Here is a 41,358-nt window from a genome sequence, read left to right as displayed (position 1 = left end):
CGTCGCTGAATGCGTTTTCAAACTCGCCCTATTCGCCAAACGCATTGGCGGGTCGGAAACGACATCGGTAGAACCCTCAGTTGATTGCCAAGGTACAACCCATCAATCTCAGAGGACGGCATTTTATGACCAACGGACCTTATGTGCCCTTCGCGGGTCGATACGACAACATGACCTACAATTACTGCGGCAACAGCGGGTTGAAACTGCCGGCAATATCGCTGGGGCTTTGGCACAATTTCGGCTTTGACCGACCCCACGACCTTAAGCAAAGGCTTTGCCGAACAGCCTTTGATCTGGGCATTACGCATTTTGACCTGGCCAACAACTATGGCCCACCCCCCGGCAGTGCCGAGGAAGCCTTTGGCGAAATCCTTAAAACCGACTTTGCCGGGTATCGGGATGAACTGGTTATCTCATCCAAAGCCGGCTACGACATGTGGCCCGGACCCTACGGGGAATGGGGCAGCCGAAAATACGTCATCGCATCCTGTGATCAAAGCTTGAAGCGCATGGGGCTCGACTATGTCGACATCTTCTATTCCCATCGCTTTGACCCCAACACACCCCTGGAAGAGACAATGGGCGCGCTGGATCAGATCGTGCGGTCTGGCAAAGCGTTGTATGTCGGGATTTCGTCCTACAGCGCACAACGCACCCGAGAAGCCGCCGCGATCCTGAAGGACCTGGGCACGCCCTGCGTCATCCATCAGCCCAGCTATAACATGATCAACCGTTGGGTTGAGGCTGACGGGTTGAAGGAAACGCTCAAAGAACTGGGGATCGGCTCGATTGCCTTCACGCCTCTGGCTCAGGGGATGCTGACTGGCAAATATCTGAACGGCGTTCCTCAGGACAGCCGCGCGGCGGATGGCAAATCCCTGGACCCAGACCTTTTGACGAAGACCGTCATCGAAAACCTGCGCAATCTGGACGCCATCGCCAAACGCAGGGGGCAGACGCTGGCGCAAATGGCATTGGCATGGGTTCTCAGAGACGGGGGCATCACCACAGCGTTGATCGGTGCATCGAGACCGGAGCAAATCGTCGACTGCGTTGAAGCGCTGAAAAACACTGAGTTTACGTCAGACGAGCTGGCCGAGATCGATCAGTACTCTGTCAACGGTGACGTCAACCTGTGGACGGAGTCCTCGGATGCCTGACCTGAACGCACCGGCAAGTTTTGCAGTTCAGTTTTGACCTGTTCCAGACGCTCCTGACCAAAATTCACCGCTTTCTTTTCGCGGTTGGGCAATGAGTCAAATAACGGCCGCAGGTTTGAGATGATGTCGATCACGACCTGTGGTTCGTGGCTGGCGGCCTGACAGGCCGTACGATCTCTTATGGTCGAAATTTGTAATTTGAGTACGAAATGAGTTGAGGTTCTCTAGATTTACGCGAGAAATTCGTACTTAAAGAACACAAAATGATTGACCAAGAGGTGATTCTGACCTCTAAATCTAATTCAGTTTCATATTGGAGGGTGAAATGGCGCCAGTTTTCGCGGCCCGTCTCAGCCAGGGCATCAACAGAGCGACCGAGGCGATTGTTGCCATGCTTATGGTGGCGCTGGTGCTGGATGTCTGGATCGGCGTCATCGATCGCTATTGGTTCGGGTGGCAATTGCCGTGGCCGGAAACGCTTGCCCGTTATCTGATGATCTGGGCGGCCCTGCTTGCGGTGTCGTCAGGTATTGCCCGGCGCGAGCATATCGGACTGACCGCCTTGGTCACAGCGCTGCCGACCCGCGTAAGGCACAGCATTCTGATCGTTATCGACGTGCTGGCCATCGTCCTGTTTCTGTATGTGTTCTGGTTCGGTATCGGCTTTGCCCAAAGCGGATCAAATCGTCAGGCGCTGATCTTCGGCGTGAGCCTGGCTCCGTTTTTCTGGGCGATACCGGTCTCGGCCCTGCTGGCGGTGGTGCAACTGGTTCTGGCCATGCTGCGGGATCGCGGCACCCAGCTTGATCAAAGCGGGGCGCACTCATGATCGTCGCCGCCGTTTTTGTAGGCCTGATCCTCTTTGGCATGCCCATCGGCTTTGCAATAGGACTGGCCGGTGTGGTCGGGCTGGCTGGCATGGGCGGGATGAACTTTCTGGCCGTCGGCCCCAGCAAGATATTCAACGGGCTGAACATTTTCCCGTTTCTGGCCATGCCGTTTTTCATTCTTGCGGGTGAGATCATGAACGGCATCGGCATCACCGACCGGCTGGTCCGGTTGGCGCAGGTGCTGGTCGGGCGATTTCGCGGGGGGCTGGCCCATACCAACATGCTGGCCTCGGTGTTCTTTGCCGGGCTGACCGGATCGGCCACTGCCGATGCTGCCGCCTTTGGCCGAACATTGGTCCCGGCCATGGTGAAAGAAGGGTACAGGCGCGATTATGCCTGCGCCGTCACGGCAGCCGGGTCCATTATCGGGCCCACCATTCCGCCCTCGGGTCTGATGGTGGTTTACGGATCGCTCATGGGGGTATCCATCGGCGGCTTGTTTGCTGCAGGCATCCTGCCCGGGCTGGTGATCTGCATTGTCTGCATGGGCGTCATTGTCATCGGTGGCAAGCGCGAAAACCTGCCCAAGGCGGTGCGCGGCGCGACCCTGCGCGAGGTGTGGGATACGTTTCTATCGTCGATCACCGCCCTGTTGATGCCCATCATCATTCTGGGCGGCATCCTCGGAGGCGTCGTAACACCGACCGAGGCGGCCTCGATCGCCGTGGCCTATGCTTTGTTCATCGGGGTCTTCGTCTATCGCTCGCTCAGCTGGGGTGCATTTTACGGCATGCTGGTGCGCACGGCGCGCATCACCGGCGTGATCTTTGTCATCATCGCATTCGCGGGCATCCTCGGCTGGTGGATGAGCTTTGAGCGTATCCCACAGGCGATTGCCGGGGCCGTTTTGAGCATTTCCAGCAACCCATACGCGGTGATCGCGATTATCATCTGCATCCTGCTTGTTGTCGGCATGGTCATGGATATCACCGCCATCCTGATCATTCTTGCGCCGGTTCTGGTCCCGCTTACGGAACAGATCGGGCTGGAGCCGATCCACGCAGGCATCATCTTTGTGCTGGCACTGAACATCTCGCTCATGACGCCGCCGGTTGGGGCATGCCTGTTCGTTCTGTCCTCGGTCACCGGCGAAAAGCTGGAGCGGATATCGATCAAACTGGCCCCGTTTCTGATCGCTGAAATCGCCATTCTCTTTCTCTTTGCATTCTGGGAGGACGCAGCCCTTTTGCTGCCGCGTGCCTTCGGATTTGCCCAATAGACCCCGTCTTCAAATGAAAAACAGGAGGTAATCATGAAGACATTGACCAAAGGCCTTGCCGCCGGTGCGATAGCTGCGCTTGCGTCCACAGCCGCACTTGCCGAGGGTGGCGTTATCCGCTTCGGCCATGATAACAAAACGGACCCGTTCGAAAACCCGGCCCATGCCTGCACGGCGGTCTTTTCGAACATCGTCACCGCCGACACCAATGGCAGCGTCACGGTCGAAGTGTTCGGGTCGAACCAGCTTGGTTCCGCCGCCGAGCATGTGCAGCAACTACGTGACGGAGTGATACAGGCGACACTGACCTCGACCGGGGCGCTGGCCAGCTATTACCCGAACATCGACGTTTTGAACCTGCCCTTTGCCTTCGCCAATAACGCGTCCACCTACGAGGTCTTCGATGGCCCGTTCGGCGCGGCGCTGGCCGCCGATATCGAGGCAACCATGGGCGACGTGGTGGTTCTGGGCTTCCCCGATACGGGCGGGTTCTTTGCCGTCACCAATTCGCAGCGCCCCATTGCCGATCTGGCGGATTTCGACGGTATCCGCATCCGCACCATGACCCTGCCATCGCATCAGAAAATCGTTCAGGCCCTGGGCGCCGAAGCCTATCCGCTGAGCTGGGGCGAGGTGTATTCCGGCCTGCAGACCGGTGTGATCGACGGTCAGATGAACCCGGTTCCGATCATTTCCTTCGCGAATTTCTCGGAAGTGCAGCAATATATGACGCTGACCAATCACCTGTTCTCGCCCTACACCTTCATGGTGAACCGCGCCTTTTTTGAGGGTCTGAGCGAAAGCGAACAGGCCACCCTGCGCGTGGCGGCGGAAAACTGTGTCACGGCTAGCCGGGGTCTGTCGCGGATCATCGAAGCCTCGGACCGGGGTCTTGCCGGTCTGATGGACAAGATCGAAGTGACGGCCCTTTCGGATGAGCAGCGCGCCGCCATGGCCGCCGCAACACAGCCCGCGTTCGAGGCACATGTTGCCGAGAATCTGGATGCCAAGGCGTCTGAACTTCTGAGCCTGTTCAAAGCGCAGGTCGAGGCCGCAAACACCGACGGTTATCTGGACTGACGCGAGCAATGCCAGGGGCGTGCTCCCCGTCCCTGGCATACCCGACACCAAAGATGGACAAGCCCATGCGTGTATTCTGTGCATCCCTTGCAACCGAAACCAACTCATTCTCGCCGTTGCGCACGGATTTCACGGATTTTGAGCAAAGCTTTTATGCCCCGCCGGGCGAACACCCGGAAACGCCTACCTTGTGCAGCGCCGTGTTCCCCGCGCTACGCGCCCGCGCCACGACCGAACAGTTCACATTGATCGAAGGCACCGCCACCTGGGCCGAGCCCGGCGGATTGGTCAGCCGCCGCACGTGGGAACGGCTGCGCGACGAAATTCTGGAACAGCTACACGCGGCGATGCCGCTGGATGCGGTTGTGCTTGGCCTGCACGGGGCCATGATCGCCGATGGTTGTGTGGATTGCGAAGGCGACCTGTTGGCCCGCACCCGCCAGATCGTCGGACCTGCCTGCAAAATCGGCGTAAGCTTCGACCCCCACAGCCACCTGAGCGCCCAGCGCGTCGAGGCCGCCGACATCATCACCGTGTTCAAGGAATTCCCCCACACCGATTTCGTCGAGGCAGGCGAGGCTTGTGTCGATCTGACCCTGCGCGCCGCGCGTGGTGAGATCACCCCTGATATTCAGGTCTTTGACGTTCGCATGATGGATGTTCTGCCCACCAGCCAGCAACCAATGCGCGGGTTCGTGGACCGCATGAAAACGCTTGAGGCGGGGGGACAGGTTTTGTCGGTCTCCGCCATCCACGGGTTCATGGCGGGCGACTCGCCCGATCTTGGGGCAAAGATCGTCGTGATCACCGACAACAAACCCGCCGAGGGCACCCGGATCGCACGCGAACTGGGCATGGAACTGTTCGGCTTTCGCGGCCGCGCCACGCCCGAGTTCCTTGAGGCGCGCGAGGCACTGACGCGGGCCTGTCATGCAAGCACCGGCCCCGTGGTGGTGGCGGATGTCTGGGACAATCCCGGCGGCGGCGTCGCTGGCGATTCCACCATCGTATTACAGCACGCATTGGATATGGGGCTGACCGGGGTGGCACTTGGCACGATCTGGGACCCGATGGCGGTCCGGCTGTGTTTCGCCGCCGGGGAAGGGACAGAGTTCGATCTCAGGTTCGGGGGAAAAACCTCGGCCCATGCCGGGCAGCCCATTGATGCGCGCGTTACCGTATCCCGGCTGGTGCGCAATGCGGTGCAGAGTTTTGGTGCCTCAATCGTTCCGCTGGGTGACAGCGCGGCCATTCGGATCGGCGATATGGATATCGTTCTGAACTCCAACCGTAGTCAGGCGTTCTCGCCCGATCTGTTCACCAATCTCGGCATCGACATCACGAAAAAGCGGGTGCTGATCGTGAAATCGACCAACCATTTCCATGGTGCCTTTGCGCCCGTGGCCAGTGAAATCCTTTATGCCGCGGTCGATGGCCCCTACCCGAACAACCCGCGCAAGACGCCCTACACAAGACTGACACGAGCATTGTGGCCCATATCCGAGAATCCGCATGGAACATCTTTGAAGGCCGCGTCCTATTGAAGTGCAAAGACCAGACAATCCGAACCCGGGTCTGTGGGTCAATGCACTTCCAAAAACAAAAAAGGAAAGTCCAACGCAAGGAGACAACGATGAAACACCTACCATTTCGCAAAATACGAGCCGCTTCGCGGCTTTTGAGCTCGGCCTGTTTGTGCGGTGTTCTGACCGCAGGCACCGCATGGGCTGACGGGCATCTGTCCGGGGACATCACAATGATCAAGGGACCGCACTCGGCGGACGAGGCCAAGTTCGAAGCCATGATCATCGACGATTTCAAATCCGTCGAACCCAATGTCGATGTCACATTCACGACCTATGACTGGGCAAACATGAACGCAGAGCTGACGACCGGATTTGCAAGCGGCAATCCGGCGGATGTTCTCTATCTGGTTGACCTGATCTACCCGGCCTATGCGCAGCAGGGCGCGTTGCACGACATGACCGGTTTGGTGGACAGCGCCGACTGGGCGGATGAACGGGCCGAAATCCCTGAATTCGCCTGGGCTCTGGCCGAACAGGATGGCGGCACCTGGGGGGTTCCTGTTCTGGGCGCGGTCTACAATATCTACATCAACAAGGACCTGCTGGCCGAGGCCGGTGTTCTGGACACATGGGACGATTCCTATGCAGCCATGATGGACGCAGCCAAGAAGACGACGGGTGACGGCGTCCACGGCTTCTCGGTCCGCACGCGCACCGGGGATTTCGCGTTCTGGGATTGGCTGCCATATGTCCATAATGCGGGCGCCGATCTGCTGAACGATGACTGGAGCGGCTGTGGACTGGCCGGAGCCGAGGCGGCAACTCAGTTCCTGATCGATATGCATGCCGCCGGTGTTACGCCCCAGATCGGGGCCCTGTCCACGCAGGAGCAGTTCGATCTGTTCAAGGCGGGCAAGATCGCGATCTACCACGGCGAAACACCGCAGATCGGCGCACTTATCGCTGATCCGCCAAGCTTTGAATGGGATGTCGCCTTTGCCCCGCCGGGTGAAGTCGGGCAGACCGTCATGGGCAATTTCGGCATCCTCTCGATGGCCGAGGCCAGCGGCAACAAAGACGCCGCTTGGGAGTTCATCAAGCATTGGGCCTCGGGGCCGCAGGTCGGGCGGTTTGCCGAGCAGGTCAACCTGCAAGTGGTCCGGGGTGACATTGTCGACGGCATGTTTGCCGAAAACCCTGCCATGCAGAAAATCCAGCAGGAGTTTGTGCCCCGTGTGCAGGGCATCCAGCCCCATCCGCAAATCCTGAAGATCCTGCAATCGATCTGGCCGGTCGCAGAATCCGCCTATCGCGGTGATCTGAACGGCGAGGAAACCATCGCCCAGATGTGTGAGATCATCGACGGCATCGTCCAGTAAAAGCGCCGCCTCGGGGTGGGCACACTGCCCCGAGGCGAACAGGAGACCCGGAATTGCTTTCGACCACCGAACATCGAAAACTGCGCCTGAAGGCCCGGATCAGGCAAAACCTGACCGCGTATGCGTTTCTCGCGCCTGCGCTGATTTTCTTTGTCCTGTTTCTGGCCTGGCCCGTGGTCGCGCTTTTGATCCAGAGTTTTCAGACCGGTGGGATCATGTCGCCCGCAAAATATGTGGGGCTGGAAAACTGGCGGCAAACCTTCACCGATCCGTTGGTGGTAAAATCCATACGGAACACGGTGGTCTATTCCCTGATGGCCATCCCGGCGGTTTTCATTATTGCGATGATCCTTGCGCTGAGCCTGAACACTGTCAGGTTTGGGCAGAACACGTTCAAGACGATCATCTACTATCCGACCTTGCAGCCGATCCTGCTGGCGGCGCTGATGTTCACATTTGTCCTGCATCAGGATTTCGGCATCCTGAACATTATCCTGCGCGCGATCACGGGCGAGCCGGTCAATTTCCTTGGCAACCGAAATCTGGCGCTTCCGACCATTGCCATGGTCGAGGTCTGGAAAGGAGCGGGTTTCTGGACGCTGCTGTTTCTGGCCGGTATCCAAAGCCTGCCGCGCGACCTTTACCATGCTGCGGAACTGGATGGCGCAGGGCCGGGACGCAGGTTTTTCCAGCTTACATTGCCGCTGCTCAAACCAACATTCTTCTTTTCGTTCATCTTCGCGACAATCGTCAATCTGCAGATATTCGACTCGGTCTTTGTCCTGACCGATGGCGGGCCGGTGAACGCGACTGTCACGACGACCTGGTACATCTATCGCAGCCTGTTCACCTTTAACGAACCGGGATACGGCGCGACGCTGTCCTTTGTGCTCGTGATCCTTGTTCTGGCCCTGACCGCCGTTCAGACGATCCTGTTCCGGGAGCGGCGCTGATGTCTTTGCGAAGGTCTTTCACAAACCGTCCAATCGCGTCGCTGCAACCTACAGGCGCGATGATGCTGACGGCCTATGTCGTTTTGTGCTTTGCCTCGATCGTGTCCCTGACGCCGTTTCTCTACATCCTGTCGACGTCGATCAAGGAAACGAACTCATTGTTCACCTATCCGCCAGACTGGATTCCGGCCTCGATCTATTGGGGCAACTTCCAGAAGCTTTTTGGCGAAACAAATTTCGCGCGGTGGACGCTGAATACACTCTTTATCGGTATCGCCATAACCCTGCTCAAGCTCATCATTGATGCGATGGCAGCTTTCGCGCTCGCCAAGTTGGAGTTCTTTGGAAAGAACCTGATCAGCGTCGCACTTTTGCTGGCAGTTGCGGTGCCGGTTGCGGCGCTGGTGGTGCCGCTGTTTTTCATCATCCGGTCCATGGGCCTGCTGAACAGCTATTGGGCGCTGATCCTTCCGGCGCTGACCAATCCGCTGGGGATTTTGATGCTGCGCAGCTTCATCGTATCCCTGCCCGCAGATCTGGACCATTCGGCGCGCCTTGATGGGGCAAGCGAATGGCAGGTGTTTTCCCAGATGACGCTGCCGCTGATCCGCCCCGGGCTGGTGGTGCATGCGATTTTCACCTTCATGCTGCAATACACCAGCTTTCTATGGCCGCTTGTGGCGATCCAATCCGACAAAAAGCAGGTGCTTACGGTGGGGATTTCCAGCCTGAAGTCGAACTTTGTGGTCGATTGGGGGCTGATCTCTGCCGCGTCGCTTTTGGCGACCATTCCGATCACGCTGCTATTCCTCGCGCTTCAGAAATACTTCCTGTCCCAGAACATGTCGGGGGCGATCAAAGGTTAACCGATGACAAACCACGCAATCCATTTCGAGCAGGTCAGCAAATCCTACGGCAGTTTCGATGTCGTTGAGAACTTCGAACTGTCTGTGCAGCCGGGCGAGTTTTTGGTCCTGCTTGGGCCTTCGGGCTGTGGCAAAAGCACCATTCTCAAGATGGTTTCGGGTATCGAGGCCCCAAGCTCGGGCGAGATTCACGTCAACGGCAAGATGGTGAACTATACCCTGCCGCGCAATCGCGATGTGGCCATGGTGTTCCAGAATTACGCGCTGTACCCGCACAAATCTGTATTTGAAAACATTGCCTATCCGCTGCTGACCCGACGCGCGAGCAGGCCGTCAAAGGCAGAGACAGAACAACGCGTTCGCGAAGCCGCGGATATAGTCGAAATCACCTCACAACTGGACAAATACCCGGATGCGCTTTCGGGCGGGCAACGCCAGCGAGTTGCCCTTGCGCGGGCCATCGTGCGCGATCCGGCGGTGTTTTTGATGGATGAACCTCTGTCGAACCTTGATGCGCAGCTTCGGGATACGATGCGCCAGCAACTGATCGCGCTGCATCGCCGTCTTGGCAAGGCCACGATCTATGTCACGCATGATCAGCTAGAAGCCATGACCATGGCCTCAAGAATTGTCGTGATGAACGAAGGCAAGGTTCAGCAGTCGGGCACCCCGGAAGAAGTGTTTCAAAGGCCCGCGAACCTGTTCGTCGCAGGTTTTATCGGCCATCCCCGGATGAACTTTCTGACTGCGCACTCCGCAGGCGGGAACTCCGTGCAGGTTGGCAAAGTGACCCTGAGAACCCAAGCCGATGCCGGGCCAGCCGGACGCCCGTTGACCATCGGCCTGCGCCCCACCGATGGGCAGTATGACAGGGCCGAGGGCAACGCGATCTCGGGTCGGATCATCCAGTCAGAGTTCACTGGCGCGGACGCGATCCAGACGCTCGACTTCGGCGGGCCATCGCTGCTGAGAATTCGCAAACAGGGACACCGGAAAGACGAAATCGGAACCGACGCCACCGTGACGTTCCACCCGAAAGACATCCATCTCTTTGACGAGAACGGAGCCCGGATATGACCGGCGATACGCCTCTCACCTCCTTTGCAGCACCGGGCGGCGATCTGGCCCGGGCGCGGCGAAAAGCCTGTTGTCGAACGTTGATGCCCCTTCGCGCTGGGGCGAACCCCATACAGGAGGAAAGACATGCATAACACCCGCTTTCCGGAACTTGATACACCTTCGGTGATCGTCGATCTGGACGTGGCCGAGGCCAACATAGACAGGTTTCAGGCCTATTGCGATCAACACGGGCTGGCGCTGCGCCCGCATATCAAAACCCACAAGCTTCCCGGTGTGGCGCAGTATCAGATCGGCAAAGGTGCCATCGGGATCACCTGTCAGAAGATTTCCGAGGCCGAGGCCATGATTGCTGACGGCATTTCCGACATACTGATCACTTACAACATTCTGGGCGAGGCAAAGACCAAAAGGCTGCGCGCCCTGGCCGACCGCGTAAACCTGCGCGTCGTTGCGGATAACAGCGAGGTGGCGCGCGGGCTGAGTCGGGCATTTGCGGATGCCCCCGATCCCCTGCCGGTTCTGGTCGAATGCAACACAGGGGCAGATCGGTGCGGCGTGGCAAACCCGGAACAGGCGCAGGACCTCGCAGCTGAGATCGACGCCCTGCCGGGGCTGCGGTTCGCCGGGCTGATGACCTATCCGCCTTCTGGCCGCGCGCCCGAAGTGCTGGACTGGCTGCAAAACGCAAAAACGCTGATCGAGGGCAACGGGATGACCGTTGACACCATTTCGTCGGGCGGATCGCCCGACATGTGGACAGCGCATGAAATGCCGCTGGCGACGGAATACCGGATCGGCACCTATGTCTATAATGACCGCTCGCTGGTTGCGCGCGGCACCTGCGGTTGGACCGATTGCGCGCTGACGGTTCTGGTGACGGTGGTTTCGGTCCCGTCGGACCATCACGCGGTGATCGACGCGGGCTCGAAGGTTCTGACTTCGGATCTGATTGGGCTGGATGGGTATGGCCATGTGCTGGATCGCGACGATCTGACCGTCGATCAGCTAAGCGAGGAACATGGCCGGATTCGAAGTGCCGGGGCGATCAACCTCTCGGTCGGCGACAGGCTTCGGATCGTGCCCAACCACGCCTGTGTCGTGTCGAATATGCTGGATCATGTGGAACTGGTCCGGGGTGACAAAGCAATTGGCCCCACACCCGTTGTTGCGCGGGGGCAGGTCTGGTGAGCAACACGATTGGCGCCGGTATTGACTGGGGGTCCAGCAACGCGCGGGCATGGAGCTTTGATGACACGGGCACCATCCTGAACTCCAGCCGATTGGATATCGGATTGAAGGCTGCTCAGGCTCAGGGATTTGCCGAAAGCGTCGACAGGCTGATTGATCCTTTGGGGCTGCCGCAAGACGCGGCAATTCTGGCCTGCGGCATGATTGGTGCGAAAGGCGGGCTTTTTGAGGCACCCTATGCAGACTGCCCGGTGAACACAGATCATCTGCTTTCGCGCCCTGTGGCGACGGGAGTGAGGCGCTTGTTCATTCTGCCCGGTGCATCCCTGAAAAGCCCGATGCCGGACGTGATGCGCGGTGAAGAGACCCAGATTTGCGGCGCTGTTGCCCTTGGGCACGACGGGTTGTTCTGCATGCCCGGGACGCATTCGAAATGGGCGCGCATTGACCATGGAACGCTTATGGGGTTCCACACCTATGTCACGGGTGAGCTGTTTGCGATCACGCGCGAACACGCCATTTTCGGTCAGTTGACCGAGGACAGCGACCTAAACCTGTCAGCCTTTGTATCAGGCGTGCATGCTGTCGAGGATGTGCCATTGCTGAACGGTTTGTTCCAGACAAGAAGCCGTGTTCTGACCGATATGATCACCCCATCGGAAAGCACCTGGTTTCTGTCAGGCTACCTGATCGGGCAGGAAATCCTGGCTGCCAATCCCGATCGCTTGCCGGTTACCCTGATTGCGGATGGGCAATTGGCACAGCTTTATGAAACCGCGTTGCAGCTTGTTGGCTGTCCGGCAAACACGGTGTCCGCAGAAACCTGCACAACCACGGCTTTGTTTCGCGGCCTCCAGCATCTTCGGGAAAACGCCGTATGATCCCAGTTTACACGCCCACCACCACGACCCGAAGGGGCAACAATGACTGATCTGTTTTGCCTCGGAGAACCCCTTGTCGAGTTCAATCAGCAACCGGACGGGCGGTTCCTTCTGGGATTTGGCGGGGATGTTTCAAACGTCGCGATTGCCGCCGCGCGGCAAGGTGTAAATGCGGCCATGTTGACCCGTGTCGGTCAGGATCGATTCGGCGACGATCTGCGCAGGCTTTGGCGCGATGAAGGCGTCGCCGATGAACATGTCCACATATCCACGACCGAGGAAACGGGCCTGTATTTCGTCACCCATGATGCGCAAGGCCATCACTTTACCTATCGCCGCCGGGGGTCGGCCGCCAGCCGGTATTCCGTGGGTGATCTTCCGAAAGATGCGCTGACATCGGCTAAAATGTTCTACGCCTCCGGCATCAGCCTGGCCATTGGCACAAATGTGCGCGACGCCGTGCTGCAAGGGTTTCGCATCGTGAAACAGGCTGGCGGTCTATGCGCCTTTGACCCCAATCTGCGTACCGCCCTCTGGCCATTGGATCAGGCGCGGGACGCGATCCATGCCGTCATGCGTAGCTGTGACATCGCGCTACCGGGCTATGATGATGCGTACCAACTGACCGGGCTGGCAAACCCCGAAGATATCGTGAGTTTCTATCATGATCTCGGGGCTTCGGTCGTCGCGCTGACCTTGGGGGCGGCAGGTGTCATGATCTCGGACGGATCGATATGTCAGACACTCGGGCCTGTGCCGGTCAAAACAAAAGACGCAACCGGCGCGGGCGACTGTTTCAACGGTGCATTTCTGGCCGCTCTGCTGCGCGGATTGCCCGCCTGCAACGCAGCCCGCTGGGCCAATGCCGCAGCGGCATTGTCGACCTGCGGCTTTGGCGCCGTCGCCCCAATCCCCACGCTTTCTCAAACCCGAACCCATCTGGAACAAACAGGAGATCCACATGACCATTGAACGTATCGGCGCAGATCGTACCGGCGCAGGCGGTCAAGCCCTTCCATTCTCACCCGCAGTGCGTGCCGGAGACTTTGTGTTCGTCTCCGGTCAGGTGGCCATGAAGGAAAACGGTGAAATCGAACCCGGCGGGATCGAGGCACAAACCAAGCGAACCATGGAAAACGTCATCGCCGTTCTTGAAAAAGCGGGCTGCACATTGGACGACGTCGCAAAGGTGAGCGTCTGGCTGGATGACCCGCGTGATTTCTGGACCTTCAACCGCGTCTATGCCAGCTACTTTCCAAACGGCGGGCCCGCACGCTCGACCGTGCGATCCCAATTGATGGTGGACGCAAAGATCGAAATCGACGTGACCGCGTACAAGCCGCAATAGTCGCCTGAACGACGGTCTTGCCGGACAAGACCGTCGTTTTGATCCTTTGCCACATCACACCTCATCTGGGCTGTTGGCTGTCCAAAGCCTCGCCCCTCAGGCGATCTTCAAGGCCCTGTGCAATCCAGGATGGCTATCCTTTATTGTGACGCCCCAGCTTCGGATTTGGCGAGCCACCAGGCGAAATCAACCGATGGCGATATCGACCGCCTCGGTGGCTTCGCCTGACGGTTTCCGTATCGTCAGCTCCAGAATGCCGTCGGTAAATTCTGCCGAAATGCTCGACGGATCAACCGAACGGCCCAGATTTACGCCTCGCACATAGCGGCCAACCCGGCGTTCATGCATGATCCAGTGGCCATCGTCCCGTTGCAGACCCTTGGCTTCGGCGCTGATCGACAGAGTTCCGTCCGAATACTTGACGTCGATGTCATCCTTGCGCACGCCGGGCAGGTCCATCAGCAGGATATAGGCTTCGGCGGTTTCGTAGACATCCACCGCTGGCACCCGCGGATTGCGCGCGGGGCCTTCGGGGATGTCTTCGCCGAACACCCTTTCCAACACATTTTCATGATGGCTTTCCGACAGCATGACCGTGCCGAAAGGTGACGAGATTCGTTGCGACATTGTTTACTCTCCCGGCGTTGCTTTGGTTGATGAAACCGGTATCCGCACATCGCTGCGGCTTTCCAGCTCTTCGGTCGGATAGTCCTCTTTCAGCCATTTTATCAGTGACATGGTCATCATCACCAGCACCACCATCAAGGGCAGCGCCACGACAACCGACGCCGCCTGAAGCGCGCTGAGACTGTCCTTGCCGCCCGCGAACATCAGCGACAGTGACACCGCCGCCAGCGCGATGGCCCAGAAGAACCGGTGCCATCGCGCGGGCTCGACCGCCTGGCCTGTGTCTTCGGTCGCAACCGTCGCCAGCGTATAGGCCGAACTGTCCAGCGTGGTGGCCCCGAAGATGAAAGCCAGCACCACGAACACGATCAGCAGCGGGACCGCAAAGGGAATGGTGCGTCCGCCCAGTTCTTTGATCGTGGCAACGATGGCTTCAGGTGCCTGCCCGTCGCTGACCATCTGGCTGAGGTCCAGCGCGCCCTCCAACTGGAAAAACATCGAGCTGTTTCCAAGCACCGCAAAGAAGATCCAGCATCCCAGCGACCCGCCAAGGATCTCGACCGTGATCAGTTCGCGGATCGTGCGCCCGCGCGAGATACGCGCCACGAACAATCCCATGAAGGGTGCATAGGCAATCCACCAGGCCCAGTAGAAGATGGTCCACCATTCCGGGAAGGTGCCGCCTGCATCCAGATAGGATTTGCCCTCTTCCGCGGCCGTAATGAAATTCTGCCCCTTGGTGATCGGATCGACATAAAAGCTCATCTCGATGAAGTTCTGCACCAGCAGCCCGATCGAATTGGTGAACGTATCCAGCATGAAGATCGTCGGGCCGAACAGGAACGAAAAGCCCAGCACGAACAGGATCAGCCACAAGTTGATGTCGGACAGGACCTTGATGCCTTTTTCAAGGCCGGAATAGACCGAGAACCCGAAGATCGCCGACCAGATCGCGATGACGATCAGATCAAGGGTAAAGCTGCGTTCGACATTGAACAGCTCGGCCAGACCCGCCGACAGCATCGGTGTGCCCAGACCAAGCGAGGTACCAACGCCGCCGATCAGGCCAAACATGAACAGCACGTCGATCATCTTGCCCAGCGTGCCATTGGCATGTTTGCGGCCAATCACGCCTTCGCAGGCCGAGGACAGACGCAAAACCGACTGGCCCTTGTTCCAATACAGATAGGCCAGCGGCAGGGTCGGAATGCAATAGACCGCCCAGGCCGTAAAGCCCCAATGGAACAGCCCGTACATGGCCGCCCATTCCGTGGCTTCCTGACTTTTTGCCTCGATGCCGAACGGCGGGCCAGAGTAGTAATACGCCCACTCGATCGTGCCCCAGTACATCACGCTGGCACCGATACCGGCGCAGAACAGCATGGCCACCCAACTGGGCAGCGAAAACTCGGGCCGGGCATCCGGGCCACCGAAACGCACATTGCCGAACCGGCCAAAGGCGAAATACAGCAGGATGCCGAACGCGCCGATGGTGAACCACAAATAGGCCCAGCCCAGTGTCTTGGTCGACCAGGACAGAGCCTTGCCCAGCACGGCCTTGCCCTCTGCCGGGAACAGCACCAGCGGCACCGAGAAACAGACGATGACAACCAGCGCCGTCCAGAAGATGGTTTTATCGATTTTTGGTCCTTGCATAATCTTCTCCGATTTTGGCGTCAGAAACGACCGCTTTGTGCACCCTCGGTCCCGAAGTCGGGCGAGGTCAGGCGATCAAAACGGGGTCGGATACGGTCGATATTCTCGGCCCACCAACCGGAATCAAAGCGCAGGGCGTTGCCAAGATTGGCTTCGCTCGTGGGCAGCAGCGGCTCCATCTCGGGCGAGACCTTTGCCGCAGAGGATTTGCGCGCGGGCCCGTAAGAGATGTAAGTGGTCCATTCGGCCAGCTTGTCGGTGCTGGTCGCGTAGCGAATGAAATCCTTTGCGGCTTCCAGATTGCGCGCGCCCTTGGGAATGGCGAAAAGATCATATTCCCAGATCTGACCGTCCCATACGATGCGAATGTCGCGCCCCTCCTCGACGATCGGGCGGAACAGACGTCCGTTCCAGGCCATGCTCATCGAAACCGCTTCGTCCTCCAGAAGTTGGGCGGGCTGAGGGCCACGTTCCCACCAGACGATCTCTGACCGGATGCTGGCCAGCTTGTCGAAAGCGCGATCCAGCCCGTCGGGCGTGCCCAGCACCTCATAAACCTGTGCGGTTGCGACACCATCGGCGATCAGTGCCCATTCGAGTATGCCGCGCGGATCGCGGCGGACGCCGCGTTTGCCCGGGAAACTTTCGGTGTTAAAGAAATCCGCAATTGTCGAGGGCGGAAAGGCGAATTGGTCTCCGTTAAAGGCATAGACGGTCGACCAGATCAGATTGCCGACACCGCATTCATGCAGCGCGCCGTCGCGGAAATCGTCACTGGCGGCGGTGCCATCACCGGCGGCTGGCAGGCTACCCATATCGATCTTTTCCAGCAACCCTTCGTCACAGGCCTGGATCAGGTCGGAATATTCCATATCAACCACATCCCAGGTGACATTGGCTGCTTCGACCTGACGGCGTATCTCGGCAATACCGGCGGCACCGCCGTTATATTCCTCCATCGTCGCGTACGAGCCGGTTTCTTTCTCCCACGGCCGCAGCAGCGCCAGCATCTGCGCCCGCGCTGCGCTGCCTCCAAAGTTGACGAGGGTCAGATCGGAATGCGCGCTTGAGGGGGTGGGCGTCAGTCCGACTATTGCAACCGCAGCAAGAAGAACCATTTTTGCGGATAATTTTTGTGCCACTTCCGTCTCCTTGTTGTAATATTCTTTCTTAATCGTCAGATGATGACGTTTTCAATTCGGCGTCAAAGCGGTAAAAACGACGACTTTGTCGCCGATTGCGCCACATTGTTGTTAAAGTGAAGTCTCAAACTGGAAGCATTGCAAGACTTTGTTGCGAAGTTTTTGACAGCGCCGACCCGTTTCAAGCATCGCATCCGGGTCAGGCCAACCCCCTCACTGCGTCTGGAATCAGCTTGCTTTTGGCCACAATGGCGAACCCCAGCCCTGGACCCGATGGGCGGGTGAAACGCATGAACGGCCCGATCAATCAGACGCGTGTGAAAGGTGGTCAGCGCCCAATGCATGACCACCTTTCAGACGTTCCCCGCGCTTGAAATTTCACCCGACATCTAAAGGCATTGCGCCGATTTACACCTTGTGAATGCAGCTGCAAAATCCGGGCGCCCGGCGTGGATTGATGCCTCTGAAATCCGATCCATCAGCGGCCGGGATTGGCCCCAAAACTGTGTTATTCAGTAAATAGTCATCACCCCAGAATGGCGATGATGACGGGTAAGGTCACAGCAGACAAAGCTGTTCCGAAAAACACGGCGCGTGCAGCCAATTCCGTGCTGATGCCTTCGGCCCGGGCCATTACGTAGACATTGGCTGCCGGTGGAAGGCCGCCCATTATGATCGCCGTGGCAATCCAGATGGGATCAAACCCGCCAAAGATCACGAACAGGCCAGCCACAAGCAACGGGTGCAGCACAAGCTTCCCGACAAGACACACGCTCAGCGGTATCTCAAGATGGTTTGCCGTGCGACGGGACAGGGTCAGACCCAGCGAGAACAATGCCGCAGGGGCTGCGGCGTTACGAAAGCCGTCCAGCGGCGTGTTGATAAAGTCGGGCATGGTCAAGCCACTGGCGGCAAACACAAGCCCGGCCAAAGTGGCCAGAATGAACGGGTGCTGAATGACCTTCCCCAAGGACCCAACTAGCCCCCGAACCGAAAACCCTTCGGCGCGGATCATGGCGGGCCAGATCGAGAAGATCAGCAAGACATCCGCGCAAAAGATAAAGGCCGCCGGGGCACCTGCCGTGGGACCCAGGACGGCAACGGTCAATGTCGGGCCCATGTAGCCGATATTGGAGTAACTGGCGGACAGGCCGTAGACGGCAGCGTGATCACCGGATTTGGCAAAACGACCGACGCCCCATCCGAACAGGAACATAAGCCCAGTCGCCATCGTGGTGAGGATCAGAAAGCCGACAATGTCAGAGGTCCCGTCCGGAAGCGTACGAACCGATTGAAACAGCAAGGCCGGGAGGGCGATGTAAAACACGAACGCGTCCAGCCATTTCTGCCCCTCGGCAGAATGCCTGAGCAGTTTCTCGGCGACAACGCCTGCCAGAATATAGACGAAGAAGGGCGCGACAAGCCCGAGGCCAACAATCATTGCCAGCATTGGTTGCAAGAAAAGCGACAGACTGCAAGCGGCGTCAGAATGCGGGCTTGGGCAACAGGAATGAATTGGTGAAGTAATCCCGCAGCACCCGCGTCGCGTCTGACAAATGCGCCTGTTTGCGAAACGCCATGCCGACATCCATGGTCGGGATGGCGACAGTGGTCTGGACGGTTTCGATCCGCCGACCCTCAAGCGACCAGGGGCGATACACCATGTCCGACAGGATCGTCACGCCATGGCCGTTCGCAACCATGGAGCGGACCGCCTCGACCGATGAGGTGCGCAGCTTTATGTCAGGCGCGCAGTTATGCGCATTCCAGTATTTCATGCTGGTATGCGCCGCCTCGTCCACTGTCAGCATGACATACGGCTCTTGCGCGATATCCTGCAATGCGACCCGATCCTGATTACCCAGCGGATGACCCGCAGGCACCCAAAGCCTGCGTTGCGAATTGAGCAAAGTCACCGTCTCGATCATCGGGTTCTGAATGTTCGAGGTCAGCGCCACCGCCATGTCGATTTGACCGGACTGCAGTTGCTGTTCGATGCTTTGGCGATTCAGTTCGACGATCTGAATGTCCAGCCCCGGATAAAGCTGGGTCAGGCGGCCCAGATGGTAGGGTAGAAAATAGCCGATAACCGTGTAGGTCGCCGCCATCCTGATCACCCCCGACATGTTGGAATCCCGCTGATCCAACACGCGTGCCGCGTCAAGCCGTTCAAGAATGTCCCGTGCAGAGTGCAGGAATTGCTGCCCGGCCTCAGTCATCTCCATACCCTGCGCGCGACGGGCGAAAAGCGTTGCGCCAAGAATGGCCTCAAGCTCGCGAATGGCACTGGTGACGGCGGATTGTGAGATCGACAAAAGCTTTGCCGCCCGGCTGACCTGTCCGGTTTCAGCCGTGGCAACGAAATACTTCAAGTGTTTGAAATTCATGGCCCCGGCACCCGTGCAATCATCATCTGTTTTTGTGATAATACATGAGCAAAAAAAAGAAATATCAATTTTCTAAGAAATGCCAATGATTGCCCTGCGGTTTGAAACAGAGGGCTTGGCGCATGCGGACGATCGTCGATCTGAACTGCGATATGGGCGAAGGGTTTGGCCATTGGGTGCTGGGTGATGCACCCGAGGACAAGATCATGGACGTCATCAGCTCTGCCAATATCGCGGCCGGGTTCCATGCAGGCGATCCGAATTCCATGGACCGGATGGCGAAGCTGGCACAGACCCATGGTGTGGGTCTTGGGGCGCATCCCGGATATCTCGACCTCAGGGGGTTTGGTCGCCGCTACATCAACATGAACCCGGCTGAATTGATCAACGATGTGGTCTATCAGGTCGGGGCAATCCGCGAATTCGGGCGGCGCCACGGCGTGCCGCTGCAGCATGTGAAACTGCACGGCGCGCTTTACATGGAAGCGGCGGTAAATGAGGACTTGTCTCAGGCGCTGGTTGACACGTTGCAGGTCATCAGCCCCGATGCCCTGCTGTTTTGCATGGGGATGTCCAAAACATACTCTGCTGCAAAACGCGTGGGCCACCCCGTGATCCGCGAATTTTTCGCCGACCGGGATTATGACAACTCTGGCTCGATTGTGTTTGCCCGGCAGGTCGGGCGCCCCGATCCAGCGCAGGTCGCCGAGAAATGCGTCAAGGCCTGCAAGACCGGCAAAGTTACCACTGTGGAAGGGGACGAGCTGGAGATCGCGTTTGAATCGATCTGCTTTCATTCGGACACCCCCGGCGCGCTTGAGATGGGGCGCGCCATTCGCAAGGGCCTGACGGACAACGGAATTCAGATCGCGACCGCCGGTGAAATCGCGGCGACGCTGTAATCGACATGCACAGGAGACAACGGATGGCAGAGATACAATCGCCCGTGCCCGGAACATTCTATACGCAAGCAACACCCGACGCGCCGGTCTACAAGGTCAAGGGCGATGCTGTGGCCGTTGGGGATGTGATCGGGCTGGTTGAGGTCATGAAAACCTTCATCGAGATCAAATCCGACGTCGCCGGAACCTTCGCCGGGTATTCGGTGGAAAACGAAGCCGCCGTAACAGCCGGTCAGACATTGGCGCAACTGGACGGCTGAGCCCATGCCCATCAAGCGTTTGTTCATTGCCAACCGGGGCGAGATCGCCGTTCGGATCATCCGCGCGGCGCAAGGAATGGGCATCCACACGATACAGGCCCATTCCGAAGCTGACGCCGAGATGCTGGCGGTGCGCATGGCGGATGAGGCGGTCTGTGTCGGCCCTGCGCAAGCATCACAATCCTATCTGAATATCGAGGCGTTGGTGCAAGCGGCCCGCGATTGCAATGCCGACGCCGTTCATCCCGGGTATGGTTTTCTGGCCGAGAACGCCAATTTCGTTCGTGCGGTTGAGGCAGCGGGCATGCGTTTTGTCGGGCCATCTGCCGACACGATTGACCGGATGGGCGACAAGGTCTCGGCCCGTCAGGCGGCGCAGGCGGCGGGGGTGCCCGTTGTTCCGGGCTCTCAAGGTCGGGTGGAAACGCCCGAGGACGCTTTGGCGACAGCAGCCGAGATCGGGTATCCGGTGATGATCAAGGCTTCGGCCGGGGGCGGCGGCAAGGGTATCCGCATTGCCCATTCTGCCGAAGAGCTGGCGCAAATGGCCCCGCAGGCGCAGGCCGAGGCGCAAGGCGCCTTTGGGGATGGCGGGCTGTATCTGGAACGCGCCATTGCATCGCCGCGCCATATCGAGGTTCAGATTCTGGGCGATGGCACAAACGCGGTCCATTGCTTTGAGCGCGAATGCTCGATGCAGCGCCGCCGCCAGAAAGTGTGGGAAGAGGCCGGTGCGGTCTGTCTGGATGATGCAACCCGCGAAAGGCTGTGTGCATCAGCCGTAGCTCTGGCCCGGTCGGTGAACTATGTCGGGGCGGGCACGCTGGAATACCTGTATGACAGTGCCACGAATGAGTTCTTCTTTATCGAAATGAACACCCGCATTCAGGTCGAACACCCGGTGACCGAGATGATCACAGGTCTGGATCTGGTGCAGGAAATGATCCGAGTGTCGGGGGGTGAGACGCTCTCGGTCACGCAGGATGACATCACGCGCAGCGGGCATGCGATCGAAGTGCGCATCAATGCCGAAGACCCGGCGCTGCAGTTCATGCCCTTTCCCGGTCAGGTCGGTCAGATGCAACTGCCCACAGGTGACGGCGTTCGGTTCGATCACTTTCTCTACGAAGGGTATCAGATTCCACCCTTTTACGACTCGCTGCTGGGCAAACTGATCGTCCATGCCCCGACGCGCGCTGCCGCCATCGCGAAACTGGCCACCGCGCTGGATGATCTGTCGCTGGCGGGGCTGAAGACCACCATTCCCCTGCATCAGGCGCTGGCCGCAGATGCCCATGTGCTGGCCGATGACATCCACACCCAATGGCTGGAACCCTGGCTGGACGCGGGCAACCTCAGCGCGACGCCATAACCAAGGAGACGCACCGTGAAGACACGATACACCTACGGTGGCGATGAACACATCTATGTTGAAATGGATGATGAAATGTCGCTGGACGCTTTCTTCAAGTCCCTGTCGATGAGCAACGCCGTCCGTGACGCAGGCATCGACGGGGTGACCGAAATATGCCCCGCCAACGCGTCGTTTCAGGTCAAGTTCGACCCTGACGTGATCAGCCCCGATCAGATGATGGAGCGGATCAGGAACCTTGAACACAAGGCCGAAGATGCCGACAAACGTCTGAAAACGCGGATCATCGAAATTCCGGTCTATTATCAGGACCCGTGGACGCATGAGACCCTGATGCGGTTCCGTGAACGTCATCAGGACCCCGACGGCACCGATCTGGACTATGCCGCGCGGATCAACGGCTATGACAGCGCCGAGGCGTTTATCGAGGCGCATCACGCGCAGCCGTGGTTCGTGTCGATGGTGGGATTTGTGGCCGGTCTGCCGTTTCTGTATCAACTGGTCGCGCGGGACAAACAGCTGCAAGTGCCCAAATACCTGCGCCCGCGCACCGATACGCCCAAACAGACGGTTGGCTATGGCGGGTGCTTCTCGTGCATCTATTCCGTGCGCGGGGCGGGTGGGTATCAGATGTTCGGGATCACGCCGATGACCATCTTCGACCCGACCCAGCAGGTCAGCTATCTGCGCGACTTCATGGTGTTTTTCAAACCCGGCGACATCGTCAAATGGAAACCTATCGACCGGGCTGAATATGACCGCATCCTGACCGAGGTCGAAGCAGGCACCTACGCGCCGCGCATTGCCGAGGTCGATTTCGACCTCGATGCATTCAACGCCGACATGACCGGCACCAATGCCAAGCTGATGGAGGCCCTCAATGACGCTTAAGATACTCTCTCCGGGCTTGTCGACCTCGATTCAGGATCTGGGGCGCCCCGGCTATTTTCATCTTGGAATTCCCATCGGCGGGGCAATGGACCGGTTCGCGTTGCGCTGTGCCAACATGCTTGTCGGAAATCCCGAAGGCGCAGCCGGGTTCGAGGTGGTGTTCATGGGCCCCGAGATCGAATTCATGCAGGATGCTCTGGTCGCCGTCACGGGGGCCGATCTACCGCCCAAGGTCGACGGGGACCCGCAACCGATATGGACGGCGTTCCCTGTCAAAAAGGGCCAGACGCTCAGCTTTGATTTCCTCAAGTCCGGCGCGCGTGCCTATATCGCGATCAGCGGCGGAATAGATACGCCGCCCGCACTTGGTAGCCGCTCGACCTATCCGATTGGTGCTTTGGGCGGCATTGAGGGGCGCGCCATTCAGGCCGGAGATATGATCCCCGTCGGCGACGCCGATGCGATTGAACCGGGATACTCGGTCCCCGAAAGCCTGCGTCGCGGGCCGGGCACGCCTGCGGAATTGCGGGTCCTGCCGGGGCTATACTGGCACCGGCTGACCGAAAAGGCACAGCAGGGATTTTTCGCCGATGACTGGTCCGTCGCGCCCGAGGCGGATCGCATGGGCTATCGCTTCAAAGGCGGCAGCCCGCTGGAATTTGTCGACCGGGAACAGCCTTTTGGCGCGGGGGCCGACCCGTCGAATATCGTTGACGGGTGTTACTCCTACGGCTCGATTCAGGTGCCGGGCGGGTTAGAGCCGATTGTGCTGCATCGTGATGCGGTGTCGGGCGGTGGGTATTTCACGCTGGGTGCCATCATATCGGCAGATATGGACCTGATCGGACAATTGCAGCCGCATACGCCGGTGAAATTCAGACAGGTTGATATGGACCAAGCCCTGACCGCGCGCCGCGCGCGAAAAGACAGGCTACGCCAAATTCGAACCCATCTGGGCTAAGATATCATCCCCCGCTCAGGGAAAAATAGCTGAGGGATTTGCCAAGATCCTCTTTCGCGAAGTTGCGGCCAATGAACACGATTTCATTGGCCCGCCGGGTTGCAGAGGGGGGCAGAATCTCGGGCGCCTGAACCGAATTGCGCACACCTTGCAGCAACAGAAAGCCCACCGATGTGTCAAACACGCCCTTCACCCTGACGATGTCATGGCCACGGGCATGCAAAAGCGCCGAAAGCCAGACCGAAAATGCGGCCCAGTCCACGGATGCGTCGATCTTCAGGCGCGTGGGCTCGATGGCGGGCAGCCGGGACAGCTCGGCCAGTGCGGGAATATCGATCGGGGCCGCAGTGGGATCGGGTTCGGACTTGGCCGCCCCGCCCCGGATCGCGGCAGAGATTGCGGCCCCGGGGTTCAACCGTTTCAAGGTCGCATGAACGGCGCTGAACGCGCTGGGCAATTGGGCATCCACCTTTGTCAGAATGATCCGGTCCGCAGCTTCGATCTGCGCCCGCCCCAGACGCTCGGTCCCGAGTTGCTGGATGATGTTGACCGAATCCGCCAGCACGATGATTTCGTCCAGCAAGATATGATACACCAGCATCGGATCGGCCTGAATCGCCGTTGCGATGGCCGCCGGATCGGCCAGCCCGCTGGTTTCCAGAACGATGTGTTCCAGGCGGGCTTTACCGGAGTCCGTCTGGCTGCGTTCGTTGCAAATCTGGCGCAAGGCACCAAGCAGATCGCCCTGCCCAGCGCAACAGGCGCAGCCCCCGGCCAGCAGTGTCAGCCCAGAGGCATGCTGTTGCAAAAGCGTATCGTCCACCGGGGTTTCCGCCGCTTCATTGACCAGGATATGAGCCCGACCAAACCGCCCCTCATACAGTTGATGGCGCAGCCAGGTGGTTTTGCCCGACCCTAGATAACCGCCCAGAATGGTCAACCGCAGACGGGTGTCGGTGGGTGCATCCTGCCCGGGCATTCAGGCCGCCGCGCGCAGGAATCTGGCGTCCAGCGGATCAAGCGCGGTTCCGGTCTGGGCTTCGGCCTCGGACCATACCGCTTCGAGGTCGGGCACGATCACCGTGCGTCCGGTGAAAGACCGTAACTGGATGCCGGGTGTCCGCCCGTCGTCATGGACCGCAAGACCATAGCTGTTCAGAATCTTGTTCAGAATTCGGGCGCGGCGAAATTTCAGCTGCAACCTGTCACCGGCGGTGTTTGCTCCGGCGTCTGTCCAATGGCCCGGTCTGGTCGGGAAGCCACAGGCGCTGCACATCGCATATCCTCCTGAAGGGGGTGTGCCAAAGGGGCGTCACCCCTCTGGCTGGGGAAGATCAGATGACCTCGGGGCGTTTGTCGCTGTCGAACGGATAGCGGGCGCGGAAATCATCGGCGATGGTGTTGAAATCCACCCATTCGACGCCGGAATGACCGTTGATATAGTCAATCAGACGTTCCAGCATCAGCAGCACCTGCGGGCGCCCTGCAACATCGGGGTGAATGGTGATGGGGAAGATGCCATAGTCCATCTCGCGATAGACCCAGTCGAACTGGTCCCTCCAAAGCTCTTCAATATCGCGCGGATTGACGAAACCGTGGCTGTTGGGGGCGTTCTTGATGAACATCATCGGCGGCAGGTCATCCACATACCAGTTGGCACCGATATCCACGAGGTCGATTTCCTTGCCGTGTTTCAGCGGATGCATCCACTCGCCCGCGGTTTTGGAATAGTCGATCACGTTCCATTCGTCGCCCACACGGGCATAAAACGGCTGGAAGTCGCGGTAGCTTTGGCTGTGGTCGTAGGAAAAGCCATACTTGCCCAGCAAGGCGGCAGTGACGTTGGACATCTCCCACCAGGGCGCAACGTAGCCCCTGGGGGCCTCGCCGGTCAGACCCTTGATCAGTTCGATGGATTTGACCAGCACGTCCTCTTCCTGGGTCGGGGTCATCGCCACCGGGTTTTCATGCAGATATCCGTGCGCGCCGATTTCATGACCGGCCTCGACGATCATGTCCATTTCCTTGGGAAAGGTCTCCAGCGAATGGCCGGGAATGAAGAAAGAGGTGCGCATCTCGTATTTCTTGAACAGACGCAGAAGGCGCGGGATACCGACCTCGGTCGCGAAAATGCCGCGCTGAATATCGTTCGGAGAATCTCCACCGCCATATGAGCCGATCTGGCCGGCGACGGAGTCGATGTCCGTCCCAAAGGCGCATAGAATTTTCTTTGTCATGATGTTTCTCCTCTGTGCATTCAAGGTTTCTGAGTTCTTCGGATGGATCAGCCGCGTATGATGTCCTCGGTCGCCAGCGCCGCCGCCAGCACCGCGCGGTCCCGGCCATGGGGTGCGGAAAGCAGGAGGCCGGTCGGCATAGCGTTCCGGTCTTTTCCGTTGGGGATCGATACGCCGGGCCAATCCAGAAAATTGCCCAGCGATGTGTTGCGCAGTGTCAGACCGTTATGGTCGAAGAACACGTCCTGATCGGCTTCAAGCGGGGCGATCTCCATCGCGGTGGTGGCGGTGGTCGGGCACAGCACCACACTGTCGCCGATCAGGGCTGCGGTGTCCGCCATCAGCCGGGTGCGCGCCTGTTGCAGGATGACCAGATCAACCGCGCTCATCGAAGCGGCCTGCAGGACCCGCCGAACGACACGGGCATCCATCTGTGCGGCTTCGGGGCCGTTGACCCGATCCTGATGGATGGCCAGGGCTTCGGCACCAGCCAGAAACCCGTGCTGCGCCATCAAATCCAGCACGTCCTGCAACTGCGGCATCGAGATACGGGACACGCGCGCGCCGCTGCGTTCCAACCGCGTGACGGTGGCGTCGAAGTTGCGCAGAACATCGGGGCTTGCGTCCTCAAACATCACCTGATCGGGGATGACGAAACTCAACTTGGCAATCTCTGCCGGTTCGATTTGCGGTTGGGACAATCCCCGCAGAACCGCGTCGATCAGAACGCAATCAGCAACGCTGTTGGCAAGCGGGCCGATGGTGTCAAGCGACTGCGCCAGCGGGAACACGCCCGCCATCGGATAGCGCCCCATCGAGGGTTTGTACCCGACGACGCCGTTGAACGAGGCCGGAATGCGCACCGACCCGCCCGTGTCCGATCCCATGGACATGGGCACAATGCCCGCCGCCACAACGGCCCCGGACCCCGAGGATGAACCACCCGGGCTGCGCGGCGCATCCTTGGCCGCATGGATATTGCGCGGGGTGCCGTAATGCGGATTCAGACCGATACCGGAATAGGCGAATTCGGTCATGTTGACCGTTCCCACCGAGGTCATTCCAGCCCTGGCCGCCTGCGCCACGATGGGTGCATCGGTTGCAGCGGGACGGTTGGGTTTCAGAACAACAGACCCGGCTGTGGTCACGCGACCCTTGAGGTCGAACAGGTCCTTCCAGGCGGTCGGCACCCCGTCGACCGGGCTGGCGGGGATGCCTGCGCGCCATCGCAGGTGCGCGGCTTCGGCCTCGGCCATGGCGCGGTCTTTCAGCAGGTCGATGAACAAGGCCGGGTCATTGTGGCCCTTGATCCTGTCAAACACACCCTCGGCCAGTTCAACCGGGTCCGTTCGGCCTGCCTGCAGATCGGCTGCCATATGCGTGATGGTCTGGTTGGTCATCTCATCCGGCCCCCGTCACGCAATCATCGTTGCGCCGCCGGGCAGCCAGGCGACGTAAGCGGGGGCACCGACGGTCAGGCGCCCACGGTATTTGTCGACATGCCCTTCGGTATTGATGGTGTCGCCGTTTTCCAGCCGGACCAGCATTTGCATGATGTGGCCGATGACTTGCAGCCGTTCGATCTTGCAAGGGATGACGTTCGAGCCGAACCTGCCGCGCAGCTCGCTTTCATCGGTTTCTCCCGGGATCAGCTCAACGGCTTCGGCGGGCAGGACGATACTCATCCTTTCACCTTTGGTATGCGCGATGTCGATCCGGTTGGTCCCGGAAATCGCACCGAAGGGCGTGTCGAGGGTAATCGTCTGGCCCGCAGTCGTAACAACGGTGCCGGGAATGATGGTGTTCGACCCGATGAACCGGGCGACGAACGCGCTTTGCGGTCGGGTGTACAGCTCTCGCGGTGGACTGATCTGTTCGATCCTGCCCGCGTTCATCACGATGATGCGGTCCGACAGCGCCAGCGCCTCGGACTGGGCGTGGGTGACGAACACGAAGGTAATGCCAAGTTCCCGCTGCAGCAGCTTCAGCTCGTTCTGAATGCTTTTGCGCAGGTTGGCGTCCAACGCGCCAAGCGGTTCATCCAGCAACAGAATATCGGGCTCAACCACCAGCGAACGCGCCAGCGCGATCCGCTGCCGCTGACCGCCAGACAACCGGCCGGTCGGCATTTCCGAGATATCGAGCAAGCCCAGCTTGTCCAGAATACCATCCACCTTGCGGTCGGCCTCATCCCGAGGAAGACCCTTGACCTCAAGCCCGAACCGGACGTTCTGGCGCACATTCATATGCGGGAACAGCGCGTAGTTCTGGAAGATCATCGAGGTTGGGCGCTTTTCCGGCGGCTGATCATTGACCCGCTGCCCTCGGATCAGCAAATCGCCCGTGGTCACGCTTTCAAACCCCGAGATCATGCGCAGCGTTGTCGACTTTCCGCACCCGGACGGGCCCAGAAAAGCGATGAACTCACCCTTCTCGACGTCCAGATTAAAGTCGATGACGGCGGGCGTGCCGTTGTCATAGACTTTGCCAACGTTTTTGAGTTGCAGATCGTAAGCCAAGGACGTCGCACCCTTTTGAACTGTATTCTTGAAAAGTGGGGAAGAGGTTCAGCCGATGGTCCCGGCTGAACCTTTGATGTTTTAGGCCGACAGGAACTCGTCCCATTTCTGGATCAGCAGGTCGTACTCATCCGGCCACTGATGCCAGTACGCGACATTTGCGGCGCGGGTTTCCAGCGAACCGCCATCGCGCAGGTCGCCTTCCTTGATGCCGCGCTCGGTGGCGCCGACCCAAGGCTTGCCCTCGTACCAGAAGGCATATTTGTCGGGGTCCATGACGGCTTTGACGTTGGTGGTGGGCGAGTAATAGCCCTGTTCCGACACCGCGATGGCGGGCGGGCCGGACAGCCAGTAATCGGCATAGGCCGTTACCGCCTCAAGGTTCGGGGATGTCTTGAGCGGCGATATACCGATGGACCAGCCGCGATAGCCTTCTTTCATCGTTGCATAGGAACACTCGACCCCCTGCGCCTTGACCGCCATAACCGCCGGTTGCCACGCATCCGCAATGATCATCTCGCCCGACGCCAGAAGGTTCACCAACTCGCCAAAGTCACCCCAAAGGGCGCGGAACTGGCCGTCTTTCTTCTTTGCGATCAGGAATTTCGAGGCCTCTTCGATAGATGCCGCATCCGGGTTGCCCGGGTTTTCGACCTCAAGCAGGCCCAGCGCGTTCATGGCCAGAATAGCCTGACCAAAGGCAATCAACGGATCCACGTTCAGGCCGGTCTTGCCCTTGAACTTTGGATCGAACAACGCGGCCCAGGTTGACGCTTCTTCCGCATCCACAAGGTCGGGGCGATATCCGATGGAGTCATAGTTATAGACCGTCGGCACCATGTTCAGGCGCGTCTGGCTGTCGTCCTCCCAGATTTGCCCGACGATCTGGCGATTGCGGTCCCAACGATCCGACGCCGTGGTGAAGGTATCGCGGATGCCCGACCAGTTCTTCAGATCACTTGCGGTCACCGGGGCCAGCTTGTCGGTTGCAACCATCGCGGCCAGCCGTTCACCGATGATTTCCCAGCAATCATAAGCGTCCGTCCCGGACAGGATCTCGGTCTGGGTATTCGGGAAGATATCGGCCTTGCCGTTGACCGAGGCCACACCCGATTGCTGCTGGAAATCGTTCAGGATGCGCTCTTGAACCGTGACCGACAGGCCGACAGTGCGCAGTTCCTGATCTCCCAGATTGGCAGCGAACGCCTGTTGCGCGCCAAGGAACGGCATTCCACCCGCCGCCAGTGCTGCACCCCCTGCAGTTGTCTGGAGGAATTTCCGTCGTGAATACGTATTCATGTCTTTTCTCCTTGTTGAGGTCGAGTGTCTTTGTTCTTGGTTTTGGGCCGGTGGCCCCGCTGTATTCAGTACCGTCCGACCAACAGGCCACCATCTACAGCAATCACTTGTCCGGTGAGGTACCGCGCCCCATTTGAGGCAAGGAAAACAACGACATCCGCGATGTCGTCAGGCTCTCCAATGCGGCCCATCGGAATGTTCTCTCCGGCGGTTTCTGCCCCGGCGGGCCCCAGCGAATGTTCTTCGGATAAAAGTTGCGCGGTGCGGATATAGCCCGGTGCCACACCGTTCACGCGCACGCCGTCCCGGGCCAGTTCAACGGCCAGACCGCGCACCAATCCCACCACGCCTGCCTTGGCCGAGGAATAGTGAACATGTTCATCCCAGCCATAGGCGACACCCATGATCGAGGACAGGCAGACGATGTTTCCCGAACCGCGCGCTTTCATGCCCGCAATGGCGGGGCGGATCACCCGGAACATGCCCTTCAGGTCGATGTCAAAGGTGTGGTCCCACTTTTCATCTGTCAGCTTGTCCAGCGGCACCCGATGGGCGATGCCTGCATTGGCGACGATTGTGTCAACGCCCCCATGGCGTGCTTCGACATCAGCGACCAGCGCATTTGCGCGCGCCGTATCGCGAACGTCCAGGGGATGGAACTCGGCGCTGCCGCCTGCGGCCTGAATTTCGGCGACGACGGCCTGGCCCTCGGCCTCAAGCACGTCGGTCACAATCACGGTGTCGCCTTGTGCCGCAAAGGCATGCGCACAGGCCCGACCGATGCCGATGCCGCCTCCGGTGATGAACACGGTATCGCTCATAGCATCACGTCTCCTGAATTGGGGCAGAGGGTTTGGCCGACATAAATGCGCGCGGCGTCCGAGCACAAAAACGCGACCGTGTCCGCCACGTCCCCGGGTTCCCCGAAATGGCCCAGCGGAAGCTCGGCCGCCTTGGCCGCCTGCCAATCGGGCGACAGGGCACGCACCAGCGGAGTGTTGATCGGGCCGGGGGCGACGGCGTTGATGCGTATCCCCTTTGCCGATACCTCACGCGCAAGGGCTTTCGTCATGCCCAGAATGCCCGCCTTGGCCGCCGAGTAGTGAACCAGCTCAACACCGCCGATCTGCCCCAGTTGCGAGGCCACATTGACCACGCAGCCTTTATTCGCGTTTAACATTTCATGAAGAACGGCCTTGGTGCACAGGAATGTCCCGCGCAGATGGACGGCGATCATGCGGTCGAATTCGTCTATCGACAGATCGGCAAAGCTGGCCTGATGGACATGCCCGGCATTGTTGACCAGATGTGTCGGCGTGCCGAAGGCCCGTTTGCACTGCGCCACCATATCCGCGACATCGGCGGGATCGGATACATCGCCATGATGGGCCGCAGCCGCCGGGCCGATCCGTGCCACCGTTGCATCGGCGGCACTGGCGTCATGGTCGTTAATCAGCACCTGATAACCATCGCCCGCCAGCCTTTCGGCAATGGCCTGCCCGATGCCGGACCCGGCGCCTGTGACAATCGCGATGGTCATGAGATGTCCTCCTGCATCGCGATCTTCTTGGCGCGCCGCACGCTGAGGCCCATCAGGATGCCGTAGATCGCCAGCAGCGAGAATGAGAACAGCGTTGTCATCACACCGAAGGCAAAGATGTTGGGATGAATCTCGACCGAGAAAGTTCCGTAGATGGCCAGCGGCAAGGTTTGGTCGCGGCCCGACGCAAACAGGGTGCGCGGGAACTCATCAAAGCTGAGCGTGAAGGCAAACAGCATCGCCGACAACACGCCGGGAAAGATCAGCGGGAAGGTCACTTTGCGGAACGTGCGCGCGGGGGAGACACCCAGCGACCACGCCGCTTCCTCGACCGAGCCGTCAAAGCGATTCAGGATCGCCAGCATCACCAGAAAGGCGAAGGGGAAGGTATAGACCACATGCGCGACAAAGGCGGTTGTCCACCAATGACGCTCGACACCCACAACGTTGTTGGCCAGCAACGAGGTCCCAAGGCCAGTCAGAACCCCGGGCACCATCATGCCCAGAACGATCAGGTAAAAGACGATGCCCGCCCCCTTGAAACGGCGGCGAAAGGCCTGCGCTGCCATTACACCCAGAACCGTGGCGGTGACCATCGTCATGAAGGCCAGTGTCAGCGACCGCAGCAATGCCTCGCCCACCGGCAGCGGTGCGATGCGCGAAGGTGGCGTCAGGCCAAACAAGTGCCGGTACCAATAGGTTGACCATTCGATGATGGGGAATTGCGGCCCGCCCTCGGGCCCCTGCTGAAAGGAAAGGATACCCAGCACGATGAACGGGCCATACAGGAACAGGATAAACGCGGCGACGTAGACGGCGAGAACGGGTTTGAGGAGCTTGGAGTCCATGATCACAGCTCGCTTTTCAGGTCGACGATGCGCAGGAAACCGGCCACGACGATGCCAAGAAGAATGGTCAGGATAACCCCCACAACCGAGGCCATCGCCCATTTGAGCGAGCCCACCTGCGTGACGATGATATTGCCCAGCAGGTTCACCTTGCGGCCCGACAGCGCGCCGGATGTTGCGAACTCACCCAGAACCATCACACTGACGAAAATCGCGCCCACCACGACACCCGGCAGGCTGAGCGGGAAGATGATTTTCCAGAAGATGCGCCCGAAGCCCGCGCCCAGATCGCGCGCGGCCTCGATGATGTTGCGGTCGATGCGGCCCAGCATGAAGGCAATCGGGCCGACCATGAACACGACATAGATCTGCGTCATGCCGATAATCACCGAAAGCTCGGAGAACAGCAGAACCTCGATCGGGCTGTCGATCAGCCCCAGTTCCTGCAGGATAATGTTGATCGCCCCTTCCTTGCCCAGCATTGGTCGCCAGGCCAGCACCCGGATCAGGAACGAGGTCCAGAACGGGATCACGCACAGGACAAGCAGCACCGTCGAGACGGTCTTGCTTTTGACCAGCAACCCCACAAACAGCGCAGCCGGGTAGCCGATGATGAAGGTCAGCGCAAGGACGATCAGCCAAAGTCGCAGCGTGGTCCAGAGCGCCCCGACATAAGCCTCGGAACTGAAGAAGTTCTTCCAGCTGTCCAGCGTCAGGGTGGAATTGATGGCAAAGGTGGTCTGCGTCCAGAACGACACGTAGACGATCATCATGATCGGGGCGACCAGAAACAGGATCATCCAGAACACACCCGGCGCCAGCAGCCAGCTTGTATATCCGTTGCGTTCAGTGGACGGCGCGGTGGTGCTCATGCCGCGGCCTCCCTACCAAATACGATGGCATGCTCGGGGTCCCAGGACAGGATGTAGTCCTGCCCGACCTCGTATTCGCCGGGGTCACCAAAGCTGAGATGGTGGTCGACCTCGACCTGCTTGTGGTCGGCGGTTTCAAAGAACGAAATGACCGACGACCCCAGATATTCGCTGGCCAGATAACGGGCAGGCAAGGCCGGGCCGGGCAGCGCGTCGCCCTTACGGAATGCCTTCGTGCGGTCATAGCGGATGGCATAGACATCCGTGTCGTTGTGCCGTGCGTTTTGCACAGGTGCCGAACCGAACGGCCCCCGGAAAGTGTTGTCCGAGAGGGTCCCGTCAAACAGGTTGAACCGGTTCAGGAACAGGGCCACATCCGAGCTGGCCGGGGTGTCGTGGATCTGTTCGGGGGTGCCGGATTGGATGATGCGCCCCTGATCCAGAACCGCCACGGTATCGCCCATGGCCAGTGCTTCGGTCTCACTGCCGGTGACATGCAGGAAAGTGACATCCAGACGCTCACGAATGTGCCGAAGCTCGGTCTGCATACGGCTGCGAAGATTGGCGTCCAGGGCGCCAAGCGGTTCGTCCAGCAGCACCAGTTTCGGCTGCATGACCAGGGTTCTTGCAAGGGCCACGCGCTGCTTCTGACCGCCGGAAATCTGGTCGGGTACGCGATCTTCCAACCCTTCCAGCCCGACCAGACCAACCATGTCCCGGACGCGGGTATCGATTTCGGTGCCCGCAACATCCTCGATACCGTTGCGCAGCCCGAAGGCGATGTTTTCGAAAACACTCAGGTGCGGAAACAGCGCGAAGTTCTGAAACACGAACCCGATCCCGCGCTTATGGGCAGGCAGATCTGTGATGTCCTGACCCAGAAAATGAATGCGACCGGTATCGGGTTTCTCGAACCCTGCCATCACGCGCAACAGGGTCGTTTTGCCCGACCCCGAAGGCCCCAGCAAAGAGATGTATTCATTCTGTGCGGCCTCGAACGAAATGTCGTTCAATGCGATCAACTCGCCAAACTGCCGCGAGACATTGTCCAGCCTGAAGATGGATTCCGTATGACCCATTCATTTCCTCTTTAGGTATTCAGGCCGCAGACAGTTTCATGTCCATTCCGTGCTCTTGCCCGGACGTCAGAGCAGAGCTTTCAGGCGCACCTGATTAAAACGCACTTCGTATGAAAGTTTGCATTTATTTATGCGTCAATATCCATCTTTTGCGAAAAAACACCGCTCAAATGGAAATTTTCTTTGTATAAATCTGAAATGGTCAGATTATAAAATGATTATCGGATACTGAATTCAATTATAGTGGTGAGAGGTATTCTGGAATCGCTTCCGCTTCGGGAACCAGCGCAACGATTTTCAGCCGCGCCACATTCTTGTCCGCCAGTAGGCGCAAATGCTCTTTCAGATACTCGGCAGCTGCGCTGATCTGACGGGAGCCGATCAGATCAAACAGGATGCGATATTGATCGACGGCGACGTGGTCCGCCGGTAGGCCCAGACGGTTCAGCGCCTCGTTTACCGATGACAGCAACAGCCGGTTGTTGCGGATCATCTCGACCAAGGCGGTGTTTGGCGCCCTTTCAAGGCAATGTTTCTGGAACGCCGCCTCATAGGCGTCGGATTCGCGGGTCAGGCCCTGTCGGATCTGATCGCGCACCTTGTTGATTTCGGCAGGCTCGATGAAATCCGCAGCCAGGGTCAGCGCGGCAGGCTCGACAATCGCGCTAAGCTGGTACTTTTCGCGCAGAACATGCGCCGTGAGCGGACCCGCCAACCAATGCGAGGACGCGCCCTTGCGAATAAGCCCGCGTTCGTTCAGGCGGCTCAGAACATCCCGGGCGACCGTGCGGCTGACACCCAGATGATCGGCCAGTTCGGTTTCAATCAGCCGGAATTCTCCAAACACCTGACAGGCGGCGACATCAGCTTCGACCTGATCATAAACACGCATCCATGTGCCACGGATCGCCAGCGCCGATCTGGAGCGATCGGGGATATCCAACTGAAATTCACTGATAGGCCGTCGGATCGGGTCGAGGTCAGCCTGCCCCACCAGATAACCACGGCCGCGAAAACGGTGGATCAGCCCCTCTTCATGCAGTTTGCGCAGGGCGGCCTGAACCGGCGCGCGGCTGGTAAGCATAACCCGTGCAATTGGCCCTTCGATCAACACTAGACCCCGGGGAAGGCGCCCGGATTCGATGTTGCGCCGCAGGATCTGGCTGATGACCTCATAAAGCGGTTCCTGCCCGCGTATCCCCGATGCCCGGCTCATGGCTTGCCCTCCCGGACTGCCGAGATAAAGCGATTCCAGGCCCGGGCGGCGTAGTTATATTCGTCCATGACCGTATTCCACAGGGCAATGCGGCTCACCCGTTGATGATAGGCCCCGCCTGCGCGACGCCGCCCCTTGCGGACAACGGTCTGGCCGCTGGTGCCGACAAGGTCCGACCGGGCGATCTGACCATCGTACCAGTAATCCCATTCATCCTCGGTCAGATATTGCCGCGTATTTTCGGGAACGGTCATGTAATAGCCCTGCCGCGCCATGACGGCCCCGGCCTTGCCCGTCAGCCACCAGTTCAGGTATTCATAGGCCATGCCAAGCTTGGTCCCGGTCAGGTGCCGCGCAAGTGATGCCCCGCCATGCCACGCGCGATACCCTTCGCGGGGAACGCTTTCCACAAAATGCTCTTCCATGGGTCCGAGATTTCCATAGGACGGCGACCACATGCTTTGCGCCGCGACCTTTTCGGCATGCAGCAAAGCCTCGGCATCCTGAGCCGATTTCCAGCTGTCGCAGAAAAACCCCTGCTGCCTGAGCGTTTCAAGCAGCGCCATCAGGTTGTCGATTTCATCCACCGTCATGTTGCAGATATCAACAAAGCTTAGATCACCGCTGGCCTCAGCCGCCAAAGCCGCGTCGAAAAATCCAATCGCGGGTTCGTCCACGATTGCGATCCGCCCCTTGGCGCGCTTGTCCAGCAACCACGCCCAGCTTGACCCTTCCGGACCTTCATCCCCAAAGACGCGGCGGTCAAATCCGAATGAATCGACGTTATGGGCCGTCGGCAGCATCGAAATATACCGCATGGGCTGTTGTCCGATCACCCCATCGGGCTGAACGTAGAGCTTGCGCACCGGGGCGTCGCCATAGCCCTGTCGCATGTATTTGCTGACCCCGCCCAGCTTGGAAAGATCACCGATATTGCCCCATTCCGTGATGCGCTGGGTATCAATCGGCTGAAGGGCCCCCCAATGCCAGACAATGTCGAGGTTATGAAAACACTGCTCGTAAATATCATAGTGTTCGGGATGTGTTGCCGCGCGGCGCTGGCAGGTCAGGAAGTCCAGAGATTCATATTCGATGTCAAACTGCAGGTCTGCCATGGCCATCTGGCGAACGCTTTCCAGCAGCGTGACATCTGTTCCGATGATCCGCAAAGTGCGGCGCTTGACCCGTGGAGGCGCGGCAAGTTTATGCTCGACAGACAGGTCGATGGGCATTGGTTATCCAGATCACAAATCATCGCAAACACGCGTTGACGTCAAATCTAGCCGTCCCACCCGAACTCGTAAACGCCGAGTTTCCCCGAGATGCGTATCCGGCGGCCAGAGCCGGGTTCAAGACCCAACGACCCGGAAGGCGATGACTCCACGCCCTTGACCGCTTGAAGATCAATTCACGCCCGGACCCTCACCGGGTTCGCAGCTGCGTATTCAGCCCCGTCCGCGATAGGGCGGAACGCCCTGATCCGGAATCCAGACACCTTCGGGCAAGGGGCCGGTTTGCCAAAAGACATCAATCGGAATGCCGCCGCGCGGATACCAATAGCCACCGATGCGCAGCCAGCGCGGCTCCAGAAACTCCTGCAGGCGTCGTGCAATCGAGATGGTGCAATCCTCGTGAAATGCCCCGTGGTTGCGGAACGAACCAAGGAACAGTTTCAGCGACTTGCTTTCCACCAACCAGTCGCCGGGCACATAGTCGATCACCAGATGGGCAAAGTCCGGCTGCCCCGTCATCGGACAGAGCGAGGTGAACTCGGGCGCGGTGAAACGCACATTGTAATCCACGTCGGCCTGCGGGTTCTGCACACGCTCCAGAACGGCTTCTTCGGGGTTGGTCGGCAACACGGTGTCACCGCCCAATTGGGTGAGGTTGCTGTAGATATCACTCATATCCGTCTCCAGTTCGTTTAAACGCCGCGCTTGTTGCCCCAGACCAGCACATGCAGCTGAGGCAGAATACGCGGGGTGAACCATCCGATGTTCAGGGTCTTGTCGATCAGCCATTCCAGCCGTCCGGTGGCGTCGTTCAGATCGACCGGCAGATCGGGGTCGGTTTCCGGGTTGCCGGGCTGCAAGTACAGGGGAAGCTCCGGGTAGCGCCCGGCCACGTCCTGCGCCCAGCGGAAATCAGTATCGTCGAAGATCACGATCTTGAGTACCGTGTTGGCGGGGCGGACGGCCAGACAGGCGTCGAACGCGACCCAATCCATCTGCTCGCCACTGCTGGGTGGTTTCGGGCTGAGGACCAGCATTTCAAGGTCTGAAAACCAGGGCTTTGCGAGTGAACCTTGGGTCTCGCAGGCAAAGCGATAACCCTCCTCCAGACCGCGCTGGATCAAAGGGCCAAAGTCCTGAATAGCCGGGTTGCCACCCGACAGAGACACGGTCAGAGGTCTCCCACCGGATAGGTTCTGAACCTCGGCCCAGACATCTTCGGTGCTCATCACGGTCCAGTCATGGCGAAAGGCGCTGTCGACCGCGTGCAGGCTATCGCACCACGAACAGCGAAAATCGCACCCGCCTGATCGCACGAATACGGTAGGTTGGCCGATCAGCGCCCCTTCGCCCTGAACAGTGGGGCCAAAGATTTCAGCGATGCGCAGGGTCATGGCCGGTACTCGGCCCAGGTCTTGGGTGTTTCCGATATCTTTACCGCTGCCGTTTCCGGCCAGCGTGCCGCGCACCAGTCATAGAAGTGGCGGGCCATATTCTCGGCCGTGGTCACACAGTCCAACACGTCATTCAGGTGCTGGTGGTCGAACGTCTCGTCAATATAGGTCTTGAGGGGTTTCAACTCATGATAGTCCCGCACGAACCCGTCCTGATTGAGGTCGGCTGAGGCCAGTTCGACCACCACAATGTAGTTATGCCCATGCATCCGCGCGCATTGGTGTTCGTCCGGCAGATGGGTCAGTTGATGCGAGGCGGAGAAGTGGAACTCCTTGGTGATCCGATACATCAGGCACGCTTCCCTTCCACAGCCTGACGCCAAAACTCAGGGTCGGCATAAACCGTCGGGTCGGGCACACCGGCCAGATCAAATGCTTCGCGCCGCTCCACGCAGGTGCCGCAGCGCCCGCAATGCAGATCGCCGCCTTTGTAGCAGGACCATGTCTGATCGAACGGCGTGTTCACCCGCGCACCTTCGGCCACGATATCGGCCTTTGAACGGTGTACGAACGGCACATGCAGCGCCACATCCGCATAGCCGTCCAGCGCCGCGCGTTGCATGGCGTCGAACGCATCGGTGAAACCGGGTCGACAATCAGGATAGATGAAGTGATCGCCGCCATGCACCGCTGTCGCCACCGCGTCATCCCCCTGCGCCGCGGCGATGCCATAGGCGATGGTCAGCATGATTGCATTGCGATTTGGAACCACGGTGACCTTCATGCTCTGTTCTTCGTAGTGCCCGTCCGGCACGTCCAGATCATCCGTCAGCGCCGAGCCTGTCAGCGTCGCCCCGACCGAGCGCAAGTCGATCACGTGATGCGGCACACCCAACCGGATGGCGCAAGCGGCAGCAAAGTCGAGCTCTTTCGTATGGCGCTGGCCGTAGTCGAACGAGACGAGACGCGACAAGTCGCCGTTCTCGGCCAGCACATGCGCCAAAGATACGGAATCCAGTCCGCCAGAGCAGACCAAAGCAATTTTCATTATGTCAGTCCTTGTTTTGATATCCGGGTAGGCTGCGACCGGCAGGGGGTGTGCTACGATAAACTACGGGCAAGCTCAATGCAGTTATGTCTTCACATTTCTTACAGCTATCTTTGCTGTCATTTCCTGCGTGAACAGTCAGGCCTTTGGTAAAAATGAGGCCAAGCCATCTCCAGAAGGTCGCGAAACAGAGCCTGATTTGTTGCTTTGTCTGATTTGAATTTTGTACTGAAAGTTCAAAGGGAATGGCTGGCCCGTCACGCATCAATTAGTCTGGACCATCGACTTCCAGAAACTCAAACAGAGATTCATCCGCAACAACAGACGCCTGGACAGGAAAGTTGCTTTGTGGCGAAGCCGCATTTGTACTGTCGGTCAAGCACAGTAGCCCGCGATCTGTTTGTCTCCAAAGGTGGTTGCGCGCATTTTGAAATCAACGCACGGCTCCATTCTTGCGTGTCATCGACAATAACCTGACAATGCCGGCCTGCTCACATGCGTAAAAGCGTTTTGATTGGTGCGTCCCCGCTGAAATTCATCGAGGCGCTGGGGCGCTTACGCTCCCCTGCCTTTCGGCAGGAGAGGGCGATAGATTCTGAATTTGACGGGGGTTATTCAGCCGGGATCGAGAAAAGCTCACCCGTCTTGTAGTTCAGCAGATAGGCCGTGTCGCCATGATAGGCGATGTCGGCGATCCCTTCGCCCAAGTTGTCCGAGACGCTGTAATGCCCCAGATGGGAATCGGCGGTGTACAGCTTGCCGTCGTTGAAGCCGGTGGCGACATAGTTGATGCCCCGGCTGTCCTGACGGCGGATCAGGCCGTCGAAATTGGCCAACGGTTCCGTCTGTTCAGAAATCTTGCCATTCGGGCGAATGCGGGTCAGGCGGCCTGCTTCGCTGGTCGCCCAGGTGTTGGGGTCAGTGATCACGCCCCATCCGGCAACCATGATATCACCGATGGGCATGGCATAGATCCCGTTCGGCGCGCCCAGCGCTTCGTCCTGGATCAACACGCTCACCTCGCCACCGGAAATCTGATACACGGTGTTAAGCGGCGGGTCGGTGACGTAGATATCGCCCTTGGAGCTGACCGACAGGTCCAGCGGGAAACCACCTTCGGGCAATGCGATGGAATGCTGTTCCTTGGTTGCCAGGTCAATGATCAGAACTTCGCCAACCTCGACAACATACAGCTTGCCATCGACGATCTGCGATCCTTTCGGCCCGTTCAAACCCTCAACAAAGACTTCGGGCTCGGAAGAGCCGTTCGCAACCCGGGCGATGAACCCGTCGCCGTCCTTGCCGCCGAACTCACCAACAACAGAGATGAAGATGTCCCCGGTCGTCGGATCGACGGACAGCGCCTCGGCATTGGTATAACCGGTCTTGATCGAGTCTGCGGTCGCCGCAAAGGGTGCAAGAATGGCGCTGCACAAAAGTGGAATGTAAATATTTTTCAATGGATTACCCCTTTCAGGCGGGTTGGATTGATGAAACCGTGCAGACGGCCAGCCCACCTGGGGAAGAAATCCAACAAAATCTCTAAGATTTCTCATCACAAAGCTGCGAGCAGCCGGCTGTTGCTGCTATCAACAGCTTTCCGAGCGCTGTGCCAGCTTCAGATACCCGTCCCGTGTCTGCGGTGTCTTTATGCCCAGCAATGATCCGGCAACCTGCGTTTTCAGGATTTGCGCCGTGCCGCCGCCGATGGTGAACATGCGCACATCGCGGTACATTCTCTCTATGGGTTCACGGGCGCTGTATCCGCGCGCGCCGAATATCTGCAGCGCATCGTTGACAACCTTGATCGCGGCTTCGGTCGCAAACGCCTTGGCCCGGGCTGCCATCATAATGTCGGGGAAACCGCTGGGCCCCAGGCTTTGCGCGGCTTCGCGCAACATCAGACGGGATGCGTGGACCGAAGCGTCCATATCCGCCAGCATCCATTGCAGGCCCTGAAACTCCTGCAGCGGACGCCCGAATTGTTCACGTTCGCGCAGGTACCGCTTGGCATGATCCACAGCCCCGGCGGCGATACCCATACCAACCGCCCCGGCCCCGACGCGCTGGCTGTTATAGGCGGTCATCAGATCGGCAAACCCGCGCTTGAACCCCGAAGGCGGTTGCAGGACAAAGCGGCTCTCGACCTCAAGATCGGTGAATTTCAACTCGGCCTCGGGCATACCGCACAACCCCAATGTGCGCTCCCGCCCCACGACCTCGAACCCCTTGGGGGCAACGCCATTTGCCGGATCATAGTGGACGATGAACCCGGTGATGCCCTCGTCGGTTCCATCCTCGCC

The 41,358-nt window shown here is 59.1% G+C and carries 42 protein-coding genes; 18 read left to right on the top strand and 24 right to left on the bottom strand.

Annotation, left to right across the window (positions count from 1 at the left end; genetic code table 11):
* Window positions 1-125: 125 nt before the first annotated feature.
* From mgrA to MPJ51_RS03020, 13 genes are all read left to right on the top strand, one after another.
* Window positions 126-1,163, top strand: coding sequence for an L-glyceraldehyde 3-phosphate reductase (gene mgrA, locus MPJ51_RS03080; RefSeq protein WP_298381599.1), 1,038 nt, complete (start codon window positions 126-128; stop codon window positions 1,161-1,163).
* A gap of 325 nt (window positions 1,164-1,488) precedes the next feature.
* Window positions 1,489-1,992, top strand: coding sequence for a TRAP transporter small permease (locus MPJ51_RS03075; protein ID WP_298381597.1), 504 nt, complete (start codon window positions 1,489-1,491; stop codon window positions 1,990-1,992).
* Window positions 1,989-3,272 (top strand): TRAP transporter large permease, encoded by a 1,284-nt coding sequence (locus MPJ51_RS03070; protein WP_298381594.1) that lies wholly within the window; start codon window positions 1,989-1,991, stop codon window positions 3,270-3,272. The genes MPJ51_RS03075 and MPJ51_RS03070 overlap by 4 nt, the downstream gene beginning before the upstream one ends.
* A 33-nt stretch (window positions 3,273-3,305) precedes the next feature.
* A complete protein-coding gene (locus tag MPJ51_RS03065) occupies window positions 3,306-4,352 on the top strand; it encodes a DctP family TRAP transporter solute-binding subunit (RefSeq protein WP_298381592.1) in 1,047 nt (348 codons plus the stop codon).
* A gap of 65 nt (window positions 4,353-4,417) precedes the next feature.
* The gene (locus MPJ51_RS03060) at window positions 4,418-5,896 is read left to right on the top strand and encodes a M81 family metallopeptidase (protein WP_298381590.1); all 1,479 of its coding nucleotides are present in this window, start codon (window positions 4,418-4,420) and stop codon (window positions 5,894-5,896) included.
* Window positions 5,897-5,985: 89 nt separating this feature from the next.
* The gene (locus MPJ51_RS03055; RefSeq protein WP_298381588.1) at window positions 5,986-7,257 is read left to right on the top strand and encodes a sugar ABC transporter substrate-binding protein; all 1,272 of its coding nucleotides are present in this window, start codon (window positions 5,986-5,988) and stop codon (window positions 7,255-7,257) included.
* Window positions 7,258-7,310: 53 nt separating this feature from the next.
* Window positions 7,311-8,210 (top strand): sugar ABC transporter permease, encoded by a 900-nt coding sequence (locus tag MPJ51_RS03050; RefSeq protein ID WP_298381586.1) that lies wholly within the window; start codon window positions 7,311-7,313, stop codon window positions 8,208-8,210.
* Between the two features lie 62 nt (window positions 8,211-8,272).
* Window positions 8,273-9,076, top strand: a complete 804-nt coding sequence (locus MPJ51_RS03045) for a carbohydrate ABC transporter permease (RefSeq protein WP_298381584.1) — start codon at window positions 8,273-8,275, stop codon at window positions 9,074-9,076.
* 3 nt (window positions 9,077-9,079) lie between these two features.
* Window positions 9,080-10,153 carry an ABC transporter ATP-binding protein gene (locus MPJ51_RS03040; protein ID WP_298381582.1) on the top strand — a complete coding sequence of 358 codons (1,074 nt, stop codon included), beginning with the start codon at window positions 9,080-9,082 and terminating at the stop codon, window positions 10,151-10,153.
* 126 nt (window positions 10,154-10,279) lie between these two features.
* A complete protein-coding gene (locus MPJ51_RS03035) occupies window positions 10,280-11,344 on the top strand; it encodes an alanine racemase (protein WP_298381580.1) in 1,065 nt (354 codons plus the stop codon).
* A complete protein-coding gene (locus MPJ51_RS03030) occupies window positions 11,341-12,225 on the top strand; it encodes a 2-dehydro-3-deoxygalactonokinase (protein WP_298381578.1) in 885 nt (294 codons plus the stop codon). The genes MPJ51_RS03035 and MPJ51_RS03030 overlap by 4 nt, the downstream gene beginning before the upstream one ends.
* Window positions 12,226-12,267: 42 nt before the next feature.
* Window positions 12,268-13,197, top strand: coding sequence for a sugar kinase (locus MPJ51_RS03025; RefSeq protein WP_298381575.1), 930 nt, complete (start codon window positions 12,268-12,270; stop codon window positions 13,195-13,197).
* Window positions 13,187-13,573, top strand: coding sequence for a RidA family protein (locus MPJ51_RS03020; RefSeq protein ID WP_298381573.1), 387 nt, complete (start codon window positions 13,187-13,189; stop codon window positions 13,571-13,573). Before MPJ51_RS03025 ends, MPJ51_RS03020 begins: the two co-directional genes overlap by 11 nt.
* Before the next feature lie 186 nt (window positions 13,574-13,759).
* Here the strand turns inward: MPJ51_RS03020 and MPJ51_RS03015 are convergent, their stop codons facing one another.
* The 5 genes from MPJ51_RS03015 to MPJ51_RS02995 form a co-directional block, all read right to left on the bottom strand.
* Window positions 13,760-14,200 carry an Hsp20/alpha crystallin family protein gene (locus MPJ51_RS03015; protein WP_298381571.1) on the bottom strand — a complete coding sequence of 147 codons (441 nt, stop codon included), beginning with the start codon at window positions 14,198-14,200 and terminating at the stop codon, window positions 13,760-13,762.
* Window positions 14,201-14,203: 3 nt separating this feature from the next.
* The gene (locus tag MPJ51_RS03010; RefSeq protein ID WP_298381569.1) at window positions 14,204-15,856 is read right to left on the bottom strand and encodes a BCCT family transporter; all 1,653 of its coding nucleotides are present in this window, start codon (window positions 15,854-15,856) and stop codon (window positions 14,204-14,206) included.
* Between the two features lie 20 nt (window positions 15,857-15,876).
* Window positions 15,877-16,998, bottom strand: a complete 1,122-nt coding sequence (locus MPJ51_RS03005; RefSeq protein WP_298381567.1) for an ABC transporter substrate-binding protein — start codon at window positions 16,996-16,998, stop codon at window positions 15,877-15,879.
* 526 nt (window positions 16,999-17,524) lie between these two features.
* Window positions 17,525-18,439, bottom strand: coding sequence for an AEC family transporter (locus MPJ51_RS03000; protein WP_298381565.1), 915 nt, complete (start codon window positions 18,437-18,439; stop codon window positions 17,525-17,527).
* A gap of 43 nt (window positions 18,440-18,482) precedes the next feature.
* Window positions 18,483-19,385, bottom strand: coding sequence for a LysR substrate-binding domain-containing protein (locus tag MPJ51_RS02995; protein WP_298381563.1), 903 nt, complete (start codon window positions 19,383-19,385; stop codon window positions 18,483-18,485).
* A 122-nt stretch (window positions 19,386-19,507) separates the two neighbouring features.
* On the opposite strand from MPJ51_RS02995, the gene MPJ51_RS02990 reads away from it, so the two are divergent.
* The 5 genes from MPJ51_RS02990 to MPJ51_RS02970 are packed head-to-tail and all read left to right on the top strand — an operon-like array spanning window position 19,508 to window position 23,771.
* On the top strand, window positions 19,508-20,287 hold the full coding sequence (locus tag MPJ51_RS02990) for a 5-oxoprolinase subunit PxpA (RefSeq protein WP_298381561.1): 780 nt from the start codon (window positions 19,508-19,510) through the stop codon (window positions 20,285-20,287).
* Window positions 20,288-20,310: 23 nt separating this feature from the next.
* On the top strand, window positions 20,311-20,547 hold the full coding sequence (locus MPJ51_RS02985) for an acetyl-CoA carboxylase (protein WP_298381559.1): 237 nt from the start codon (window positions 20,311-20,313) through the stop codon (window positions 20,545-20,547).
* A gap of 4 nt (window positions 20,548-20,551) precedes the next feature.
* Entirely contained in the window at window positions 20,552-21,919 is a 1,368-nt protein-coding gene (locus MPJ51_RS02980) for an acetyl-CoA carboxylase biotin carboxylase subunit (protein ID WP_298381556.1), read from the top strand.
* A 15-nt stretch (window positions 21,920-21,934) separates the two neighbouring features.
* A complete protein-coding gene (locus tag MPJ51_RS02975; protein WP_298381554.1) occupies window positions 21,935-22,810 on the top strand; it encodes an allophanate hydrolase subunit 1 in 876 nt (291 codons plus the stop codon).
* Window positions 22,800-23,771 carry a biotin-dependent carboxyltransferase family protein gene (locus tag MPJ51_RS02970; RefSeq protein WP_298381552.1) on the top strand — a complete coding sequence of 324 codons (972 nt, stop codon included), beginning with the start codon at window positions 22,800-22,802 and terminating at the stop codon, window positions 23,769-23,771. The genes MPJ51_RS02975 and MPJ51_RS02970 overlap by 11 nt, the downstream gene beginning before the upstream one ends.
* 4 nt (window positions 23,772-23,775) lie before the next feature.
* Here MPJ51_RS02970 and MPJ51_RS02965 read toward each other — a convergent pair whose 3' ends face one another.
* The 19 genes from MPJ51_RS02965 to MPJ51_RS02875 all read right to left on the bottom strand — a co-directional run.
* Complete coding sequence (locus MPJ51_RS02965) at window positions 23,776-24,750, bottom strand: CobW family GTP-binding protein (RefSeq protein WP_298381550.1); 975 nt, start codon at window positions 24,748-24,750, stop codon at window positions 23,776-23,778.
* Entirely contained in the window at window positions 24,751-24,972 is a 222-nt protein-coding gene (locus MPJ51_RS02960) for a hypothetical protein (RefSeq protein ID WP_298381548.1), read from the bottom strand. It lies immediately after the preceding gene.
* A gap of 133 nt (window positions 24,973-25,105) precedes the next feature.
* On the bottom strand, window positions 25,106-26,008 hold the full coding sequence (locus MPJ51_RS02955) for a polysaccharide deacetylase (protein ID WP_298381546.1): 903 nt from the start codon (window positions 26,006-26,008) through the stop codon (window positions 25,106-25,108).
* Between the two features lie 47 nt (window positions 26,009-26,055).
* Window positions 26,056-27,408, bottom strand: a complete 1,353-nt coding sequence (locus MPJ51_RS02950; RefSeq protein ID WP_298381544.1) for an amidase — start codon at window positions 27,406-27,408, stop codon at window positions 26,056-26,058.
* 15 nt (window positions 27,409-27,423) lie between these two features.
* On the bottom strand, window positions 27,424-28,527 hold the full coding sequence (locus tag MPJ51_RS02945; protein ID WP_298381542.1) for an ABC transporter ATP-binding protein: 1,104 nt from the start codon (window positions 28,525-28,527) through the stop codon (window positions 27,424-27,426).
* An 81-nt stretch (window positions 28,528-28,608) separates the two neighbouring features.
* A complete protein-coding gene (locus MPJ51_RS02940) occupies window positions 28,609-29,826 on the bottom strand; it encodes an extracellular solute-binding protein (RefSeq protein WP_298381540.1) in 1,218 nt (405 codons plus the stop codon).
* Between the two features lie 65 nt (window positions 29,827-29,891).
* Window positions 29,892-30,647 carry an SDR family NAD(P)-dependent oxidoreductase gene (locus MPJ51_RS02935; protein WP_298381538.1) on the bottom strand — a complete coding sequence of 252 codons (756 nt, stop codon included), beginning with the start codon at window positions 30,645-30,647 and terminating at the stop codon, window positions 29,892-29,894.
* Complete coding sequence (locus MPJ51_RS02930; RefSeq protein WP_298381536.1) at window positions 30,644-31,366, bottom strand: SDR family oxidoreductase; 723 nt, start codon at window positions 31,364-31,366, stop codon at window positions 30,644-30,646. Before MPJ51_RS02930 ends, MPJ51_RS02935 begins: the two co-directional genes overlap by 4 nt.
* Complete coding sequence (locus MPJ51_RS02925) at window positions 31,363-32,214, bottom strand: ABC transporter permease (RefSeq protein ID WP_298381534.1); 852 nt, start codon at window positions 32,212-32,214, stop codon at window positions 31,363-31,365. The genes MPJ51_RS02930 and MPJ51_RS02925 overlap by 4 nt, the downstream gene beginning before the upstream one ends.
* A gap of 2 nt (window positions 32,215-32,216) precedes the next feature.
* Window positions 32,217-33,086 (bottom strand): ABC transporter permease, encoded by an 870-nt coding sequence (locus MPJ51_RS02920; RefSeq protein WP_298381532.1) that lies wholly within the window; start codon window positions 33,084-33,086, stop codon window positions 32,217-32,219.
* Window positions 33,083-34,165, bottom strand: a complete 1,083-nt coding sequence (locus MPJ51_RS02915; protein WP_298381529.1) for an ABC transporter ATP-binding protein — start codon at window positions 34,163-34,165, stop codon at window positions 33,083-33,085. The genes MPJ51_RS02920 and MPJ51_RS02915 overlap by 4 nt, the downstream gene beginning before the upstream one ends.
* Before the next feature lie 238 nt (window positions 34,166-34,403).
* Window positions 34,404-35,381 (bottom strand): GntR family transcriptional regulator, encoded by a 978-nt coding sequence (locus MPJ51_RS02910; protein WP_298381528.1) that lies wholly within the window; start codon window positions 35,379-35,381, stop codon window positions 34,404-34,406.
* Window positions 35,378-36,613, bottom strand: coding sequence for an extracellular solute-binding protein (locus MPJ51_RS02905; RefSeq protein WP_298381527.1), 1,236 nt, complete (start codon window positions 36,611-36,613; stop codon window positions 35,378-35,380). The genes MPJ51_RS02910 and MPJ51_RS02905 overlap by 4 nt, the downstream gene beginning before the upstream one ends.
* Before the next feature lie 213 nt (window positions 36,614-36,826).
* On the bottom strand, window positions 36,827-37,288 hold the full coding sequence (gene queF / locus MPJ51_RS02900; RefSeq protein WP_298381526.1) for a preQ(1) synthase: 462 nt from the start codon (window positions 37,286-37,288) through the stop codon (window positions 36,827-36,829).
* Between the two features lie 17 nt (window positions 37,289-37,305).
* Window positions 37,306-38,007, bottom strand: coding sequence for a 7-carboxy-7-deazaguanine synthase QueE (gene queE / locus MPJ51_RS02895; protein ID WP_298381525.1), 702 nt, complete (start codon window positions 38,005-38,007; stop codon window positions 37,306-37,308).
* Window positions 38,004-38,357, bottom strand: coding sequence for a 6-carboxytetrahydropterin synthase QueD (gene queD / locus MPJ51_RS02890; protein WP_298381524.1), 354 nt, complete (start codon window positions 38,355-38,357; stop codon window positions 38,004-38,006). The genes queE and queD overlap by 4 nt, the downstream gene beginning before the upstream one ends.
* Window positions 38,357-39,055, bottom strand: coding sequence for a 7-cyano-7-deazaguanine synthase QueC (gene queC, locus MPJ51_RS02885; RefSeq protein ID WP_298381523.1), 699 nt, complete (start codon window positions 39,053-39,055; stop codon window positions 38,357-38,359). The genes queD and queC overlap by 1 nt, the downstream gene beginning before the upstream one ends.
* A 611-nt stretch (window positions 39,056-39,666) precedes the next feature.
* The gene (locus MPJ51_RS02880; RefSeq protein ID WP_298381521.1) at window positions 39,667-40,515 is read right to left on the bottom strand and encodes a hypothetical protein; all 849 of its coding nucleotides are present in this window, start codon (window positions 40,513-40,515) and stop codon (window positions 39,667-39,669) included.
* A gap of 129 nt (window positions 40,516-40,644) precedes the next feature.
* Window positions 40,645-41,358: acyl-CoA dehydrogenase (locus tag MPJ51_RS02875; RefSeq protein WP_298381520.1), on the bottom strand; the 714-nt coding region annotated here is incomplete at its 5' end.

The organism is Ruegeria sp. (genome assembly GCF_028066395.1).
GTDB lineage: Bacteria > Pseudomonadota > Alphaproteobacteria > Rhodobacterales > Rhodobacteraceae > Ruegeria.
Note: the sequence above shows the minus strand (reverse complement) of the source record. Positions and strands in the feature narration are given on the sequence as shown.

What these genes read in the sequence shown, in the direction of transcription:
- MPJ51_RS02950 (WP_298381544.1), bottom strand. Translation starts at nt 27,408, where the DNA reads ATGACCAACCAGACCATCACGCATATGGCAGCCGATCTGCAGGCAGGC.
- MPJ51_RS03010 (WP_298381569.1), bottom strand. Translation starts at nt 15,856, where the DNA reads ATGCAAGGACCAAAAATCGATAAAACCATCTTCTGGACGGCGCTGGTT.
- MPJ51_RS02915 (WP_298381529.1), bottom strand. Translation starts at nt 34,165, where the DNA reads ATGGGTCATACGGAATCCATCTTCAGGCTGGACAATGTCTCGCGGCAG.
- MPJ51_RS02930 (WP_298381536.1), bottom strand. Translation starts at nt 31,366, where the DNA reads ATGACCATCGCGATTGTCACAGGCGCCGGGTCCGGCATCGGGCAGGCC.
- MPJ51_RS03055 (WP_298381588.1), top strand. Translation starts at nt 5,986, where the DNA reads ATGAAACACCTACCATTTCGCAAAATACGAGCCGCTTCGCGGCTTTTG.
- MPJ51_RS03020 (WP_298381573.1), top strand. Translation starts at nt 13,187, where the DNA reads ATGACCATTGAACGTATCGGCGCAGATCGTACCGGCGCAGGCGGTCAA.
- MPJ51_RS02955 (WP_298381546.1), bottom strand. Translation starts at nt 26,008, where the DNA reads ATGACAAAGAAAATTCTATGCGCCTTTGGGACGGACATCGACTCCGTC.
- MPJ51_RS02980 (WP_298381556.1), top strand. Translation starts at nt 20,552, where the DNA reads ATGCCCATCAAGCGTTTGTTCATTGCCAACCGGGGCGAGATCGCCGTT.
- queF (WP_298381526.1), bottom strand. Translation starts at nt 37,288, where the DNA reads ATGAGTGATATCTACAGCAACCTCACCCAATTGGGCGGTGACACCGTG.
- MPJ51_RS02995 (WP_298381563.1), bottom strand. Translation starts at nt 19,385, where the DNA reads ATGAATTTCAAACACTTGAAGTATTTCGTTGCCACGGCTGAAACCGGA.
- MPJ51_RS03070 (WP_298381594.1), top strand. Translation starts at nt 1,989, where the DNA reads ATGATCGTCGCCGCCGTTTTTGTAGGCCTGATCCTCTTTGGCATGCCC.
- MPJ51_RS03045 (WP_298381584.1), top strand. Translation starts at nt 8,273, where the DNA reads ATGCTGACGGCCTATGTCGTTTTGTGCTTTGCCTCGATCGTGTCCCTG.
- queE (WP_298381525.1), bottom strand. Translation starts at nt 38,007, where the DNA reads ATGACCCTGCGCATCGCTGAAATCTTTGGCCCCACTGTTCAGGGCGAA.
- MPJ51_RS03060 (WP_298381590.1), top strand. Translation starts at nt 4,418, where the DNA reads ATGCGTGTATTCTGTGCATCCCTTGCAACCGAAACCAACTCATTCTCG.
- MPJ51_RS03075 (WP_298381597.1), top strand. Translation starts at nt 1,489, where the DNA reads ATGGCGCCAGTTTTCGCGGCCCGTCTCAGCCAGGGCATCAACAGAGCG.
- MPJ51_RS02990 (WP_298381561.1), top strand. Translation starts at nt 19,508, where the DNA reads ATGCGGACGATCGTCGATCTGAACTGCGATATGGGCGAAGGGTTTGGC.
- MPJ51_RS02970 (WP_298381552.1), top strand. Translation starts at nt 22,800, where the DNA reads ATGACGCTTAAGATACTCTCTCCGGGCTTGTCGACCTCGATTCAGGAT.
- MPJ51_RS03065 (WP_298381592.1), top strand. Translation starts at nt 3,306, where the DNA reads ATGAAGACATTGACCAAAGGCCTTGCCGCCGGTGCGATAGCTGCGCTT.
- MPJ51_RS02965 (WP_298381550.1), bottom strand. Translation starts at nt 24,750, where the DNA reads ATGCCCGGGCAGGATGCACCCACCGACACCCGTCTGCGGTTGACCATT.
- MPJ51_RS02985 (WP_298381559.1), top strand. Translation starts at nt 20,311, where the DNA reads ATGGCAGAGATACAATCGCCCGTGCCCGGAACATTCTATACGCAAGCA.
- MPJ51_RS03015 (WP_298381571.1), bottom strand. Translation starts at nt 14,200, where the DNA reads ATGTCGCAACGAATCTCGTCACCTTTCGGCACGGTCATGCTGTCGGAA.
- MPJ51_RS02935 (WP_298381538.1), bottom strand. Translation starts at nt 30,647, where the DNA reads ATGAGCGATACCGTGTTCATCACCGGAGGCGGCATCGGCATCGGTCGG.
- MPJ51_RS02940 (WP_298381540.1), bottom strand. Translation starts at nt 29,826, where the DNA reads ATGAATACGTATTCACGACGGAAATTCCTCCAGACAACTGCAGGGGGT.
- MPJ51_RS02905 (WP_298381527.1), bottom strand. Translation starts at nt 36,613, where the DNA reads ATGCCCATCGACCTGTCTGTCGAGCATAAACTTGCCGCGCCTCCACGG.
- mgrA (WP_298381599.1), top strand. Translation starts at nt 126, where the DNA reads ATGACCAACGGACCTTATGTGCCCTTCGCGGGTCGATACGACAACATG.
- queC (WP_298381523.1), bottom strand. Translation starts at nt 39,055, where the DNA reads ATGAAAATTGCTTTGGTCTGCTCTGGCGGACTGGATTCCGTATCTTTG.
- MPJ51_RS03035 (WP_298381580.1), top strand. Translation starts at nt 10,280, where the DNA reads ATGCATAACACCCGCTTTCCGGAACTTGATACACCTTCGGTGATCGTC.
- MPJ51_RS02925 (WP_298381534.1), bottom strand. Translation starts at nt 32,214, where the DNA reads ATGGACTCCAAGCTCCTCAAACCCGTTCTCGCCGTCTACGTCGCCGCG.
- MPJ51_RS02920 (WP_298381532.1), bottom strand. Translation starts at nt 33,086, where the DNA reads ATGAGCACCACCGCGCCGTCCACTGAACGCAACGGATATACAAGCTGG.
- MPJ51_RS03040 (WP_298381582.1), top strand. Translation starts at nt 9,080, where the DNA reads ATGACAAACCACGCAATCCATTTCGAGCAGGTCAGCAAATCCTACGGC.
- MPJ51_RS02910 (WP_298381528.1), bottom strand. Translation starts at nt 35,381, where the DNA reads ATGAGCCGGGCATCGGGGATACGCGGGCAGGAACCGCTTTATGAGGTC.
- queD (WP_298381524.1), bottom strand. Translation starts at nt 38,357, where the DNA reads ATGTATCGGATCACCAAGGAGTTCCACTTCTCCGCCTCGCATCAACTG.
- MPJ51_RS03000 (WP_298381565.1), bottom strand. Translation starts at nt 18,439, where the DNA reads ATGATTGTTGGCCTCGGGCTTGTCGCGCCCTTCTTCGTCTATATTCTG.
- MPJ51_RS03025 (WP_298381575.1), top strand. Translation starts at nt 12,268, where the DNA reads ATGACTGATCTGTTTTGCCTCGGAGAACCCCTTGTCGAGTTCAATCAG.